This is a genomic window from Mycobacterium pinniadriaticum, assembly GCF_026242045.1.
GTDB lineage: Bacteria > Actinomycetota > Actinomycetes > Mycobacteriales > Mycobacteriaceae > Mycobacterium > Mycobacterium pinniadriaticum.
Genome location: NZ_JAPJDO010000043.1, coordinates 1 through 45,742, shown reverse-complemented (window position 1 = coordinate 45,742; position 45,742 = coordinate 1). Strand labels below are relative to the sequence as shown.

Below are 45,742 nucleotides of genomic sequence, written 5' to 3'. Positions count from 1 at the left end.
CGTCGAGGTCTTTCGGATGGCTGGCGTAGGAACCTCCATCCTCGGAAGACCTCGACCCCTATCCCGGCAACGACGCGCCGACCACCGCTACACCCTCATCTGCGAAGAGCCGCATTTGCTCGGGTCCGAGGCGAAATAAACCGGTCAATCTCAACAATGTCCTGAAGTAAATAATTGCTCTAACAAAATAACCTCCCTTCCGCGGAGTAAAACCGTCTGACAAACCCCCGGATCGCTTGTTGGTCAACAACGACAAACAACGGAAATATGTTGATATACAACAACTTCGGGAATCAGAGTCTGAGCGAACCAGAATTCGCATGCCGTTCGGCAACGAATCTCTGGACGCCGCCTGGGAAGTGGGGCACGATTGATCAGCAGATTGACGTGACTGACCGGCGTTTATCCCGAGAAAGCAGGATTGACATGCCAACTATTAACGACGCGAAGCCATATCCGTTCGAATTCGGTATCGACCACGTGGCACTGGTGTGCATCGACATGCAGCGCGATTTCTGCCTGCCCGGCGGATTCGCCGACTCACTGGGCAACAACCTCGACAACATCGCCCCGTGCATCCCGGTCATCGCCAAACTGCAGGCGGCCTTCCGCAAGGCCGGTCTGCCGATAATCCACACGAAGGAATGTCACAAGCCGGACCTGTCGGACGTTCCCACCGCCAAGCGCAATCGCGGCAACCCAGCCATCAAGATCGGCGACCCGGGCCCGATGGGCCGGATCCTGATCGACGGCGAGGAGGGATCGGACTTCATCCCGCAGAACGCGCCCGCCGAACACGAACTGGTCATCTCGAAGCCCGGCAAGGACGCCTTCTATCGGACCATCTTCTACGAATACCTGACGACCCGGCTGATCACCCATCTCTTCATCACCGGGGTCACCACCGAGGTCTGCGTGCAGACCACCATGCGTTGCGCCAATGACCGCGGCTTCGACTGTGTTCTCGTCGAGGACGGCACCGACAGCTACTTCCCCGAATTCAAGGACATGACGCTGAAGGCGGTGGTCGCCCAGGGCGGCATCGTCGGGTGGACATGTACGTCGGACCAGATCGTGGACGCCCTGGCCACCCTGTGAGAAGCCCGCCGGCAGTGAACGTGGAGCTGCCGATGAGACAACCCGTCGACTACCTTTTCCCGCCCGTCGAACCGGGCGTGAACGTCCCGTACTACCGCTTGGTGCTCCGCGGTTGCTCGCAACTCTGTTTTCAGAGCAACGAACTGACCGGACTTTTCGTGGTGGCCGCCGCCCTGGTGGGATCGCCGATCGCCGCGGCCTACCTGTTGGTGGCCGCCGTCGTGGCACCAGCCGGGCGCATGCTGCTCGGCCAGCGTGGGGCGGTCCTGGCCACCGGGCTGCCCGGTCTGAACCCCTGCCTGATCGCGCTGTCCCTGCCCAGCTTCTTCCACACCGGGTGGACCGATATCGGAATGTGGGTGACGCTCGTCGTGTGCGTCGCGGTCACCGTCGTCCTGGTCCGAGTACTGGTGGCGGTCTTGCCCTTCCCGATCCTGACGCTGCCGTTCCTGATCGTCTTCTGGACCGTATACGCACTGGCGCCGCATCTCAGCGTTCTTCGGCGCATTCCGCTCGAAACATTCCATGGCACAACGTTTCACCCCGTTGGTGCGGTGCTGCACAGCCTGGGCCAGGCCCTCTTCTCGACGAGCGCCTGGTCGGGTCTCCTCTTGTTGTGCGGGCTGCTGCTGAGCAACTGGCGACACGGGGTGGTCGCCCTGCTCGGGGCGGTCATCGGCACCCTGGTGTCCTACTACTACCGCGACGTCGATCCGACCAGCGTCAACCTCGGTCTGTACGGCTTCAACGGTGTCCTGACGGCCGTCGCCGTCTACGCGATGTGTGGTGCCAAGTTGCGGCTGGCCATCCTCGGCGCCCTGGTCGCCACCATCATGATGCCCGCGATCTCCGATATCGGACTGCAAACCGTCTGCGCACCACTGGTATTCACCACATGGCTCATCTTGGCTCTCGGCTGGGTCGAGCGCCGGTGGTTCGACGAATCCCCGAAAGGAAATGCCAGCATGCCCACCACTCCCGGCGAGCCCATCATGTTTTCGAACCTGCTCGCGCAGGCGAAAGCGCTTCGGAACTCAGGTGATTGGCAGCCCTTCCGGCCCGGCGTGACCGCGCATTGGCTCTACAACGAAGGCAACGGCGGGCCGTCGGCGGTGTTGTTGCGCTACGAGGCCGGCGCGCGTGTTCCCGAGCACGAACACGTCGGCTACGAGCATGTGTTCGTGCTCGAGGGCGATGAATTCGACGAGAATGGCTCCTACCCGGCCGGCAGCTTCACGGTGAACCCGCCCGGCACCCGCCATTCGCCGGGCAGCACGGGAGGGTGCATAGCGCTGCTGATCTACGAAAAGCAGGTACGGTTCGTCAGCGAGCAGTAAGCCTACAGCCCGAGCAACTCGGGCAGATCGGCGACGGAATCGATGACGTGGTTGGGTTGCATCGCGAATTCGTCTGCGGCCCAACGGTCCAGCGTATCCTGACGGAACTTACCGGTACGCACCAGCACACCCGTCATCCCGACCACCTGCGCGGCCAGCACATCGTTGTTGAGATCGTCGCCGACCATGTACATCTCGTCGGGGTCGACACCGAGCCGCGCGGCCGACGCCACGAATCCCGCCGGCGCCGGCTTGCCCACGGCGGTGGCCCTGCGCCCGGAGGTCTGCTCCATGCCGATGAGGTACATGCCGGTGTCGATCCGCAACCCCTCGGTGGTGGTCCACGCCGTGCTGCGGTGCATGGCCACCACCGGCACACCCTGGGCCATCCATTCGTACACCCGGCTCAGCGTGCGATGGCTGTATTCGGGGCCGGCGCCGCCGAGAAGGATGACGTCGGGGGTGCCCGGATCGATTCCATCGTCGTAGACCAGGGAATCGACGATGTCGATGCCAGGCATATCGTCGGCGATCTGGCCATTGTTGACCAGAAAGCATCGCGCATCAGGGTAGTTGGCCCGCACATAATCAGCGGTCAGCGCGGCGGCGGTGATCACTTCGTCGGGCCGCACCTCGATACCGGCCTGCGACAGCGCCGCGGCGATCTGCTGGCGGGTGCGGGTGGTGGTGTTGGTCAGATAGGAGCGGGCGACCTGGTGGTCGGCTAGGACCGTGAGCGCCTCGGCCGCGCCGGGGATTGGCTTCCATGACGTCACCAAGACGCCATCGATGTCGAACAGCACCCCACCGATAGCCATACCGCGACAGTAAACGGCCACCGGTTGGATGCAAGTTGGGCCGACGTATCGTCGTGCCATGAGCAGGAACATGTGGACCGAGGCAGACGTCCCGGATCAGCGTGGACGGATCGCGATCGTCACCGGCTCCAACACCGGGCTGGGCTTCGACACCGCGCGCGTGCTGGCCGGACGCGGGGCGAAAGTGGCGATGGCGGTCCGCGACATCGCCAAAGGTGATGCCGCGGCCGCGCAGATCAGGGCAAAAGTACCGGGCGCCGACATCGCCGTGCACAAACTGGACCTGGGGTCGTTGGCATCGGTGCGGGAGGCCGCCGCCGAGTTGGGCAGCACCTATCCGCGGATCGACCTGCTGATCAACAACGCGGGAGTGATGTACCCGCCGAAGCAGACCACCGCCGACGGCTTCGAGCTGCAGTTCGGCACGAACCATCTGGGCCACTTCGCGCTCACCGGGCTGCTGCTGGACAACCTCCTGCCCGTCGACGGATCGCGAGTCGTCGTGGTCGCCAGCATCGCTCACAACATCCGGGCCAAGATCGACTTTGACGACCTGCAGTGGGAACGCCGCCGATACGAACGTGTCGGCTCCTATGGACAGTCCAAGCTGGCCAACCTGATGTTCGCCTACGAGTTGCAGCGCCGATTGGCCGCCGCCGATGCGAAGACCATGGCCGTCGCGGCGCACCCAGGCATCTCGGACACCGAGCTGATCCGCCACGTCCCGGGCTCCTCTCTGCCCGGCGTCAAGCTGCTCAGCAGTCTGGTGTTCAACAGCCCCGAGCTGGGTGCGCTGCCAACGCTGCGCGCCGCCACCGATGCCGCGGTGGTCGGTGGCCAGTACTACGGGCCGGACGGGTTCCGCGAGCTGCGCGGCCACCCGAAGCTGGTGAACTCCAGCAATCAGTCCCACGATCGGAACATCCAGCAGCGGCTGTGGTCGGTGTCCGAGGAGTTGACCGGCGTGAGCTTCCCGGTCTGATGCGCACAGTCTCCGAACACCAGCGGGTCGTCGCCGACCTGATCGCCGCGCGCACGGCCGCGACGGTGGGACTGACCGAAGCCGAGGGGCTGGTGTTGGCTGACGACGTCGCGGCGCCGCTCTCGCTGCCGGTGTTCGACAACTCCGCGATGGACGGCTACGCCCTGCGCGCCGAGGACGTCACCGGGGCTGACAAAAATCCGGTGAAGCTGCCTGTCGCCGAGGATATTCCGGCCGGACGCACCGACGCGTTGACGCTGGCTCCGGGCACCGCGCACCGGATCATGACCGGGGCGCCGCTGCCCGCGGGCGCGACAGCGGTGGTCCCGGTGGAAGCCACCGACGCGCGCACCGACACCGTGGAGATCCGCTCGGCTCCCAAGGCCGGTCAACACATCCGCCGCGCCGGCGAGGACGTGACCGCGGGGACGACGGTGCTGCGAGCCGGCCAGGTGGTCACCCCGGCGGCGCTGGGTCTGGCTGCCGCACTGGGTTTGGGGTCGCTGACGGTGCGGCCGCGCCAGCGTGTGCTGGTGATGTCGACGGGTACCGAGCTGGTGTCGGCCGGCACCGATCTCAAGCCCGGCCAGATCTACGAATCCAATGCCATCATGCTGGCGGCCGCGGTCCGCGAGGCCGGCGGCGAGGTGGTGGCCACGCCGACGTCCAGCGATGACGTCGCCCAGTTCAGCGCGGTACTCGAGGGCTACGCCGGCCAGGCCGACCTGATCATCACCTCCGGTGGAGTCAGCGCCGGCGCCTACGAGGTGGTCAAAGACGCGTTCGACGGAGGCGACGGTCGCCGACCCAGCGGCTCCAGTGGTGGTGTGGAGTTCGTGAAGGTCGCCATGCAGCCGGGTATGCCGCAGGGGGCGGGACTCATCAACGGCTGTCCGATCATCACGCTGCCCGGCAACCCGGTGAGCGCGCTGGTCTCCTTCGAGGTGTTCGTCCGGCCCGCGCTGCGCGCGGCGATGGGACTTCCACACCCTCACCGGCCGCGGCGGACCGCGGTGCTGGCCGACGACCTGACCTCACCACCGGGAAAACGTCAATTCCGCCGCGGCGTCTACGACGCGGCGGCGGGCACCGTGACCACCTACGGGCCGCCGGCATCCCATCACCTCCGGTGGCTGGCCTCGGCGAACTGCCTGCTGGAGATCGCCGAGGACGTCACCGAGATGGCCGCTGGCGAGCAGGTCCAACTGTGGGACCTGTCGTAGGCCCGGCCGTTCTCCTGCGAGGCTAGACTCGTCGCCGATGGCCAGACGCCCCCACACCGCGGAAGACAACATGAAGTCCGGCCCACAGCGGCTGGTCGCGCTGGTGCGTTCCTCCGTCCCGCCCGTTCACCCCGCCGGCCTGCCGTTCATCTCGGCCGGCTTGGCCGTGGCGGCCGTCGGCCGCAAGAACCGCTGGGTTCGCCGGGCAGGCCTGGCCGCCGCAGTTGCCAATGCGGGCTTCTTCCGGCACCCGGCCCGCACACCACCGAGCCGCCCCGGTGTGGCAGTGGCCCCCGCCGATGGACTGATCTGCCTGGTCGAAGAGGCCGAGCCACCCGCCGAGTTGGGATTGCCCGCCGGCCCGCGCCCGCGGATCAGCATCTTCCTGTCCCTGCTGGATGCGCACGTACAACGACTCCCGGTCGGCGGTGAGGTGCTGGCCGTGCAGCACCGGCCGGGCCGATTCCATTCCGCCGACCTGGCGGCGGCCAGCGAGGACAATGAACGCAACAGCGTGCTGATCCGCACGCCGGAAGGACGGGAAGTGGTGGTCGTACAGATCGCCGGCCTGATCGCACGACGAATCGTCTGCGATCTGCACGCCGGCGACAAGGTCGCCATCGGGGACACCTACGGGCTCATCCGATTCGGCTCGCGGTTGGACACCTACCTGCCCGTCGGCTCGCATATCCTGGTCGAGCCCGGCCAGCGGGCGCTCGCCGGTGAGACCGTCTTGGCGCAACTGCCGTGATCAAACCCCGCCCCCGCCCGCTCATCAGCACGCGCCTGCTGCCCAGCGCCGTGACGGTGCTGGCGATCTGTCTGGGACTGACGTCGGTGAAGTACGCCTTGGACAATCGGCCCACCGAGTCCATGGCCTTCCTGGCCGCCGCGGCGATCCTGGACGCCCTCGACGGGCGGATCGCCCGGGTGCTCAAGGCCACCTCCCGGATGGGCGAGGAGATCGACTCGCTGGCCGACGCGGTCAACTTCGGTGTGGCCCCGGCATTCATCGTCTATGCCCTGCTGCTGGCCGACACCCGCATCGGCTGGGTCGTCGTGCTGCTCTATGCGGTGTGCATCGTACTGCGGCTCGCGCGCTACAACGCCCTGCTCGACGCCGATCTGCCCGCCTACACCAAGGAATACTTCGTCGGCATGCCCGCCCCGGCGGGAGCGATCGGCGCGATCGGCCCGCTGGCCGCCAAGATGCAGTGGGGCGACGGCTGGTGGACCTCATGGTGGGCGGTGTCGATCTGGATGGTCGGTGTCTCACTGTTGGTGGTCAGCCGACTGCCGATGCGTAAGGTGCACACCTTCACGGTGCGGCCCAACATGGTCGCCCCGCTGCTGGCGTTGCTGGCGATCGGCGTGGCCGCCGCGTTCGTCTTCCCGTATCTGGTGATCCTCGTGATCATCGCCGCCTACGTCGTGCACATCCCGTTCGCGTTCCGCAGCCAGCGTTGGGTCGCCGCGCATCCCGAGGCGTGGAACGACCGGCCCCGCCAGCAGCGCGCCGCGCGTCGGGCGATCCGTCGCGCCAAGCAACCCAATCGCCGGTCGGTGGCCAGGCTGGGCCTGCGCCGGCCGGGCGGGTAGAACATGTCGTCGAACCTGGCGCTGACGGCACGGCTGAACACCTCGGCGCTGGACTCCCGGCGCGGTGTGGTCCGACTGCACCCCGAGGCGATCGCCGCCCTCGGCATCCGTGAATGGGACGCGGTGTCGCTCATTGGGTCTCGCACGACTGCCGCCGTCGCGGGAGTGGCCCCGCCCGACACCCCGGCCGGCACGGCGCTGCTGGACGACGTCACACTGTCCAACGCCGGCCTGCGCGAAGACACCACGGTGCTGGTCGCGCCCGTCACCGTGTACGGCGCGCGCGCGGTCACCGTCCGCGGCTCCACCCTGGCCACCCGGTCGGTATCGTCGGCGACGCTGCGGCAGGCCCTGCTGGGCAAGGTGATGACGGTCGGCGACACGGTGTCGCTGCTGCCCCGCGACCTGGGCCCCGGCACGTCGACGACACAGGCCAGCTCCGCGCTGGCGTCGTCGGTCGGGATCACGTGGACCTCGGAGTTACTCACCGTCACCGGCACCGATCCGGCCGGACCGGTGAGTGTGCAACCGAATTCGTCGATCACCTGGGGTGACGGCGTGACGCCGATCTCCGGTACACCCGGAGGCACCGCTGCCGTCAGCCCACCCATGGTGTGGCCGGAAGCTCCGCCGGTGTCCATCGACGACCTCAAGGGCCAGCACGTGCAGGCCGGTCGGCTCACCGAGTGGCTCAAGCTGGCTCTCGACGAGCCGCAACTGCTGGAAAAGCTTGGTGCCAAACCGAATCTGGGTGTGCTGGTGACCGGCCCAGCCGGGGTGGGAAAGGCCACGCTGGTGCGCGCGGTGTGCGCCGGGCGGCGACTGGTCGAGCTTGACGGACCCGACACCGGCGCGCTGGCGGCTCAGGATCGGCACCGCGCCGTCGCCGATGCGGTCGCCACCGTCACCGGTGGCGGTGGGGTGCTGCTGATCACCGACATCGACGCGCTGCTGCCCACTCCGGCCGAACCGGTGTCGGCGTCCATCCTGGCCGAGCTTCGCACGGCCGTGGCGGCACCCGGGGTGGCGCTGGTGGCCACCTCCCAACAGCCCGGTGCGCTGGACCCTCGGCTGCGCGCCCCCGATCTGTGCGACCGTGAGCTGGGCCTGAGCCTGCCCGACGGGGCCACCCGCAAGGCGCTCTTGGAGGTGCTGCTGCGCGACGTCCCCGCCGACAGTCTCGCACTCGACGAGATCGCCGAGCGCACACCAGGATTCGTCCGAGCCGATCTGGCAGCACTGGTCCGGGAGGCGGCGTTGCGGGCGGCGGCCCGGGCCAGCGAGGACGGTAGGGCGCCGGCCCTGACCCAGGAGGACTTCACCGGCGCCCTGACGGTGATCCGTCCGCTGTCACGCTCGGCTACCGAGGAGGTGTCGGTCGGCTCGGTCACCCTCGACGATGTCGGCGACATGGTCGACGTCAAGCAGGCGCTCACCGAGGCGGTGCTGTGGCCGCTGCAGCATCCGGACACCTTCGCCCGGCTCGGCGTCGAGCCCCCCAGAGGCGTACTGCTCTACGGCCCACCGGGATGTGGGAAGACATTCGTGGTGCGCGCGCTGGCCAGTTCGGGTCGCCTGTCCGTGCACGCAGTGAAGGGCGCCGAACTGATGGACAAGTGGGTCGGCTCCTCGGAGAAGGCCGTTCGCGAATTATTCCGCCGGGCAAGGGATTCGGCTCCGTCGCTGGTATTCCTCGATGAGATCGACGCACTGGCGCCCCGACGGGGGCAGAGTTTCGACTCCGGCGTCACCGACCGTGTGGTGGCGACCCTGCTGACCGAGCTCGACGGCATCGAACCGCTGCGCGATGTCGTAGTGCTCGGCGCCACCAATCGTCCGGACCTGATCGACCCCGCGTTACTGCGCCCGGGCCGGTTGGAGAAGCTGGTGTTCGTCGAGCCGCCCGACGCCGACGCGCGCCGCGAAATCCTGCGCACGGCAGGCAAATCGGTACCGCTGTCCCCGGAGGTCGATCTCGATGCGCTGGCCGGCGAACTGGACGGCTACAGCGCGGCCGACTGTGTGGCGTTGTTGCGCGAGGCCGCGTTGACGGCGATGCGCCGCTCGATCGATGCGGCCGACGTCACCGCCGACGACGTGGCCAAGGCCCGCGAGACGGTGCGCCCGTCGCTCGACACGGTCCAGGTGGAGTCGCTACGGGCGTTTGCGGCCGGACGCTAGCGATCGGCTTCGGCGAGGGCGGCGAGCCGATCGATCGACCCCTGCAGTTTGTCCGCGGTGGTGGCTTGCGCTCTCGCCAGCCGGTTCGGATCGGACAGGTCCGTCCAGTCGTAGGTGTGGGTGACGACGGTGGCGGTCTCGTCGACGGGCTCGAGCCGCCAGCGCCACAGGTGCCCCGGCGGGGCCGCGCCCGGCTCGGATGGCCGCCACGCGATCAGCCGGCCCTCGTCGAACTCCACGACGTGATTCTCCCGGTCGGCGCCGAGGGTCAGCGTCGTCGTGAACACCTCACCCACACCGCGGACCCGCTGACCCGGCGCGGCCGTGGCGAGGTTGTCGTTGCCGTCCCAGTCGGGCTGGCGGGAGGGATCGGCGATCAGCTCGAAGATGGCTGCCGCCGGGGCGGCGATGCGCCTGCTGGCGCTGACAATCCGGTCCTGCTCGGCCATCCGACAATTCAACAGCATCCGTTGACAGTCCACTAGTGACATGTCAGAGTTGGACGGTATGAGTACCGCCACCGTCCGAGTCGGCGACCGCGACCGCCAGGCCACCGCCGACATGCTGTCCCAGGCCCTCGCACAGGGTTATCTGGACCTCGCCGAGTACGAGACCCGCGTCCAAGCCGCCTTCACCGCAGAGACCGCCGATGCACTGCGCCGTGTGGTCGCCGACCTTCCGGTGGAACACCTGCGACGCACCGACCCCCAACGGATCGCCGCCCGCAAGCGCGCCGCCCGCGCTTCGGTGCGATTTCACCTGCTCGGCTACGCGGCGATGGTCGTCATCGTGCTCACGGTGTGGCTGGCTATTGCCCTCACCAGCGGAGCCGGGTACTTCTGGCCGATCTGGCCGATCCTCGGCGGCGCCATCGGGTTGCTGGGGCATATGATTCCGGTGTTTTTCCCCGGCATCCCGACCGCCGGGTTCAGCTGCCGAAACTTCCTGCCACCCAGCCATATTCGCAGGTAGAACCGACGACGGCCACGCCAGCTCGGCGCGGGTCGCAACACCCGCTCTCCTGTCAACCCCGTAGACTGCGACGAGAACACAGCAGAAAACCTTTGGCTGACACCCCGACCGACCGGTAGATCCCCGACGCGCTGGCGCGTCCCCAAGATCGACGACGTTAAGATTCGGAGTGCCATGCTCGTGATCCTGATCGCGCATGCGATCGCCGCCGCCGTGGCGCCGGCGCTCGTGTACCGATGGGGACGGCTGGCGTTCTACCCACTGGCACTCGTACCGGCCGCGTCGCTGATCTGGGTGGCGCTCAACTGGCCCAGCGACGACCGGCCGGCAAGAGTCGACATCCCGTGGGTGCCGGAACTGTCGATGAACATCGCGCTGCGCTTCGACACCCTGGCCGCCATCATGAGCGTGCTGGTGCTGGGTATCGGTGCGCTGGTGCTGTTCTATTGCGCGGAGTACTTCCACCACCGCGACGGGCACACCGAGAACCGGCTGCCGAGTTTCGCCGCGGAACTGGTCGCGTTCTCCGGAGCCATGTTCGGCTTGGTGGTCAGCGACAACATGCTGCTGCTGTACACCTTCTGGGAACTGACCACCGTGTTGTCGTTCCTGCTGGTCGGGCACTATGCCGAGCGGGCCACCAGCCGGCGGGCCGCCGTACAGGCCCTGCTGGTCACCACCGCCGGCGGATTGGCGATGCTGGTCGGCATCGTCATCCTCGGCCACACCGCGGGCACCTTCCTGCTCTCCGAACTGGTGGCCGCACCGCCCGGCGGAACCGCCGTCGCCGTCGGGGTTGTCCTGGTGCTCGTCGGCGCCCTGTCCAAGTCGGCCATCGTGCCGTTCCATTTCTGGCTGCCCGGCGCCATGGCCGCCCCGACTCCGGTCAGCGCCTACCTGCACGCCGCCGCGATGGTCAAGGCCGGCGTCTACCTCATCGCTCGGCTCACCCCGGGCTTCGCCGACTCCCCGGGCTGGCGCCCCACCGTCATCACCCTCGGCGTGGCGACCATGCTGCTGGCCGGCTGGCGCGCGGTCCGGGAGTACGACCTGAAGCTGATCCTCGCGTTCGGCACGGTCAGCCAGCTGGGGTTCATCACCGTCATGGTCGGTGGCGGCGGCCGCGATCTGATGCTGGCCGGGCTGGCCATGCTGTGCGCGCACGCACTGTTCAAGGCGACGCTGTTCATGGTCGTCGGCGTCATCGACCATTCGACGGGCACTCGGGACATCCGTCGGCTGGCCTGGCTGGGCCACCGCATGCCCGCATTGTTCGTGATCGCCGCGGGGGCCACGGCGAGCATGGCCGCCCTACCGCCGTTCCTGGGGTTCGTGGCCAAGGAGGCCGATTTCGAGGCCATCGCACACAGCGAATCACTGGGCGCGTGGGCTCCCGTCGTGCTGACCGGAGTGGTGGCCGGTTCGGTGTTCACCACCATCTACAGTCTGCGATTTCTCTGGGGTGCGTTCGCGCGCAAGGGTTCCCGCGGTCCCACCAGCCTAGTGGCCAACCTGCACCGGCCACCGCCCACGTTCCTTGCGGCACCGGCGATCCTGGCCGCGGCCGGACTCTTCTTCGGTGTTGCGCCGCGGTACCTGGACACCGCGTTGGACGGCTACGCCGCAACCATGCCCACCGCAGGGGCCGACGACGGACACTACAAGCTGGCACTGTGGCACGGCGTCGGCCTGCCGCTGGTGCTGTCGGCCCTGGTGCTGGTGATCGGCATCGCCGCGTTCTTCGGCCGCGAACGCCTGGCCCGCCACCGGCTCGGCAACTGGCGTCCGCTGGGCAACGCCGACCGGATCTACGACGCGGTCATCCACGGCGCCGACGTCGCTTCCGTGCGGCTGACCGCGATCACCCAGCGCGGATCCATTCCGGTCACTCAATCGGTCATCCTGTCGACACTGGTGCTGTTCCCGGTCGCGGTGCTGGCCTTCGGCGCCCGCGATCACCCGCAGTTCCGGCTCTGGGATTCGTTGGTGCAGCCGGTGGTAGGTGTGCTCATCCTGGCGTCCGCGGCAGCGGCCACGGTGATGCGCAACCGGCTGTCGGCGGTGCTGCTGGTCGGTATCACCGGCTACGGCTGCGGGGCGATCTTCGCCTTCCACGGCGCTCCCGATCTCGCACTCACCCAGTTCCTGGTGGAGACCCTGACACTGGTCATCTTCGTGCTGGTGCTGCGCACCCTGCCCGCCGAAGCCGACGAAGCCGGCATCAAGCGATACCGGCTGCCCCGCGCGGCATTGGCGCTCGCCGTCGGCGCCTCGGTCACCGCGCTGGCGGTATTCGCCATGGCCGCGCGCACCGGCACCCCGATCGCCGACCTGCTGCCGGATGCCGCCTACTATCGCGGCCACGGCGCCAACACCGTCAACGTTCTGCTGGTCGACATCCGCGCCTGGGACACACTCGGGGAGATCTCGGTGCTGGTGGCCGCTGCCACCGGAGTCGCCTCACTGGTGTTCCGCCACCGGCGGTTCGGGGCGGCGCCGCGGGTGGCCGATGCCGGACAACCCGACATCGGAGCACTGTCGGCAACGGCCTACAGCCCCGCCGTGGGGGACACCACCTGGCTGCGCGGCAGCGAACTGCGCGACCCGCGCAATCGCTCCCTGGTGCTCGAAGTCGCCACCCGGATGATCTTCCCGCTGATCATGGTGCTGTCGGCGTATTTCTTCTTTACCGGTCACAACACCCCCGGCGGCGGCTTCGCCGGCGGGCTGACGGCCGGCCTGGCCCTGGTGCTGCGCTACCTGGCGGGCGGACGCTATGAGCTCGGCGAGACGCTACCCCTCGACGCGGGCAAGGTCCTCGGCGCCGGCCTGGCGCTCTCGGGCGGCACCGCAGTGGCCTCGATGCTGCTGGGTGCCCCGGCGCTGTCCTCGGCGGTGATCGAATTGCACGTCCCGCTGCTGGGCGACGTGAAGTTCGTGACCGCCCTGTTCTTCGACTTCGGGGTGTACCTGATCGTGCTGGGCCTGGTGCTCGACGTGCTGCGCAGCCTCGGCGCTCGCATCGACGAGGAGCTCGCCACCGGCCGCGCCCCGGCGAAGGCAGGGGCGTCATGATCGTCTACCTGGTTCCACTCATTATCATCGGCGGGCTCACCAGTTGCGGTGTCTACCTGTTACTTTCGCGCAACCTCACCCGGATGCTGCTGGGTCTGCTGCTGGTCGGCAATGCCGTCAACCTGTTGATCCTGACCGTTGGTGGCGAAACCGGGAACCCACCCATCCGCGGGCGCACCAGCGGTTCGGAGACGACGACGGCCGACCCGCTGGCCCAGGGCATGATCCTGACCGCGATCGTGATCGCGATGGGGATCGCGGCGTTCGTGCTGGCCCTGACCTACCGGTCGTTCCGGTTGACCACCGAGGAGGAAGTCAGCAACGACCCCGAGGACGCCCGCGTGTCGAAGCTGTCCGACTCCGAGGCGTCCGCGCTCGACGAGGACGCGCCCGCACACGTGGCCGCGCGCGACACCGACGAGCCCGACGAACTCGACGCCTTGCCCGGCCACGAGGGGTCGCGATGAGCCTCTCTGGTGTGCTGATGCCGCTGCCGGTGCTGATCCCGTTGGTGGCGGCGGCGCTGACGTTGATCGCCGGCCGCAGGCCGCGCCTCCAGCGGCTGATCACCCTGATGGCACTGACCGGGGTACTGGTGGTGTGCGCGGTGCTGGTCTACCTGACCGACCGTGACGGCACCGAAGCGCTGCACGTCGGTGGCTGGGGTCCGACCGAGGCAGGACTGGGGCCGCTGGGCATCACGCTGGTGGCCGACCGGCTTTCGGCGCTGATGCTGGTGGTGTCTTCGATTGTGCTGCTGGCGGTGGTGTTCTACGCGATCGGGCAGGGTATCCGCGACGGGGACGAGCATCAGCCGGTGTCCATCTTCCTGCCGACCTATCTGGTGCTGTCCGCGGGGGTGTGCCTGGCCTTCCTGGCCGGTGACCTGTTCAACCTGTACGTCGGTTTCGAAGTGCTGCTGACGGCGAGCTTCGTGCTGCTGACCATCGGGGCGAGCAAGGAGCGGGTCCGGGCGGGCATCTCCTACGTGATGGTCTCGATGGTGTCGTCGCTGATCTTTCTGATCGGCATCGCCCTGGTCTATGCGGCCACCGGGACACTGAACATGGCCGAGCTGTCACTGCGGCTGCAGGACATCAGCGTCGGCACCCGCGGCGCGATCTTCGCGGTACTGCTGGTGGCCTTCGGTATCAAGGCCGCCGTCTTCCCGCTGTCGGCGTGGCTGCCGGACTCCTACCCGACGGCACCGGCCCCGGTGACCGCCGTGTTCGCCGGCCTGCTGACCAAGGTCGGTGTCTACGCGATCATCCGGGCGCACACGCTGCTGTTCCCGGCCGGCCGGCTGGACAATGTGCTGCTCATCGCGGCGCTGTTGACCATGCTGGTCGGCATCCTGGGTGCGATCGCGCAGAACGACATCAAACGACTGTTGTCGTTCACCCTCATCAGCCACATCGGCTACATGGTGTTCGGCATCGCGCTGTCGAGCCGGCTCGGCATGTCGGGGGCGATCTACTACGTCGCCCATCACATCATCGTGCAGACCACCCTCTTCCTCGTCGTCGGCCTGATCGAACGACAGGCCGGCGCGTCGACACTGCGCCGCCTTGGGGGGCTTGCCGCCGCCAGCCCGCTGCTGGCCTTCGTGTTCGTGGTTCCGGCGTTGAATCTCGGTGGCATTCCGCCGTTCTCGGGCTTCATCGGGAAGGTGGCACTGCTGGAGGCGGGCACCGCCAGCGGTTCGGTGCTGGCCTGGCTGCTGGTCGCCGGATCGGTGATGACCAGCCTGCTGACGCTGTACGTGGTGACCCGGGTGTGGACCAAGGCGTTCTGGCGGGCCAGGGTCGACGCGCCCGAGGGTGACCTAGCCGACTCCGCACCGTCGGTGCTGCTCGACGACTACTCACAGGACATCGCCTTCGACGACCGCGACGATGTCGGCCGGATGCCGGTTGGGATGCTGGCTCCGACAATGGGTTTGATCGCCGTCGGGGTCACACTCACCGTGGCGGCCGGGCCGATCATCGGCTATACCGACCGCGCCGCCGCCGAGGTGCTCGACCGCGGCCAGTACATCACCGCGGTGCTGAGGGGTCAGCCATGAGGACATCGGCGCTGCGGATCTGGACGCTGGTATGGCTGATCCTGGTGTGGCTGCTGCTGTGGGGCAGCGTGTCGGTGGCCAATGTGATCTCCGGTTTGGTGGTGGCGCTCGGGATCACCCTGCTGCTACCGCTGCCCTCGGTTCCGGTGCAGGGCCGGTTGCATCCGCTGTCGCTGGCCTGGCTGGCACTACACGTGGCGTGGTGGCTGACCCAGTCCTCGCTACAGCTGGCGTGGCTGGCCATCCGGCCGGGCCGGTCACCGCTGTCGGCGGTGCTGCGGGGGCACCTCGCGCTCAAGTCCGATCTGGTGCTGGCGCTGGCCGTCAACATCATGAACCTCACCCCCGGCACGATCGTCCTGGAGATCGACCAGGCCCGGCGGCTGGTCTACGTCCACGTGCTGGACGTCGGTTCACAGCGCTCGGTGGAGAGGTTCTACCGGCAGATGGCCCAGTTGGAGCGGCTACTAATCGCCGCGTTCGAACGTGATTCCGAATGGCGTCCCGCGGCAAGCGAATCCGAGGAGGTCCAGTCATGACGGGAACGCATCGCGCTATGTCGAGTTGTTGCCAGGACCTGCACCTGCACACCGCAACAACCCGACATTCGCCCGCCGGGGAGCGCTCATGACGATCATGTGGGTGTTGTCGGGCGTGATGCTGGTCGCGGCGGCCACCGTGACGATGGTCCGATTGCTGAGGGGGCCCAGCACCCTGGACCGGCTGGTCGCCGTCGACACGCTGGTGGCGGTGACGATGTGCGGTGTCGGCACCTGGGCGGCGGTCAGCCTGGACACCACCGTGACCTACAGCCTGGCGGCCCTGGCGTTGATCAGCTTCGTCGGCTCGGTCAGTGTGGCCCGGTTCCGGGTGCCCGACGTCAAGTCGTCCGCACGAAAGACCGATGCATGAGCGTCCGCGATCAGGTGGCCGGTGTGCTGGTGCTGAGCGGCTCGGCGCTGGCATTGACCGCGGCGATCGGCGTGCTGCGCTTCCCCGACACCCTGACCCGGATGCACGCCGCAACCAAACCGCAGGTGTTGGGCCTGTTGTTGGTCCTCGGCGGTGCGACGGTCCGGCTCAGCGGCAACATCGACGTCGGCATGCTGGTGCTGACCGCGATGTTCACCCTCATCACGGCGCCGGTGGTGGCGCACCGGGTAGCACAGCTGGCATACCGAGAGCAGGCAGGCGGCGAGGAGCTGACCGCCGACGAGATGCGCGACGACAAACAGGGCGCAGGTCCCGCCGGTGGATGACTTTCGACCCTGACCGTTCCGAGCGCACCTCCGACACTGTGGAGACAGCCTCCCCGAACGAAGTTAGGAGATCGTGTCTTTGACACTGTCAGGGCCCACCGCACACCACGGCCTTGCCGAACACGAGGTGGTCCTGCTGCTGCAGACCGATCCGCACCGCGGTTTGTCCGACGCGGAGGCGGCCGAACGACTGATCACGTTCGGGCCCAACACATTGCCGCCGCCGGCCGGAGCAGGGTTGTTCGTCCGGGTGCTCCGGCAATTCCACCATCCGCTCATCTACGTGTTGCTGGTCGCCGGGGCCATCACCGCTGGGATCGGCGAATTCATCGATTCTTCAGTCATTTTCGGTGTCGTGGCGATCAACGCCATGGTGGGGTTCATCCAGGAATCGAAGGCAGAGTCCGCGCTGGCGAGCCTGCGATCCATGGTTCAGACCGATGCAAAAGTCATCCGCGGCGGCCACGAGCACACCGTGGCATCCGACTGCCTTGTGCCGGGCGACCTGGTCCTCCTGGACGCCGGTGACAAGGTACCCGCTGACCTTCGGGTACTGCGGGCGACCGAGTTGCGGGTCAACGAATCAGCGTTGACCGGCGAGTCGGCACCGGTCCACAAGGACGAGTTCGTCGTACCAGACGCCGCACCGGTCGCCGACCGGCACAACATGGCTTATTCCGGCACCCTGGTGGCGGCCGGGGGCGGCGCCGGGGTGGTCGTCACGACCGGAGCCGAGACCGAGGTCGGTCAAATTCATCGGCTCGTCGGTGCGGCCGACGATCTCACCACGCCGTTGACCGCCGACCTCGCCCGGTTCAGCAGGATCCTGACCGTCGGCATCTTGGCTCTGGCCGCGCTGACCTTCGGTGTCGGCCTGCTACGACATCAGGGCGCGGTCGAGACGTTCACCGCGGCGATCGCACTCGCGGTCGGAGCGATACCCGAGGGACTGCCCGCGGCCGTGACAATCACTCTGGCCATCGGTGTCGCGCGAATGGCCAAGCGCCGCGCCGTCATCCGACGCCTGCCGGCGGTGGAGACCCTGGGCAGCACGACGGTCATCTGCACCGACAAGACCGGCACCCTCACCGAGAACCAGATGACCGTACAAGCGATCTGGACACCCACCGGTCACGTCGAGGTGACCGGAACCGGCTACGCCCCGCAGGGTTCCTTTCTCGACGCTGGCGAGACCCCGATCGAGGTGGACTCCGACCGGGCATTCCGCTGGTCGTTGTTGGCCGGAGCTTGCTGCAACGATGCCGCCCTGATCGAGGATGGCGGGCGGTGGGACGTCGTCGGTGATCCCACCGAAGGTGCGATGTTGGCGGTCGCGGCCAAGGCCGGTCTGGACCGCGACGAGCTCACCACCGCGCTGCCCCGGCTCGATGTCATCCCGTTCAACTCCGAACGCCAGTACATGGCCACCCTCCACCGCGATGCCGGCGACGACCACGTCATACTCGCCAAGGGCGCCGTTGAGCGTGTCCTGCAACTCTGCGACAACCAGATGAGCGCGGACGGCACCGCTGGGCCACTGGACCGCTCCGAAGTATCGCGAGCCGCCGAAACGCTCAGCTCGCGTGGTCTGCGGGTGCTGGCCACCGCGGTGCGCGCCGCCAGCGGCCCCGACGACTTCGGGGAACAAGCGCTGCCGGGCTCGCTGACGCTCACCGGGTTGCAGGCCATGCTCGATCCGCCGCGTGCGGTCGCGGCCTCCGCGGTCAGCGCGTGCCACACCGCGGGTATCACCGTCAAGATGATCACCGGCGATCACGCCGCCACGGCGTCTTCGGTCGCCACCAAGGTCGGACTGCTCGATGACGAAGATCGCCGCCCCGGCGCTGTGCTCACTGGGGCGGACCTGGCAGAACTGGACTCCGAGGACTTCGGTGAGTCGGTGGACGGAGCCACCGTGTTCGCCAGGGTCTCACCCGAGCAGAAGCTGCGGCTGGTGGAGGCGCTCCAGGCCAGAGGGCATGTGGTGGCGATGACCGGCGACGGCGTCAACGACGCGCCGGCGTTGCGGCAGGCCAACATCGGGGTCGCGATGGGCCTCGGCGGCACCGAAGTCGCTAAGGACGCCGCTGACATGGTGCTGACCGACGACGATTTCGCCACGATCGAGGCCGCCGTCGAGGAAGGCCGAGGGGTATTCGACAACCTCACCAAGTTCATCACCTGGACCCTGCCCACCAACATCGGTGAAGGTCTGGTGATCCTGGCCGCCATCGCGTTCGGCACCGCGCTGCCGATCTTGCCCACCCAGATTCTGTGGATCAACATGACCACGGCGGTGGCGCTCGGCCTCATGCTCGCTTTCGAAGCCAAAGAAGCCGGCATCATGGCCCGCCCGCCGCGCGATCCCCGGCAGCCATTGTTGACCCGTGGTCTGGTGATGCGGATCCTGCTGGTATCGACGGTGATGGTCGCCAGTACCTGGTGGTTGTTCGAATGGGAACTCAGTCGCGGAGCCAGCCTCGCCGAAGCCCGGACCGTAGCCCTCAACCTTTTCGTCGTGATCGAGGTGTTCTACCTGTTCAGCTGCCGGTCGATGTCCTGTTCGGCCTGGCGGATCGGAATCTTCAGCAACCGCTGGATCATTCTGGGCGTAGCGACACAGGCCGTCGGTCAGCTCGCCATCACCTATCTGCCCGCCATGAACACCATGTTCGGCACCGCACCCATCGACGCGCCGGCCTGGCTACGGATCCTCGCCGTCGCCGTCGCCACGAGCGTCATCGTCGCCGTCGACAAGCGCCTGCGCCGGCCTCGGACCACTGCGCGCTGACGACATCGATTCTGTGCCCAGAGCCACGACACGCCGAAGATGCAGGCGCTGTGCGCAGACTCGATAGGACATGCCGGCTATTCGTCGGAGGCGATCTGGAATTCGACCATCGCGGTGACGGTTTCGATCGCATCGATCAGCACGTCGACCCGCTCGGCCAGCGTCGGAGCGGCCAGCACCGCGTACCGGTCGGCCTGGCCCATCGGGACCCGCGCGGCCAGTTCGTAGATGTGCCGCGACGGATCCTCGGCCACCTCGGGCTCAACCGCGAGGGCATCGGGTCGCAGTTGCGCGCCGCGCGAGGACACGATCCGCTCGAACAGCGCCAGGATCTTGTCGATCAGGTCACCGATTCGTTCGGGTGTCACCGGCGGTCCCGACTCGTCGGGCCAGGGCTCGATGAGTGCGCGCGGGTACGGGTCGTCACTCAGCCATTCCCGGATCCGGATGCGTTCACCGACAACTGTTTTCAGTTGGTAACGGCCCATCCCATGGTCGGCGTGCTCGGTGATGCGCGCCAGCGCGCCGACATCGCTGCGGGCGTCCCCGCCGCCGACTTCCCGGCCACGGGTGATCAGCACGACGCCGAACGCCGGGTCTGTCATCGCCAGGCAATCCTGAACCAGCTGCGAGTAGCGCGGCTCAAAGATTCGCAACGGCAACAACTCCCCCGGCAACAGCGCCGACTGCAGTGGGAACATCGGTTGGGCGGCCATGGCTAGCGGATGCCCTGCCCCAACACGACGTCCTTCACCGGCGCACTGGGGTCGACGAATCCGCACAGCGCACCGGCGACTCCGGCCCACAGTTCCGGGTTCATCGCGACCAGCTGGTTGCCGCTCTCGCCGATGGCCTTGATCACCTCGCGCCGCGTGACGACGTCCATGGTCAGATACTCACGGCAGGTCGTGGTGGTCAGATCCGCCGGCACCATGCCCTTGCCCGCTTCACCCGGTGTCGCCACCGGTGTGCCGGTGATCGCCTTGGCACACCCGCCACCGGCGGTGACGACCACGGCGGCCAACACCGCCAGTCCCAGTCGACGAACCCTCATGGGGTGCCTCCTTCCATTGCGCCGCTCCCCCGGCGCGGCTCAGATATCCAGCTCCCCGACCAGCGAATCGACCACCGCACGCAGGTCGCCGCCGCTCTCCTCGGCCACCCGGTGCTGGCGTTGGTACGACGCGCCGCGCCGCGGAATATCGGCGACAGCGGCCAATTCATCTGCACAATGCAGAGATTCGGCTACCGGCTGCAATCTGGTCAGCAGGTCGTCGAGATCTTCGGTCACCAGCCGTTCGTTGCTGTCGGCATCGAGGATGATGATCGCGTCCAGACCGTAGCGAGCCGCACGCCACTTGTTCTCCTGTACATGCCAGGGCGGCATCACCGGCAACTGCTCGCCGGCATCCAGCCGTCGGTCGAGATCGACCACCAGGCAATGCGTCAACGCCACCAGCGCCGACAGCTCACGCAGATTGGATACCCCGTCGAACACCCGCACCTCGACAGTGCCCAGATGCGGTGAGGGTCGGATATCCCAACGTATCTCGTTGATGTGATCGATGATGCCCGTCTTCTTCTGGTCGTGCACGAACCGCTCGAACTGCCGCCAGGTCTGGAACTGAAACGGTAGGCCCGCGGTCGGCAGCTGCTGGAACATCATCGCCCGGTTGCTGGCGTAGCCGGTGTCCTCGCCGGCCCAGAACGGCGAGGACGCCGAGAGCGCCAGCAGGTGCGGATACTGGTTGAGCAGGGAGGAGATGATCGGCATCACCTTGTGGGCCGAGGACACCCCGACGTGCACATGCACACCCCAGATCAGCATCTGCCGTCCCCACCACTGGGTGCGCTTGATCAGCTCGGCGTAGCGCGGTGCGTCGGTCAGCTTCTGCGCCGACCAGGACGCGAAGGGATGGGTGCCGGCGCAGAACAACTCCATCCCGCGCTCGCGGACGATCTCGCGTGCGCCGCGCAGGGTCGAGCGCAAGTCGACCATCGCTTCGTCGACGGTGTCACAGATCCCGGTGACGACTTCGACGGTGTTGCGCAGCAATTCCTTGTGCACATGCGGGCTTTCGCCAACGTCGGCGATCACCGCGGCCGCCTCGTTGCTCAAGTCCCGGGTGCCCGCGTCGATCAGGGCGAACTCCCATTCGACACCGAGCGTCGGCCTCGGTGATCCGGCGAAGTCGATGCGGCCGGCTTTGCCCGCTGTCGGCTTAGCCGGTACCGATGACACCGCACGCCACCCGCTTGCCGGCGTCGCCGGTGGCCGCAGTGGTCTGGTCGGCTGCGAAGGTGTCGGACTTGTCGTAGATGACGATGGCCGCCTTGTCGCCATCGACCAGCTGCTCTTCGTTCAACGCGTCGGTGGTGGTTACCAACATTCCGGTGCCGTCACCGCGCACCTGCAGCGGCACCAGCGCGCCGCTCTGGATCGGAGCGCCGGCGGACAGGAAGTCACCGGGGCTTCCGCCGGCCGGACCCACCGAGTTGGGTTCGCACTTGCCGACCGAGGTCACCCCCAGGTTGTGCAGGCCAGGCGAGAGCTGGCCACTGCCAGTGGTCTGCACCGTCACGGTGGCGAACTTCTCGGCGAAGTCGATGGTGGCGGCCGCGAGCTGGGCGCCGTCGGGGCCGGTGATGACCGCGTTCAGGGTCTTCGTCACCTCGGTGACCTGATCGTCCTGCGTGCCATGCCTGGCGGCTTCGGCCTCGGGCGACGGGTCCGGCGAGCCGGTCCAGATCGGCGGCGTGGTGCCAGGCTGTGTTGCGATCGGTTCGTTGGGGCTACACGCGCTCAGCAGCGCGACGGGAGCAACGAACAGGACGGCGGCGGCAGTTCTCAACGGGCTCACGGACTTGACCATGTGCCGAAGCCTATCCGGTCACCAGAACGATGACGCCCGGTGGCTGCTCGGCAATTTCCGGAATTCTCGGTGCCACCGGTGCGCTGAGCACCTTGGCCACCTCTTCGGCGGAGGCCTGCTCCCCGTCGGTGGTGCCGTAGTACACCGTCGTCTCTGGCAGCGGCGGCACCTCGAGGTTGCTGGTCTCGGTGACATTCCAGCCCGCCTCGCGCAGCCGGTCACCGACGCGGCCGGCGGCGCCTTCGTCTCCGCCGACGTTGTAAACCCGCACGTCGGCCTTGGGCGTCGGCACGACCGACGTCTTTGTCGTGGTGGTGGTGACGGTGCGTACCGAGGTGTCGTCGCTGCTGCTGTCGTTGCCCGATCCCATGGCTTGGAAGCCGACCAGCAGGAAAATCACGCCCAGGAACAGCAGCACCATCACCATGGCCCGCAGCGGCAGCCCGGCGGAGTCAGGAACGCGGTCGTTCATCGCGCCCACTGTAGCCAGGGATGGTGGTCAACCCGAAAAATCAGGGGATCTCGAAGCCGAGCCGGCGGGCCGCACGGGCCTTCTGCCGGCTCGCCCGCAGCCGTCGCAGCCGCTTGACCAGCATCGGATCGGCGGCAAGCGCCTCCGGGCGGTCGACGAGGGCGTTCAGTACCTGGTAGTAGCGGGTGGCCGACATGGAAAACAGCTCTTTGATGGCCTCTTCCTTCGCACCGGCGTATTTCCACCACTGCCGCTCGAAGGCCAGGATGTCGTATTCGCGGCGGGTCAACCCATCGGGCAGGTCAGCGTCGTCATTGGACCGCTCGGCCCGTGCCATGGCGCCGTCCATTTCGATCTGTAGACCCTTCCGATGATCCGAAGATGAGATCCCTGTACTCGGCGCTCATTCAATCACGGTTGAGCCGGTTGGGACGGCAGCCGAGCCCGCGCGTCGGCTGACTTAAGCTTGCCGATCATGGCAGTCAGACCAATTGTGATCCTGGGTGATCCCGTTCTGCATACTCCGACGCAACCCGTGCCGGTCGCAGCGGACGGCTCGCTGCCCGAAGATCTGGCCGATCTGATCAAGGACATGTACGACACCATGGACGCGGCCAACGGAGTCGGGCTGGCGGCCAACCAAATCGGCGTCGGACTGCGGCTGTTCGTCTACGACTGCGCCGACGAGCGCGGTAAGACCACGCGGCGGCGGGGTGTTGTCGTCAATCCCGTCCTGGAAACCTCCGAGATCCCCGAAACGATGCCGGACCCCGATAACGACGACGAGGGCTGCCTGTCGGTGCCCGGGGAGTCGTTTCCCTGCGGGCGGGCGAAGTGGGCACGGGTGACCGGCCTGGACGCCGACGGCGCCGCGGTCACCCTGGAGGGACACGATCTGTTCGCCCGCATGCTGCAGCACGAGACCGGTCATCTCGACGGGTTTCTCTATGTCGACAAGCTCATCGGACGGCACGCCCGGGCAGCCAAGCGCACCGTGAAGTCGAACGGCTGGGGGGTACCCGGCCTGTCGTGGACACCCGGCGAGGTGCCCGACCCGTTCGGCCACTGACCCGATGACCAGCCTGCCGCTCGTCGGTAGCCGGGTGCGCATCCGCTACCGCCTGCCCGCCGGCACGACGCCCCCGATGGCCGACGTGATCGGCGAACTGCGTGCCGCCCACCCCGTGATCGTGGTGCGTACCAAGTCCGACGGACTGGTCGAGGTCCGGCCCGACGACGTGGTGGCCGTGCGGGAACTCAGCGTGGTTCCGGTGCGGGCCTCCGAGATCCGGGCCGTCGAGCACGCGGCAGCACTGGCCTGGCCGGGAACCGAGCAGAGCTGGCAGGATGGTTGGCTGTTGCGCGCCGGCGGCGGCTACACCAGCAGGGCTAATTCGGCTGTGCCACTGAGCTTCTGGGCAACCACCGCCACCATTCCGGCGATCATCGACTGGTACCGGGAGCGTGAGCTGACACCGTGGCTGGCGCTGCCGGAGCGGCTGCTGCCGATCCGCGCCGACGGCGTCAAGCACACCCGGGTGATGGTCACCGATCTCGCCGAGACCGAGCCGGAACCCGCGGTGACTCTGCTGGGCAGCCCCGATGCGGCGTGGCTGGCCTGCTATGAACGCGACGTGCCCGCCGACGTGCTGACCGCGGTTGTCGACGGTGAGGCGGTCTTCGCCGCGGCCCGCGAGCCCGGGGGACGCGACGCCGCCGCGGCGCGCGGCGCGATAACCGATGCGCCCGACGGCACCCGTTGGCTGGGCATCTCCGCGGTGCACGTCGGCGCCGAGCAACGCAGGCGCGGCCATGCCCGAAGGCTGTGCCTGGCGCTGCAGGCGTGGGGTGTTCAGCACGGCGCGACCCGGGTCTACGTGCAGGTGCTGAGCGAGAACACCGGTGCGATCACGCTGTATCACTCGCTGGGTTTCCGGCTGCATCACCACCATCGCTACGTCGATGCCCGGTCCTTGACCACCCGTACGCTGTAGGCCATGCCCGCCGACGTCCTGCGCCTGGCCACCTGGAATGTGAACTCGATTCGCGCCAGGGTGGACCGAGTAGTCGACTGGCTGCAACGCGGCGATATCGACGTGCTGGCCATGCAGGAAACTAAGTGCGCCGATGATCAGTTCCCCACCATGCCGTTCCTGGAAGCCGGCTACGAGGTGGCGCACTGCGGGTTCAATCAGTGGAACGGGGTGGCGATCGCCTCCCGGGTCGGCCTCGACGACATCGAGGTCGGTTTCGACGGTCAGCCCGCTTGGAGCAAGGACGGAGTCGACGCCAAGGCCGAGGCGCGCGCGCTGGCCGCCACCTGCGCTGGGGTTCGGGTGTGGAGTCTCTACGTGCCCAATGGTCGGACCTTGGCCGATCCGCACTATCAGTACAAATTGGAATGGCTTGCCGCCCTGCGCAACACGGCCGAGACCTGGCTGCATCGCGACCCCCAGTCGCCAATCGCCCTGGTCGGCGACTGGAACATCGCGCCAATGGATTCCGACGTGTGGGACATGGCCGCATTCGACGGAGCCACCCACGTGTCGGAGCCAGAACGAAAAGCGTTCAACGCGATCGTCGAGACCCAGTTCGTCGACGTGGTGCGCCCGTACACCCCCGGCCCCGGGGTGTACACCTATTGGGACTACACCCAGCTGGCCTTCCAGAAGCGCCGTGGCATGCGCATCGACTTCATCCTCGGCTCACCGAGTCTGGCCGCCCGGGTCACCAACGCCGAGATCGTCAAGGACGAACGCCGTCCGGGCAAGAAGGGCGACCCCGCGCCCAGCGATCATGCACCGGTTCTGGTGGATCTGCGCCGCTGATCAGGCGCTCGTCGGTTCGCTGACCTTGACCAGCATCTTGCCGATGTTGGCTCCGGTGAACAGCCCGTTGAGCGCGTCGACACACGACTCGAGCCCGTCGAAGACGGTCTCCCGGTGCACCAGTTTGCCTTCGGCCTCCCAGCGACGCAGGTCGGCGAACGCCTCATCGAAGCGGCCCCACATGTCCAGGGCGTTGAACCCTTGCATCGAGGCGGTCTTGGCCAGCAGGTTGACGTAGTTGGCCGGCCCGGGATGTTCGCCGGTGAGGTAACTGGAGATGACACCGCACAACACCACCCGGGCCTTGGCCGCCAACCGGCCCAGTACCGCGTTCAGGATCGGGCCGCCGACATTGTCGAAGTAGACGTCAACCCCCTTGGGGCAGTGTCGCCTGAGGGCGGCGGGGATGTCGTCGTGCTTGTAATCGATGCAGGCATCGAACCCGAAATCGTCGACCACAGCCCGGCACTTGTCCGGCCCGCCGGCGATACCGACGACCCGGGCGCCGGCGATCTTGGCGATCTGCCCGGCCACCGAGCCGGTGGCCCCGGCCGCCGCCGACACCACCACCGTCTCCCCTTCCTTCGGTCGGCCGATGTCGGTCATCCCGAAATAGGCGGTGGCACCGGTCGGGCCGTACACGCTCATGATGGCCAGCTGGTCAGATTCGCCGGGGATGGGCGTGCTGAAGACGTCATCGCGGATGATGGCGTAGTCCTGGAAGCCGGTGAGGGTGGTGACGACGTCGCCGGCGGCGAACGCGGGACAACGCGATTCGACGACCTCGCCGATTCCCGCCGCGCGGATGACCTCGCCGAGTTGCACCGGCGGCAGGTAGCTCGGCTGATCGTCGAGCCAGGTTCGGGCGGCGGCATCGAGGCCCACATACGTGGTACGCAGCAACGCCTCCCCCTCGGCGAGTTCCGGCGCGCGCGTAGTCACCAGTTCGGTGTCGGCGGGCTGCACCAGGCCCGACGGGCGGCGGCGGAGCAGGATCTGGCGGTTCTTCAGCGCGGGCACGGTCAGTGAAACTACCGAAGGCCAGCCGGGTTTGGAGGCCGGATGAGACAGTCCGCACCGTGGCGATCGCGGTCGTCGTTCCTCCGCACGCGAGCACCCGCCACAAACAGCAGATGAACATTGGGTTATTCGAGTGGCGGTGGGCGGTGGCCGAAACCACCATCTTCTGATGGCGTCGTTTGTGTCGGTGTATGTCGATTGGGCGGCCACCGTCGAGCAGGTGCGGATGGCCGCCAAAAGGCTGCCGATGCCCGCCGGAGTGCTCCGCGTTGACGTCGTCGAGGCCGGTGACACTTTCGGCTGCCGTATCGCCGTCGACCTGACCGGTGATTTCGACGAACAGCGGGACGGCCCTCGGATCGCCCGGGCCTACGCGGCGCAACTCTCCGAAGTGCTCGCCGTGCCGGCGTTCGCGCTACCCGACCTCATTCTGACCGGCCGTTCGGATTAGTGAACCCGGGCCGTCCTCGGCTCGTCACGGTCTGTTCGCGCGGGTGTGCTGGGCTGAGCCGGTGAGTTCGGACGTCGACATCCTGATTCCCAAGAGCACCGCCCATCAAGCGTTGACCTGTATCGACGCCCTCATCGCGCTCTACCGGCGCGAACGACCCGCCGGGGGTTCCCGGGCGGTCAGCGATCTCATCGAACTGCGCGAGGTGATGTCGCAAAGCATGCGGGCCTCTCGCGACCGCACCGCGCGTGTGGCGGCCGTCACCCTGGTCAGGGTTTCCGATCGCCTCAAGGCGTGCGCCCAAGACGAATTGGGACCCGACGAGATGCAGGCTGCGATGTGGCGCACCGCCGGACGGCTGCACCGCTGGGTCACCGAGGGCGCCGCCCCGCCGGTGGCTACCCGGCCGTCGCCTGCGCGGGCCCCTGGGCCTCGATAGCCGGATCGTCACCGTAGCGGCCCGCGCTGAACAGCGACGCGATCGCGCCGATCACCATCATCACCGCGGCGGCGCCGAACACCACCACCAGCCCGGTGTGGAACGGCTCGGTGATCAGGTTCGGGAAGAACGTCTGCCCGGTCAACACATCGGCGTTGACCCCCGGCTGATGTAGCGCGTCGTAGGGTGCCAGCAGTTCGGCGATCGGGTTGTAGCCGAGGAACGCCGCGAACAGGCTGCCGACCGGCGGCAGGTTGGCGACGTCGTGGGCGACCGCGGCCGAGACACCTTGCGCCTGCAGGCCCTGGCTCATCGCGCCGGGCAGGGTGTGGGCCAGGCCAACGATCATCAGCGAGAAGAAAATTCCGATCGACAGCGAGTTGCCGGCGTTGAAGAACGTCGCGCGCACCCCCGAGGCCGCGCCGCGCTGGGCGGCCGGGACGCTGGACATGATGGCCGCGGTGTTGGGGGCGGTGAAGATGCCGCCGCCGAGGCCGTTGAGGAACACCAGTACCGCGAAGACCCAGTAGTTGAAGTTGACCGGGATCATCAGCAAAGCCACGAATGTCAGGGCCATCAACAGCATTCCGGCCACGGTGAACGGCCGCGCGCCGAACCGGTCGGCGAAGACCCCCGCGATGGGCGCGGCGGCCAGGAAGCCGAACGTCGCCGGCAGCAGATAGATCCCCGCCCACAGCGGCGTGGACTCGAAGCTGTAGCCGTGCAACGGAAGCCAGATGCCCTGCAACCAGATGATCAACATGAACTGCAGGCCGCCGCGACCCACGGAGGACATCAGCCCGGCCAGGTTACCCATGCCGAACGCCGCCGACCGGAACAGTCGGATATCGACCATCGGCTGCGGCACCCGCAGTTCGACGAAACAGAACGCCACCAAGAGCAGCAGGCCGCCGATGATCGAGCCCAGCACCATCGGATTGGTCCAGCCGGTCGTCGAGTCACCGTAGGGCTGGATACCGTAGGTGATCCCGACGAGCAGGACGGTCAGCCCGACACCGAAGGTGACGGTGCCCGCCCAGTCGACCCGACCGGGGTTGCGTACGCCCAATTCCTTCAGGGAGCGCACGCTCCAGATGGTGCCGATGACGCCGATCGGCACACCCACCCAGAAGATGGCTTGCCAATGGATCTCGGAGAGCACCCCGCCGATGAGCAGGCCCAGGAACGAGCCGGCCACGGCGGCCACCATGTTGACCCCGAGCGCCATGCCGCGCTGATTGGCGGGGAAGGCGTCGGTGAGAATGGCCGACGACGACGACATCAGCATCGCGCCGCCGACACCCTGGATCACCCGCCAGGCGATCAACCAGATCGCCCCACCGTCGAGATGGAACGGATCGAACGACAACGCGACGGCCGCCAAGGTGAACACCACGAAGCCGATGTTGTAGATCTTCACCCGGCCGTACATGTCACCGAGCCGACCGAACGGCACCACCAGAACGGCCGTCACCACCAGGTAGCCCATCAGCATCCACAGCAGGTAGCTGACATTGCCGGGCGCCAGCGGGTTCAACCCGATGCCCCGGAAGATGGCCGGCAGCGAGATCAGGACGATCGAGGCGTTGATCGAGGCGAGCAGGATGCCCAGCGTGGTGTTGGACAGCACCACCCACTTGTAGTGCGGGTGGTCCTGGTCCATCCGACGGCGGCGCCGGTCGGTCTCAGCCAGGGCAGGGTCTAGCTCGGTCGTCACGGGCGAATCTCGTTTCGTATGCAATCGTCAAGCTAAAAGCAATGGGCGCCTGCCGGCGCAATAACGCATATGTTAGCTATACAAATCAACTAGAGCCAATCGTCAATCCCGCTCTCCTGCCGGCGCCGGCCCATCGCCGAAACTCGCGTTTCGCAGAGAAAGTTCGACGAGTAGACCGCTGCAAAACGTCGAAGTCGATTCCCCGATCGAGCGCTTCGGCTGCCTGCGGCGGCGATGGGCTAGTGTGGGTCTCGCAACATCCACACGGGAGCGCACACGTCAGTGCGCTGAGAGGACGGCTGAAGCGCCGTCGACCGTAGAACCTGTCCGGGTAATGCCGGCGTAGGGAGTGAACATGACTGAACTATTCGTCGATCCGACCGTCACCACCGGCCCCATCGCCGGCAGCGCAAAGATCTATCGGGACGGCGTCCCGTTCCGTCGCGTGCACCTGAGCAACGACGAATACCTGGACCTCTACGACACCTCGGGCCCCTACACCGACCCCGGCGCGGTGATCGACCTGCACGCCGGGCTGCCCGCCCGGTCGGGGGTCGTCGCCCGCCGCGGCACCCAGCTGCAGCGAGCCCGAGCCGGCGAGATCACCGCCGAGATGGCCTTCATCGCCGCCCGCGAAGGCGTGCCGGCCGAACTCGTCCGTACCGAGGTGGCCCGCGGGCGCGCGGTCATCCCTGCCAACCACCGTCACCCGGAGAGCGAGCCGATGATCATCGGCAAGGCCTTCGCCGTGAAAGTCAATGCCAACATCGGTAATTCGGCCGTCACCTCCTCGATCGGCGAAGAGGTCGACAAGATGGTGTGGGCCACCCGATGGGGCGCCGACACCATCATGGACTTGTCCACCGGCGCCGACATCCACACCACCCGGGAATGGATCCTGCGCAACTCCCCCGTACCGGTCGGAACCGTGCCGATGTATCAGGCGCTGGAGAAGGTCAAGGGCGACCCGACCGCGTTGAGTTGGGAGATCTACCGCGACACCGTGATCGAGCAGTGCGAACAGGGCGTGGACTATATGACCGTGCACGCCGGCGTCCTGCTGCGGCACATCCCGCTAACCGTCAAACGGGTGACCGGGATCGTCAGCCGCGGCGGATCGATCATGGCGGCATGGTGCCTGGCCCATCACCGAGAGTCGTTCCTGTACACCAATTTCGAGGAGCTGTGCGCCATCCTCGCCCGCTACGACGTCACCTTCTCGCTGGGCGACGGGCTGCGACCCGGGTCCATCGCCGACGCCAACGACGAGGCGCAGTTCGCCGAACTGGCCACCCTCGGCGAACTGACCAAGGTCGCGAAAGCCGCCGGCGTGCAGGTGATGATCGAAGGCCCCGGCCACGTGCCGATGCACAAGATCGTCGAGAACGTTCGCCTCGAGGAAGAGTTGTGCGACGAGGCCCCGTTCTACACGCTGGGGCCGCTGGCCACCGACATCGCTCCGGGCTACGACCACATCACGTCGGCGATCGGCGCGGCGATCATCGCCCAGGCCGGCACCGCGATGCTGTGCTACGTCACCCCCAAGGAGCACCTGGGCCTGCCCAACCGCAAGGACGTCAAGGACGGGGTGATCGCCTACAAGATCGCCGCCCACGCCGCCGATCTGGCCAAGGGTCATCCCCGCGCGCAGGAACGCGACGACGCGCTGTCACGGGCCCGGTTCGAGTTCCGCTGGCACGACCAGTTCGCGCTGTCGCTGGATCCCGACACCGCACGCGAGTTCCACGACGAGACGCTGCCGGCCGAGCCGGCCAAGACCGCACACTTCTGCTCGATGTGCGGCCCGAAATTCTGCTCTATGCGCATCACGCAGGACATTCGCGACGCCATGGCCACCAAATCCGAGGAGTTCGCCGCACACGGCAACCGGGTGTACATCCCTCTGGAAAACTCTGTGCCGTGAATTTCCTCCCGCTGACGCCGCCGGGCCAGACCCCACTGCGGGTGATGACCATCGCCGGCTCCGACTCCGGCGGCGGTGCGGGCATCCAGGCCGACATGCGCACCTTCGCCCTGCTCGGCGTGCACTCGCTGGTCGCCGTTACCGCGGTGACCGTGCAGAACTCATTGGGCGTCAAGGGCTTTCATGAGATTCCGACGGACGTGATCGCCGGCCAGATCGAGGCGGTCGCCAACGATATCGGCGTACAAGCCGCCAAGACCGGCATGCTGGCCTCCTCGCAGATCATCGAGACCGTGGCAGCCAGCTGGCGCGACCTCGGCCTGGCCGGTACCACCCCGTTCGTCGTCGACCCGGTCTGCGCCTCGATGCACGGCGATCCACTGCTGCACCCCTCCGCGCTGGACACCCTGCGCACCGAGCTGTTCCCGCTGGCCAGCCTGGTCACCCCCAATCTCGACGAAGTGCGGCTGCTGGTCGGCATCGAGGTCGTCGACGAGCAGACGCAGCGTGATGCGGCCAAGGCGCTGCACGCGCTCGGCCCGCAGTGCGCCCTGGTGAAGGGCGGCCACCTGCGAGGCTCCACCCACAGCCCCGACCTGCTCTACGACGGCACCGATTTCCACGAGTTCGATGCACCGCGGGTGGACACCGGCCACGACCACGGCGCCGGCGACACGTTGGGCGCGGCCATCGCCTGCGCCCTGGCCCATGGCTATTCGATGCCCGACGCGGTGGCTTTCGGCAAGTCCTGGGTGACCGAATGCCTGCGTGCGGCCTATCCGCTGGGCGGCGGGCACGGTCCGGTGTCGGCGTTGTTCCGGCTGCAGGCATGACTGCGCGAGAAGCCGAAGGCGGATCGCGCGTCAGCACCGTCGACGAGATCGCCGGCGTCGCGCATGAGCCCGCAGGCACCCCGGCCGGGGTGGTGATGCTCACCCACGGGGCCGGCGGCAGTCGGGAGTCCCCGCTGCTGATCCGGATCTGCGACGAGTGGGCAGCCCGCGGCTGGCGCGCGGTGCGCTACAACCTGCCCTACCGTCGGCGGCGGCCGAAGGGGCCGCCGTCGGGGTCGGCGGCCGGCGACCGGGACGGCATCGTCGAGGCCCTCACACTGGCCCGCACGTTGGCCGACGGTCCGGTGATCGCGGGCGGGCACTCCTACGGCGGCCGGATGACCTCGATGGTCGTCGCCGAGGATCCCGGACTCGTCGACATACTCACGCTGTTCTCGTATCCGCTGCATCCCCCCGGCAAGCCCGACCGGTTGCGCACCGAACACTTCGGCGGCATCACGGTTCCGACGGTGTTCACCCACGGCACGGCCGACCCGTTCGGCAGCATCGGGGAACTGCGCGACGCGGCCCGCGTGATCCCGGGCCCCGTCGAGATCGTCGAGGTCACCGGGGCACGCCACGACCTCGGCTCCAAGACGCTCGACGTGCCCACCCTCGCGGTCGATGCGGCACTGCGGCTGCGCTGATGGCGACATTGGTCCCGACGACTCGGGCCCAACGGACGTACCTTACTCGTGAGTAAGCTACGGTATTCTGACCACATGCCATCGACGCAGTTCGACGCCATCATCGTCGGTGCCGGTTTCGCAGGAATCGGCGCGGCAATACAACTCAAGCGGCTGGGGTTCGACAATTTCGTCCTGCTGGATCGCGAGGACGATCTGGGTGGCACCTGGTACGTCAACCACTATCCGGGGCTGACCGTCGACGTCCCGACCACCACGTACTCCTACTACTTCGAACCCAATCCGAACTGGAACCGGCTGTTCTCCACCGGAGCCGAGATCAAGCAGTACGCCGACGACGTCGCGGACAAGTACGACATCCGCCGCCACATCCGGTTCAACACGACCGTCGAGAGCGCCCGGTGGGACGAGGAAGCCCAGCTGTGGCGCGTCACCCTGTCCGACGGTGACACCCTGGTGGCCCGCTACCTGATCACCGCGACCGGATTCTTGTCGCAGCCATTTACCCCGGAGATCCCGGGAATCCACAGCTTCGAGGGCAAGGTCATCCACACCGCCGACTGGGACGACAGCTACGACCCGGCGAACCGACGGGTCGGCATCATCGGCACCGGCGCCACCGCCGTGCAGCTCATTCCCGAACTGGCCCGCGACGCTGCCGACCTGACCGTGTATCAGCGCACCGCGATCTATGTGGTCCCCAAGGTCGACATCAGGTTCTCGGCCGGGGCCAAACGCCTGTTCGCCCGGGTTCCACTGACGCAGCGCGCCATCCGCGCGGTCACCGACGGCCTGTACGAACTCTTGATCTACGTCGGGGTGTTGCGCCAGCGCTACTTCCGGCGCGCCACCATCGCCGCCGCGGACCTGGCCAAGATGTGGCGGTTCGCCACGATCCGCGACAAAGAGCTGCGCCGCAAGCTCACCCCGAATTACGACTTCGGCTGCAAGCGGCCGACCTTCTCCAACAAGTACTACCGCGCCTTCACCAAACCGAACGTGCACCTGCAGACCAGCGGTATCGACCACATCGAAACCGATGGCATCGTGGCCAACGACGGCACCAAGGCGATGATCGACACTCTGGTCCTGGCAACCGGTTACGACATCTGGGAGGCCAATTTTCCGGCGTTCGAGGTAATCGGTCGCAACGGTCGCAACCTCGGAAAGTGGTGGCGGGAAACCCGATTCCAGGCCTATCAGGGAGTGTCGGTGCCGTACTTCCCGAACTTCCTGAGCCTGGCCAGTCCGTATGCGTTCCTCGGGTTGAACTTCTTCAACTCGATGGAATACCAGATGCGGCACATGGATCGGATTTTTGGTGAGCTGAAACGCCGTGGGGCAACAACATTCGAGATCACCGAGGAAGCGAACACCCGGTACCTGGACCGGATGACCGAGTTACTCGGGGATTCATTGTTCACCCAAGGAAACTGCGCATCAGCGCGGTCGTACTATTTCAATCCCAGTGGTGAGGCGACCTTGCTGCGGCCGATGTCCACGCGTACCGCGATACGTGAGGCCTCGTCGTATCCGGTCTCCGACTATCACATCAGTTGAAACTGAAAGGATGTCGATGTCTGCAGAGCCGTTGATCAAGTTGACGGGGCTGGCCGTGGCGGCCACCGGGTTGTCGCACTTCGTACGCCCCGAGCTCTTCGAATCAGCCACCAAGTCGGCGTTTCCGGATAACACCCTGCAGCACACCTACATTGATGGCGGGATCGAAACCGCGATCGGGCTCGCCCTGGTGGTCCCGAAGACGCGCAAGCTCGCGCTGGCCGGATTGCTGGCCTACGGCGCCTATCTCGGTGCAAATATCGCCGGCAATCGCTGACGGCCGAAGGTCACAAATCCGACAAGTTTGACGACCGCGTCAGATTTTTCGCTTACATTGGTCGAGCACGGCGACGCGTAGTCGTTGGTTGTGAGGATGCCACGCGAGATATGGGTCGGGGGACCGTGCCGGACCGGCCTGAGTGCGGGCAACCTCACCCAGGCCGGTTCGCATTCACTTTCACGGCCTAACATCCCGCCGATGAGCAACCTGCACCGGCGGCTCGGCACCACCGACGCCGTGATCATCGGGCTCGGTTCGATGGTCGGGGCCGGGATCTTCGTCGCGTTGACGCCCGCGGCCGGGGCCGCCGGGTCGTGGCTACTGATCAGCCTGGCGCTTGCCGGCGCGGTGGCCTATTGCAACGCCATGTCCTCGGCGTGGTTGGCGGCTCGCTATCCGCAGTCGGGCGGTACGTACGTCTACGGCCGGGAACGCCTCGGAGACTTCTGGGGATATCTCGCGGGCTGGAGCTTCGTGGTCGGCAAGACGGCATCGTGTGCCGCGATGGCCCTCACGGTCGGCTTCTATGTGTGGCCGGAACACGCGCACGCGGCGGCGGTCGCCGCTGTGGTGGCGCTGACCACGGTCAACTACCGGGGCATCCAGAAGTCCGCGTTGCTGACCCGAATCATCGTGGGGATCGTGCTCGCGGTACTGGCCGCGGTGGTGGTGGTCGTCGCTTCCTCCGGACACACCGACATCAACCATCTGCGACTCGGCGGCAGCAGTGTCCTGGGCGTGCTGCAAGCGGCCGGGTTGCTGTTCTTCGCCTTCGCCGGCTACGCACGCATCGCCACGCTGGGCGAAGAGGTCCGCGACCCGGCCCGGACGATTCCCCGGGCCATCCCGATCGCGCTGGGGCTTGCCCTCATCGTCTACGCGGCCGTGGCCGTGGCCGTGCTCGCGGCACTGGGGCCCGACCGATTGGCAACGGCCGCAGCACCCTTGGCCGAGGCCGTACGGGCAGCCGGGGCCGGTGGCCTGGAGCCCGTGGTGCGCGTCGGAGCGGCCGTTGCGGCGCTGGGCTCGCTGCTGTCACTGATTCTGGGGGTGTCGCGGACCACGCTGGCGATGGCGCGAGATCACCATCTGCCGGCGACGCTGGCCGTCGTGCATCCACGCTTTGGTGTGCCGCACCATGCCGAGGTGGCGGTCGGCGTGGTGGTGGCCGTGCTGGCGGCGGTGGCCGATGTCCGTGGCGTGATCGGCTTTTCGTCGTTCGCGGTGCTGGTGTACTACGCGATCGCCAACGCCTCGGCTTGGACGTTGCGCCGCCGGATGGTTCCCGCCATTGGACTGGCCGGCTGCCTGGTGTTGGCCGTCGCCCTACCCGTCGGTGCTGTGGTGTCCGGTGTCGCGGTGTTGATGCTCGGCGCCGCGGTCTACCTGGTTCGCCGGTTGCGGTAGGCCTCGACCGCCGTGGGCAGTGTCATGAAGATGCGGTCTTCACCGATCTTGTCGAGCAGGCCGGCGGCCCGGAGCGCTTCACGCAGATGCCATGTCACTCGGGCCATTCCGAACTCGATGCCCCGGCGGTTGAGGTCGCTGCGCAGTTGGTCGAGGGCATCGAGTGCGGTGAGGTCCACCTCGACGTTGGCTTCGGCGTTGACGACGAACCATTCGACGGGATCCGGGTTGTTCTCGACGGCCTCCATCGCCCTGGTGCGGAAGTTCTCGGCGTTGGCGAAGAACAGCGGGGCATCGTAGCGGTAGAGCAGGAGCCCGGGTTCCAGCCGTGCCTGCGGGTAATCGTCGATGTCGTGCATCCCGGCGACTCCCGGTACGAAGCCCAGCACGCTGTCGTGCGGGCGCGCGACCCGCCGCAGCAGGTCCAGAATCGACACCGCGACGGCGGCGACCACCCCGTAGAGCACACCGAGGCCGAGAACGCCCGCGGCGGTGATCAATGCCAGCACGAGCTCACTGCGGCGAAACTTCGCCAGCCGGCGGTATTCGGCGACGTCGATGAGCCGCAGCGCGGCGAAAATGACCAGCGCTCCGAGCGCGGCGGTCGGGAATTTCGCCAATACGCCGTGTGCGGTGAGCAATACGACCAGCAGAATTCCCAGGGTCACAACGGAGTACAGCTGTGTCCGGCTGCCGACCAGATCACCGACCGCCGTGCGGCTACCGCTACAGCTCACCGGCAGCCCGTGCGACAACCCGGCACCCAGGTTGCACGCGCCCAACGCCCGCAGTTCGGCGTTGGCGTCGACGTAGTCCCCCCGGCGCGCGGCGAATGTGCGTGCGGTCAGCACGTTGTCGGAGAAGCCCACGATCGCGATACCGCCGGCAGCGGCCACCAGCGTCCCCGCCTCCTGCCAGGGGATGCCACTGATACCGAAGGGCGGCAACCCGGATGGGACATCGCCGATCACCCGAATGCCGAGGCGATCCAATGAGAAAAGGGCCACTGCCGCCGTCGCGAGGAGCATGGCGATCAGCGGCCCCGGATAGCGGGGGAACAGCCATGCGATGACGATGAGCACGGCCAGCACAAACGCCGAGAACAGCGCCGTCGGCCAGTGTGTGTCACCGATGACCTGGGCAAGCGAACGGATCTGCGGTACGAACTCGTCGCCGGTGACCGGGGCGCCGATGACCTTGCCGGCCTGGCTGGTGATCATGATGACCGCGACCCCGGTCATATACCCGACCAGCACCGGCCGCGACAACAGATCCGCAAGGAAGCCCAGCCGGATCAACCCGCCCGCCAGGCAGATCACCCCGACCAGTAACGCCAGCAGGGCGGCCAATGTCGCGTAGCGGCTGGGGTCCCCGGCGGCCAGTGGAGCCAACGCGGTCGCGGTCATCAACGCGGTCGTGGATTCCGGGCCCGCCGAGAGCTGCCGCGACGAGCCGAGCAGCGCATAGATCGCCAACGGAGCCAGCGCGGCCCACAATCCGACCACCGCCGGCAGTCCGGCAACGGTGGCGTAGGCCATCACCTGGGGAATGAGGTAGGCGGCGACGGTCAGACCGGCCACCACATCGCCGCGCAGCCATGCTCGGCGATAGTCACGGAACTGTGCGAGCCCGGGCGCGACGGCGGTCCAGTTCATGGATACAGCATGCGGGTCGTGCCGCCATGGGGTTGAGTTTCTGACCGTGATTCCGATGAGCTGGATGCCCGTTGAGAGCCGCGCCGACGACAGCTTCGTCGTCGCCCCACACGAACGACTCAGCTGGCCGCGGACGCTCGGTATCGGGGCCCAGCATGTGGTGGCCATGTTCGGCGCCACCTTCCTGGTTCCGGTGCTCACCGGGTTCCCGCCCGCGACGACGCTGCTGTTCTCGAGCATCGGCACGCTGCTGTTCCTGGTCGTCACCGGAAACCGGCTGCCGAGCTACCTCGGCTCCAGCTTTTCGGTGATCGCGCCGGTGACTGCCGCGGTGGCCTCACATGGTGCCGGCAGCGCCCTGGGCGGACTGATCGCGGTCGGCGCACTGCTGATCGTGATCGGCCTGGCCGTGCACCTTGCCGGCACGCACTGGATCGAGGTCGCCCTCCCACCCGTCGTCACCGGGGCGATCGTCGCGCTGATCGGATTCAACCTCGCACCGGCGGCCAAGACGAACTTCGAGAAGGGCCCGGTCGTCGGCGTCGTCACGCTGGTGCTGCTGGTGGCGGTGCTGGCGTTCTTCCGCGGCATCGTCGGGCGGTTGGCGATCTTCCTGGCGGTCGCCGCCGGGTATCTGCTCGCGCTGGCCCTCGGTGGGGTGGATACCTCCGGGATCGCCGCGGCCGGCTGGATCGGACTGCCGGAGTTCCAGACCCCGACGCTGAGCCTGTCGGTCCTGCCGATGTTCCTACCCGCCGTGATCGCACTGGTCGCCGAGAACATCGGGCATGTCAAATCGGTGGGACAGATGACCGGAGTGGACACCGATCCGCTGACCGGGCGTGCGCTGGCCGCCGACGGTGTGGCCACGGTGCTGGCCGGTCTCGGCGGCGGTTCGGCCACCACCACCTACGCCGAGAACATCGGGGTGATGGCCGCGACCCGCGTCTATTCCACCGCGGCATACTGGGTTGCCGGTGCGACGGCGATCGTTCTGGCCTTGTGCCCCAAAGTCGGAGCGGCGATCTCCGCGATCCCACCCGGTGTGCTGGGCGGCGCCACCGTCGTGCTCTACGGACTCGTCGGCGTGCTGGGTGTGCGGATCTGGCTGACCAACCACGTGGACTTCAGCCTGCCGATCAATCAGATGACCGCCGCGATCGCCCTGATCATCGGTATTGCCGACTTCACCTGGAGCATCGGCAATCTCGCGTTCACCGGGATCGCCCTCGGCTCGATCGCGGCCCTGGTCGTCTATCACGGCATGCGGGCGCTGGGACTGCTACGGGGCGCGCGGCCGACTCGGTAATCAGAGCGTCGACTCTGCGCACAGATCGCGATCCCACCCGAAAGCGCGATCTGTCCGCAGACTCGATGCGAATATCACTGCCCGTTGACGACGTGGCGAGTGCGATCTTCCCGGACCGGCATACCGTTGCGGCCGCCCATGTCCTGGGCGTAGACACCGACCGAGTAGGCGACTCCCCTGCCGAGGATGCCCAGCGCGGTGCGGTCGATGTGCGCGAGGGTGTCGGTGCTCTTGTGATAATTCGGATCGAACGGTGCGTCGGCGGTGCCACCCCACAGCTTCTGCTGGTCGACCGTCTTGTTCTCCTCAGCCCCGGAGAACAACCCACCCGCGGGCACTCCGGCCTTGGTGAAGGCGTCGTAATCCGACCTGCCGTCGAATGACGTGTCCCCAGGGGTCTTTCCGGCCGACTTCAGGTAGGCGACCAAGGTCCGCTCGATGCCGGCCGATCCCTCTGGTACTCGCGGTATCCGGCCGTTGCGACCCGGTGCGGTGGACTGATCACCGTCGTAGGTGAAGTATCCCGGGTTGGGTGAGCCGATCATGTCGTAGTTGAGGTACAGCGCGATGTCTTTGAGCTGATCGACATTCAGCGACTCGATGTATTTCTCTGAGCCCACCGTGCCGAGTTCTTCGGCACCCCAGAACGCGAACCGCACAGCATTTTTCACGTCGGCATCAGGACCGAGTCGAACGGCGGTCTCCAACACCGCGGCCACCCCCGAGCCGTTGTCGTTGATACCGGGTCCCTCCGGGACGCTGTCCAGGTGGGCACCGACCATCACGACGTCAGTGGCCGACCCGGTTTTCGTCTGGGCGATCACATTGCGGGCGTTGATGGTCTCGGTGCTGGCCTCGAGCTTGAGCGTGGTCGGACCCGGGTTGGCCCGCAACCGAGCCCCGTCGGCCTTCGTCACCCCGACCACCGGGATCTCGACGTCGGTGTCCTCGCCGAGAGTGGCCCCCATGTGTTCTTCGTCGACATTGTCGGCGACCACCATCGCGACGGCACCCAGCTTGGCGGCGATGGCCTGCTTGTCGGCGAACGGGCAGCTACCCCGGTCCACCAGGACCACCGCCCCCTGGACGGGCAGGCCGTCGTAGTCGGCAGGGGCGCACCCGGGTGTGTCGTCAGCCGGTGCGGCGACCAGGGGGCCGCTGACCCCCTGCGGCGGAGTGGGGAGGCTGAACTCCATGGCCTTGGCCGTCACACCGCTGCCGCCAACTCGCAGCTCGGTGGTTCCCGACTGGAAAACCTTGGTCTGGAACCCGGGGGTTTGCACGTCGAACCCCTTGTCGCGCAGCATGCCCGCCACATAGTCGACACTGGCCTCGAAGCCCGGTGTGCCTACCGCCCGGGTGCCATTGTTGGCGTCGGCGATGTCCTGCAACTTCTGCAGGTGGCCGACCATGGCGTCGGTGGTGACCTGCTTGCTCAGGCCATCGGCGAACTCCGCGGCGGCGGTGTGCGCGGTGCCCGGCCGCACGGAAGTGGCCGAAAGGCCACAGCCCACCACCCCGAGCGTGACGGCAAGCGCCACCACCACTGCCAGATGTCTGTGTCTCACCGCGCCCAGGTTAGACGTATCCGCCTGCATGCAGCTTCGGGTGGCACGATGGGCTCGATGACCGTCACCTCCCCGCGCCGTCGCCTGGTGACTTCGACCGAGGTCCTGGTGGCGTTGTTGGTGGTATGTGCCCTGGCAGGCACCTGGATGCGCGACGGCGTCGCCGGCACTCCCCGACTGGCCACCGCGGGCACGGTATTCGCCGGAGTCTTTCTGCAAGCGGTCCCGTTTCTGGTGCTCGGTGTGGTGATCAGCGGTCTCATCGCCGCCTTCGTCTCCCCGGAGCGACTGGCCCGGATGCTGCCCAAGCGCGCACCGGCCGCCGTGCTGACCGCCGGAGTGGCCGGTGCCGCGCTGCCGGGCTGCGAGTGCGGGTCGGTCCCGGTGGCCCGGCGTCTGTTCGGCGACGGAACCGACGGGCGCGGCGGCCCTGACGTTCATGCTCAGCGCTCCCGCGATCAATCCGGTGGTGCTGGTGGCCACCGCGGTGGCCTTCCCCGGCCAACCACAGATGGTGGCCGCCCGCTGGGTGGCCTCCCTGGCCACGGCGGTCGTGATGGGGGTGCTCTGGTCGCGATGGGGCCGACCCGGCTGGGTGACCCACCGATTGCCCGGACACGCCGACGGCGACCAACCGCGCTGGACGGTGTTCACCGAGGCCGCCCGGCACGACTTCCTGCAGGCCGGCTCGTATCTGGTGATCGGCGCGGCGGCCGCCGCCACACTCAAGGTCGTGGTACCGCCCTGGATGTTCGAGCATGTCGCCGGTCATCTCCTGCTCGGTGTGGTCACCATGGCGGCGTTGGCCTTCGTACTGGCACTGTGCTCGGAGGCCGATGCCTTCGTCGCGGCCAGCCTGACCATGGTGCCGCTGGTGCCGCGGTTGGTGTTCCTGGTGGTCGGCCCCGCTGTCGACGTGAAACTCGTTGCCATGCAGGCGGGTCTGTTCGGACGTGGCTTCGCGCTGCGCTTCGCGCCGCTCACGCTGGTCGTCGCGACGGTATCCGCGACGGTGGTGGGACTGGTGTTGCTGTGAGGCGCGAGACCGAGAACACCCTGCTGCTGGTCGTCGGAATTGCGTTGGTGATGGTCACGGTCACCGGCGCGTACACCCGCTACGTCAAACCTTCGATGCTGCCGTGGCTGGCGATATCGGCAGCGGTGGTCATCGGGCTGGCCGGGGTGGCGATGGCACGCGACATCCGCAGCGGCGGAGCCGAGCATGATCACGCCGGGCACGCTCACCGCGGCGGCGTCGTCTGGCTGCTGACGCTGCCGGTGGTGGTGCTGATCTTCGTGGTGCCACCGGCGTTGAGCGCCACGGCGGCCGCACCGGCGACGGTGTCGGTGACCAACGCGCGGTCGTTTCCGCCGCTGCCGGGTGGGGCGGCGCCCACGGTGTCGCTGCCCGAGGTGCTGATGCGGGTCGCGGTCGGCAAGGTCGGGGGACTGGACGGCAGGCAGATCACCACGACCGGGTTCACCATGCGCGACGGTGACCGCGTCGACCTGGCCAAGATCGTCATCGTGTGCTGCGCCGCCGACGCGCAATTGGCTCGGCTTCATCTGTCCGGCCCGGCGGCGGCCGGCGCCGCTGCGCTACCGGAGAACACCTGGCTGCGGGTCCAGGGCACGGTGCCGGCGGGCCAGGCCTATTCGGGCACCTCATCCATCCCGACGCTGCAGGTATCGAGTGCGGTGCGCATCGATCCGCCGGCCAACACCTACGGCTGACGAAACTTCGCCGCGATCAGGTCGGCGACAGCCTGCATGCCGGCGGCGTTGGGGTGGAACGGTTTCGGCCGCCAGGGCAGCAGCGAGCCGGCGCCAATGGTCCACGGGTCGGCCGACCAGGCGTGATGATCGCGGCTGACCTCGGCGGCGTGGACCATTTCGCAGCCAGTGGACTGGGCGGCCTCGGCGGTACACCGGGCCAACTGCTGCGCGACGTGACGGCCCAGGTCGGCGACGGCTCCGGGCAGCGGTGGGGCCGGGGTTCCCGGCGGCGGCAGCAGGGTCAGGTAGTCCACGAACATGATCCGTGCGTGTGGTGACCGGTCGCGCAGAGTCCGGCCGACTTCGCGCAGGGCCGCGCCCACCTGGCGCAGCGCGGCGTCACGGGCGCCGGGGTCCAGCAGTTCGCGTAGCCGGCCACCGAGCCCCGGTATCGCCCGCAACACCGGCGAGAGCGTCGCGGCGAACAACAGCGGGACGTATCCGACGTCATTGCCGCCGATGGTGACGGTGACCAGGTCCTCGGAGCCGTTGAGAGCATGGATCTGGGGTGGTGCGCCGCGCTGGGGCTCACGCAGCACGTTGGCGGTGGTGGCCCCGGAGTAGGTGACATCGACCAGGTCGAGCCCCAGCTGCGTGGCAGCCAGGTGTGGATAGTTGCGGGCCGACCGCCCGGCGGACAGCGGTGAACCCGGCGCCCTGGGCTTGATTCCGGGGCCGGCCGCCATCGAACTGCCCAGCGCGACGTAACGGCTCACGCATCCTGCCCCGCGAGGCTCGGGCTCGACGCCTGCGCCCAGAACCGCTTGGGGATCCGCCCGGCGTGCCGGGCCAGCAGACCGGCGGTGACGGCCGCAGACATCGCGGCAGCCATCGCCGGCGGGTCGGCGGCCCGCGTCACCGCGCTTGCCAAAAGCACGGCATCACAACCTAATTCCATCGCGAGCGCGGCATCACTGGCGGTGCCGATCCCGGCGTCCAGGATCACCGGCACACCGGCGGCCGCGACGATCATCTCGATGTTGTGCGGGTTGGAGATCCCCAGCCCGGTGCCGATCGGCGAGCCCAGCGGCATCACCGCCGCGCAGCCGGTGTCCTCAAGCCGGCGGGCCAGCACCGGGTCGTCATTGGTGTACGGCAGGACCACGAAGCCATCGTCGACCAATTGCTCTGCCGCGCGAACCAATTCGACCGCGTCGGGCAGCAGGGTGCGCTCGTCGGCGATCACCTCGAGCTTGACCCAATCGGTGCCCAGAGCCTCGCGGGCGAGTTGCGCGGTCAGCACAGCCTCGGCCGCGCCGCGGCAACCGGCGGTGTTGGGCAGCGGGGTGATCCCCAGCCGGGCAAGTAGGTCCAGCACTCCGGTGCCGCCCTCGGCGTCGACGCGGCGCATGGCGACCGTCGTCAACTCGGTGCCCGAAGCGACCAGCGCTTCCTCCAGAACGGTCAGATTCGGTGCACCGCCGGTGCCCAGGATCAGCCGCGAGCCGAACGTGCGGCCCGCGATCACCAGCTGCTCAACCACCTTGGACCGCCGTCACAACTTCGACCCGGGCGCCGGTGGGAACCGCCGAGTCCCATTGCGAGCGAGGCACTACCGACCAGTTCACGGCGACCGCGATACCGCGATCGGGAAAACCGAGGGCCTCCAGCAACGAGGAGACCGTGGCGTCGTCGTCGACCTCCAGCTCCTCGTCGTTGACCATCACCTTCACGCCCGTACTCCCATCAACTCGGCGGCGACGCGCTCCGCGGTCCACGGCGCCAACAGGAATCCCGACCGGCCGTGGCCGGTGGCCACCAGTGTGCGCTCGTCGAGCCGGCCGACGATCGGCATGTTGTCGGGCGTCATCGGGCGCAGTCCCGCCGCACATTCGGCCAGTTCATACTCGCCCAACGCGGGCATCACCTCGCAGGCGTCATCGAGCAGTTCACGCACGCCGCTGACCGCCGGTGCGGTGTCACGGCCGTGCTCATATTGTGTCGCCCCGACCACCACCCCGTCGGCCCGAGGCACCAGATAAACCGAACGGCCGTGCACCCTGGCCCGAACCACGCGCTGCGGCATCGGCATACAGCCGCGGCGCCAGCGCAGCCGCAGCACCTCCCCCTTGACCGGGCGGACCTGCAGTCCGGGCCACAACGAGGGCGCGTCGATGCCGTTGGCGATGACGACGGTGTCCGCGCCGTCGCGCGCGTCATCGAGCTGTTCCACCGGCGCCGCCCACTGCACTCCGAGCTGCTCGCAGTGCGACTGAAGCGCACCCACCAGCTTGCGATTGTCCACCGCCAGTTCACCTTCAGCGATGAAACCGTGCCGAATGCCTTGGGCCAGCAGTGGTTCGATGTCACGGGCAGTCGTCGTCGGGTTGACCGGATGCCCCTGGGCCGAAAGCCAGTCCGCGACGGTCCGCAGGTCGGCGGCGTCGGCGCGATCCACACCGACTACCAGCGACTCGCGCGCGGTGACGACATCGTCGGGCAGGCCGTCAAGGAAGCCGCCGCGCCATAGCCGTAGCGACTCCAGGCCCAGCTGCAGTAGCTTTTCCTCGCCCGGCCAGCCTTCGCTGTGCGGAGCCAACATCCCGCCCGCCACCCAGGACGCCCCCGCAGACGAGGTGCGATGCACCCGCACCGCCAGCCCGTCCTGCGCCGCGCGGCGGGCCACCGCCAAACCGATGACACCGCCCCCTACGACGGCCAGAGATTGCATCGACATATCCCTTTCGCTTCCTTCGCCGGCATGACCCGGATCAGGTGGTGACGGTCTGGAGGGGTTGTCTGCTCCACTCTCAGCCCCGCCCCCGGGGCTCCCGTGCCAACCCTCCACGCTAGCCGCTACCGTCGCGGTGTGCACGAACCTCACACCAGGCTCGCGACCGCACGGCTCTACCTCTGCACCGATGCCCGCCGCGAGCGCGGTGACCTGGCCGAGTTCGCCGGTGCGGCACTGGCCGGCGGCGTCGACATCATCCAGCTGCGCGACAAGGGCTCGCCCGGTGAGCAACGGTTCGGACCGCTGGAGGCTCACGGCGAGCTGGCCGCACTGGAAATCCTCGCCGACGCCGCCCGCCGGCACGGCGCGCTGCTGGCGGTCAACGACCGCGCCGACATCGCCCGCGCAGCCGGGGCCGACGTGCTGCATCTCGGCCAGGACGATCTGCCCCTGGAAGTCGCCCGCGACATCGTCGGCCCGCAGACCGTGATCGGACGGTCCACACACGAGATCGGTGAGGCGGCCCGGGCGCTCATGGAGGACGTCGACTATTTCTGTGTCGGACCGTGCTGGCCGACGCCGACGAAACCGGGCCGACCCGCGCCTGGCCTGGAGCTGGTGCGGGCGGTGGCGACGATGCGGCCGGACAAGCCATGGTTTGCCATCGGCGGGATCGACGAGCGGCATCTGGCCGACGTGCTCGACGCCGGGGCGCGCCGAATCGTGGTGGTCCGCGCGATCACCGAGGCCGCCGACCCGCAGGCGGCTGCGACGCGCCTGCGCACCGCGCTGACCGCCTGCTAGGAGGCCGCTGAACAAGGCGGTTCTGGGGCTGAGCTGTGGCACGGGTCGGGGCGTGGATTGGTGGGCGGTCGGCCGGCGAGCGCGGATCGTGGCGGTGGGGGCCTG

The 45,742-nt window shown here is 67.6% G+C and carries 45 protein-coding genes, 1 pseudogene and 2 riboswitches; of the genes and pseudogenes, 30 read left to right on the top strand and 16 right to left on the bottom strand.

Features of this window, described 5'->3' with window-relative positions; genetic code table 11:
- Positions 1–426: 426 nt before the first annotated feature.
- Both ORI27_RS28415 and ORI27_RS28410 read left to right on the top strand, forming a co-directional pair.
- Positions 427–1,098 (top strand): cysteine hydrolase family protein, encoded by a 672-nt coding sequence (locus ORI27_RS28415; RefSeq protein WP_266000482.1) that lies wholly within the window; start codon positions 427–429, stop codon positions 1,096–1,098.
- 32 nt (positions 1,099–1,130) lie between these two features.
- On the top strand, positions 1,131–2,435 hold the full coding sequence (locus tag ORI27_RS28410) for an urea transporter (RefSeq protein ID WP_266000480.1): 1,305 nt from the start codon (positions 1,131–1,133) through the stop codon (positions 2,433–2,435).
- A gap of 2 nt (positions 2,436–2,437) precedes the next feature.
- Here ORI27_RS28410 and ORI27_RS28405 read toward each other — a convergent pair whose 3' ends face one another.
- Positions 2,438–3,253, bottom strand: coding sequence for an HAD-IIA family hydrolase (locus ORI27_RS28405; protein ID WP_266000479.1), 816 nt, complete (start codon positions 3,251–3,253; stop codon positions 2,438–2,440).
- A gap of 58 nt (positions 3,254–3,311) precedes the next feature.
- On the opposite strand from ORI27_RS28405, the gene ORI27_RS28400 reads away from it, so the two are divergent.
- From ORI27_RS28400 to ORI27_RS28380, 5 genes are read left to right on the top strand one after another with little or no spacing between them, the layout of a single operon-like run.
- Complete coding sequence (locus ORI27_RS28400) at positions 3,312–4,235, top strand: SDR family NAD(P)-dependent oxidoreductase (protein WP_266000478.1); 924 nt, start codon at positions 3,312–3,314, stop codon at positions 4,233–4,235.
- Positions 4,235–5,458 carry a molybdopterin molybdotransferase MoeA gene (gene moeA / locus ORI27_RS28395; protein ID WP_266000477.1) on the top strand — a complete coding sequence of 408 codons (1,224 nt, stop codon included), beginning with the start codon at positions 4,235–4,237 and terminating at the stop codon, positions 5,456–5,458. The genes ORI27_RS28400 and moeA overlap by 1 nt, the downstream gene beginning before the upstream one ends.
- A 37-nt stretch (positions 5,459–5,495) precedes the next feature.
- Entirely contained in the window at positions 5,496–6,209 is a 714-nt protein-coding gene (locus ORI27_RS28390) for a phosphatidylserine decarboxylase (RefSeq protein WP_266000475.1), read from the top strand.
- Positions 6,206–7,057, top strand: coding sequence for a CDP-diacylglycerol--serine O-phosphatidyltransferase (gene pssA, locus ORI27_RS28385; RefSeq protein ID WP_266000474.1), 852 nt, complete (start codon positions 6,206–6,208; stop codon positions 7,055–7,057). The genes ORI27_RS28390 and pssA overlap by 4 nt, the downstream gene beginning before the upstream one ends.
- 3 nt (positions 7,058–7,060) lie before the next feature.
- Positions 7,061–9,238 carry an AAA family ATPase gene (locus tag ORI27_RS28380; RefSeq protein WP_266000472.1) on the top strand — a complete coding sequence of 726 codons (2,178 nt, stop codon included), beginning with the start codon at positions 7,061–7,063 and terminating at the stop codon, positions 9,236–9,238.
- Here the strand turns inward: ORI27_RS28380 and ORI27_RS28375 are convergent.
- Positions 9,235–9,687 carry an SRPBCC family protein gene (locus ORI27_RS28375; protein ID WP_266000471.1) on the bottom strand — a complete coding sequence of 151 codons (453 nt, stop codon included), beginning with the start codon at positions 9,685–9,687 and terminating at the stop codon, positions 9,235–9,237. The two genes, ORI27_RS28380 and ORI27_RS28375, sit on opposite strands and share 4 nt — an antisense overlap.
- A gap of 58 nt (positions 9,688–9,745) precedes the next feature.
- On the opposite strand from ORI27_RS28375, the gene ORI27_RS28370 reads away from it, so the two are divergent.
- From ORI27_RS28370 to ORI27_RS28335, 8 genes are all read left to right on the top strand, one after another.
- Positions 9,746–10,210: a DUF1707 domain-containing protein gene (locus ORI27_RS28370; RefSeq protein ID WP_266000470.1), complete on the top strand. Its 465-nt coding sequence runs from the start codon at positions 9,746–9,748 to the stop codon at positions 10,208–10,210.
- A gap of 174 nt (positions 10,211–10,384) precedes the next feature.
- Positions 10,385–13,285, top strand: a complete 2,901-nt coding sequence (locus tag ORI27_RS28365) for a Na+/H+ antiporter subunit A (RefSeq protein ID WP_266000468.1) — start codon at positions 10,385–10,387, stop codon at positions 13,283–13,285.
- The gene (locus tag ORI27_RS28360) at positions 13,282–13,752 is read left to right on the top strand and encodes a Na(+)/H(+) antiporter subunit C (protein ID WP_266000467.1); all 471 of its coding nucleotides are present in this window, start codon (positions 13,282–13,284) and stop codon (positions 13,750–13,752) included. Before ORI27_RS28365 ends, ORI27_RS28360 begins: the two co-directional genes overlap by 4 nt.
- Positions 13,749–15,350: a Na+/H+ antiporter subunit D gene (locus ORI27_RS28355; RefSeq protein ID WP_266000466.1), complete on the top strand. Its 1,602-nt coding sequence runs from the start codon at positions 13,749–13,751 to the stop codon at positions 15,348–15,350. Before ORI27_RS28360 ends, ORI27_RS28355 begins: the two co-directional genes overlap by 4 nt.
- Positions 15,347–15,889, top strand: a complete 543-nt coding sequence (locus tag ORI27_RS28350; RefSeq protein ID WP_266000465.1) for a Na+/H+ antiporter subunit E — start codon at positions 15,347–15,349, stop codon at positions 15,887–15,889. The genes ORI27_RS28355 and ORI27_RS28350 overlap by 4 nt, the downstream gene beginning before the upstream one ends.
- Before the next feature lie 88 nt (positions 15,890–15,977).
- Positions 15,978–16,262 carry a monovalent cation/H+ antiporter complex subunit F gene (locus tag ORI27_RS28345; protein ID WP_266000464.1) on the top strand — a complete coding sequence of 95 codons (285 nt, stop codon included), beginning with the start codon at positions 15,978–15,980 and terminating at the stop codon, positions 16,260–16,262.
- Entirely contained in the window at positions 16,259–16,609 is a 351-nt protein-coding gene (gene mnhG, locus ORI27_RS28340) for a monovalent cation/H(+) antiporter subunit G (protein WP_266000463.1), read from the top strand. Before ORI27_RS28345 ends, mnhG begins: the two co-directional genes overlap by 4 nt.
- An 85-nt stretch (positions 16,610–16,694) precedes the next feature.
- On the top strand, positions 16,695–19,400 hold the full coding sequence (locus ORI27_RS28335) for a cation-transporting P-type ATPase (RefSeq protein WP_407666455.1): 2,706 nt from the start codon (positions 16,695–16,697) through the stop codon (positions 19,398–19,400).
- 77 nt (positions 19,401–19,477) lie between these two features.
- Here ORI27_RS28335 and ORI27_RS28330 read toward each other — a convergent pair whose 3' ends face one another.
- From ORI27_RS28330 to ORI27_RS28305, 6 genes are read right to left on the bottom strand one after another with little or no spacing between them, the layout of a single operon-like run.
- Positions 19,478–20,116: an LON peptidase substrate-binding domain-containing protein gene (locus ORI27_RS28330; protein ID WP_266000461.1), complete on the bottom strand. Its 639-nt coding sequence runs from the start codon at positions 20,114–20,116 to the stop codon at positions 19,478–19,480.
- A 2-nt stretch (positions 20,117–20,118) separates the two neighbouring features.
- Positions 20,119–20,454, bottom strand: a complete 336-nt coding sequence (locus ORI27_RS28325) for a hypothetical protein (protein WP_266000459.1) — start codon at positions 20,452–20,454, stop codon at positions 20,119–20,121.
- Positions 20,455–20,493: 39 nt separating this feature from the next.
- Positions 20,494–21,642, bottom strand: coding sequence for a glutamate--cysteine ligase (locus ORI27_RS28320; RefSeq protein ID WP_266000457.1), 1,149 nt, complete (start codon positions 21,640–21,642; stop codon positions 20,494–20,496).
- Positions 21,623–22,273, bottom strand: coding sequence for a superoxide dismutase family protein (locus tag ORI27_RS28315; RefSeq protein ID WP_266000456.1), 651 nt, complete (start codon positions 22,271–22,273; stop codon positions 21,623–21,625). The genes ORI27_RS28320 and ORI27_RS28315 overlap by 20 nt, the downstream gene beginning before the upstream one ends.
- Positions 22,274–22,283: 10 nt before the next feature.
- On the bottom strand, positions 22,284–22,745 hold the full coding sequence (locus ORI27_RS28310) for a LytR C-terminal domain-containing protein (RefSeq protein ID WP_266000455.1): 462 nt from the start codon (positions 22,743–22,745) through the stop codon (positions 22,284–22,286).
- A 40-nt stretch (positions 22,746–22,785) separates the two neighbouring features.
- Entirely contained in the window at positions 22,786–23,094 is a 309-nt protein-coding gene (locus ORI27_RS28305) for a DUF3263 domain-containing protein (RefSeq protein ID WP_266000454.1), read from the bottom strand.
- Positions 23,095–23,220: 126 nt separating this feature from the next.
- Between ORI27_RS28305 and ORI27_RS28300 the strand changes: the two genes are divergently transcribed.
- The 3 genes from ORI27_RS28300 to ORI27_RS28290 are packed head-to-tail and all read left to right on the top strand — an operon-like array spanning position 23,221 to position 25,573.
- The gene (locus ORI27_RS28300) at positions 23,221–23,814 is read left to right on the top strand and encodes a peptide deformylase (protein ID WP_266000453.1); all 594 of its coding nucleotides are present in this window, start codon (positions 23,221–23,223) and stop codon (positions 23,812–23,814) included.
- 4 nt (positions 23,815–23,818) lie between these two features.
- Entirely contained in the window at positions 23,819–24,739 is a 921-nt protein-coding gene (locus ORI27_RS28295; protein WP_266000452.1) for an N-acetylglutamate synthase, CG3035 family, read from the top strand.
- 18 nt (positions 24,740–24,757) lie between these two features.
- Entirely contained in the window at positions 24,758–25,573 is an 816-nt protein-coding gene (locus ORI27_RS28290) for an exodeoxyribonuclease III (protein ID WP_266000484.1), read from the top strand.
- Here the strand turns inward: ORI27_RS28290 and ORI27_RS28285 are convergent, their stop codons facing one another.
- The gene (locus tag ORI27_RS28285) at positions 25,574–26,593 is read right to left on the bottom strand and encodes an NADP-dependent oxidoreductase (protein ID WP_266000451.1); all 1,020 of its coding nucleotides are present in this window, start codon (positions 26,591–26,593) and stop codon (positions 25,574–25,576) included.
- Between the two features lie 169 nt (positions 26,594–26,762).
- On the opposite strand from ORI27_RS28285, the gene ORI27_RS28280 reads away from it, so the two are divergent.
- Both ORI27_RS28280 and ORI27_RS28275 read left to right on the top strand, forming a co-directional pair.
- Positions 26,763–27,044, top strand: a complete 282-nt coding sequence (locus ORI27_RS28280; RefSeq protein WP_266000450.1) for a hypothetical protein — start codon at positions 26,763–26,765, stop codon at positions 27,042–27,044.
- Between the two features lie 61 nt (positions 27,045–27,105).
- Positions 27,106–27,483, top strand: a complete 378-nt coding sequence (locus ORI27_RS28275; protein WP_266000449.1) for a hypothetical protein — start codon at positions 27,106–27,108, stop codon at positions 27,481–27,483.
- Here ORI27_RS28275 and ORI27_RS28270 read toward each other — a convergent pair.
- Positions 27,443–29,146, bottom strand: a complete 1,704-nt coding sequence (locus ORI27_RS28270) for an MFS transporter (RefSeq protein ID WP_266000483.1) — start codon at positions 29,144–29,146, stop codon at positions 27,443–27,445. The two genes, ORI27_RS28275 and ORI27_RS28270, sit on opposite strands and share 41 nt — an antisense overlap.
- Positions 29,147–29,454: 308 nt before the next feature.
- Positions 29,455–29,566, top strand: a riboswitch (TPP riboswitch).
- Here ORI27_RS28270 and thiC point away from each other — a divergent pair.
- The 6 genes from thiC (at position 29,556) to ORI27_RS28240 (ending at position 35,851) form a co-directional block, all read left to right on the top strand.
- Complete coding sequence (thiC, locus tag ORI27_RS28265) at positions 29,556–31,124, top strand: phosphomethylpyrimidine synthase ThiC (protein WP_266000448.1); 1,569 nt, start codon at positions 29,556–29,558, stop codon at positions 31,122–31,124. It overlaps the preceding riboswitch by 11 nt.
- Positions 31,121–31,957 carry a bifunctional hydroxymethylpyrimidine kinase/phosphomethylpyrimidine kinase gene (gene thiD / locus ORI27_RS28260; protein ID WP_266000447.1) on the top strand — a complete coding sequence of 279 codons (837 nt, stop codon included), beginning with the start codon at positions 31,121–31,123 and terminating at the stop codon, positions 31,955–31,957. The genes thiC and thiD overlap by 4 nt, the downstream gene beginning before the upstream one ends.
- On the top strand, positions 31,954–32,604 hold the full coding sequence (locus tag ORI27_RS28255; RefSeq protein ID WP_266000446.1) for an alpha/beta hydrolase family protein: 651 nt from the start codon (positions 31,954–31,956) through the stop codon (positions 32,602–32,604). The genes thiD and ORI27_RS28255 overlap by 4 nt, the downstream gene beginning before the upstream one ends.
- 75 nt (positions 32,605–32,679) lie before the next feature.
- Positions 32,680–34,164, top strand: coding sequence for a flavin-containing monooxygenase (locus tag ORI27_RS28250; protein WP_266000444.1), 1,485 nt, complete (start codon positions 32,680–32,682; stop codon positions 34,162–34,164).
- A 16-nt stretch (positions 34,165–34,180) separates the two neighbouring features.
- Positions 34,181–34,441, top strand: a complete 261-nt coding sequence (locus ORI27_RS28245; protein ID WP_266000443.1) for a hypothetical protein — start codon at positions 34,181–34,183, stop codon at positions 34,439–34,441.
- A gap of 201 nt (positions 34,442–34,642) precedes the next feature.
- Entirely contained in the window at positions 34,643–35,851 is a 1,209-nt protein-coding gene (locus tag ORI27_RS28240) for an APC family permease (protein WP_266000442.1), read from the top strand.
- On the opposite strand, the gene ORI27_RS28235 is transcribed toward ORI27_RS28240, so the two are convergent.
- Positions 35,827–37,506, bottom strand: coding sequence for a SulP family inorganic anion transporter (locus ORI27_RS28235; protein WP_266000440.1), 1,680 nt, complete (start codon positions 37,504–37,506; stop codon positions 35,827–35,829). The two genes, ORI27_RS28240 and ORI27_RS28235, sit on opposite strands and share 25 nt — an antisense overlap.
- A 55-nt stretch (positions 37,507–37,561) precedes the next feature.
- Here ORI27_RS28235 and ORI27_RS28230 point away from each other — a divergent pair, with 55 nt between their 5' ends.
- Positions 37,562–38,815 (top strand): uracil-xanthine permease family protein, encoded by a 1,254-nt coding sequence (locus tag ORI27_RS28230; RefSeq protein WP_266000438.1) that lies wholly within the window; start codon positions 37,562–37,564, stop codon positions 38,813–38,815.
- Positions 38,816–38,889: 74 nt separating this feature from the next.
- On the opposite strand, the gene ORI27_RS28225 is transcribed toward ORI27_RS28230, so the two are convergent.
- Positions 38,890–40,413, bottom strand: coding sequence for a M28 family metallopeptidase (locus tag ORI27_RS28225; RefSeq protein ID WP_266000436.1), 1,524 nt, complete (start codon positions 40,411–40,413; stop codon positions 38,890–38,892).
- 27 nt (positions 40,414–40,440) lie between these two features.
- On the opposite strand from ORI27_RS28225, the pseudogene ORI27_RS28220 reads away from it, so the two are divergent.
- Positions 40,441–41,419 (top strand): annotated as a pseudogene (locus ORI27_RS28220) (permease).
- Positions 41,416–42,117, top strand: coding sequence for a TIGR03943 family putative permease subunit (locus tag ORI27_RS28215; protein WP_266000435.1), 702 nt, complete (start codon positions 41,416–41,418; stop codon positions 42,115–42,117). The pseudogene ORI27_RS28220 and the gene ORI27_RS28215 overlap by 4 nt, the downstream one beginning before the upstream one ends.
- Here the strand turns inward: ORI27_RS28215 and ORI27_RS28210 are convergent.
- The 4 genes from ORI27_RS28210 to thiO form a co-directional block, all read right to left on the bottom strand.
- Positions 42,108–42,875 carry an SGNH/GDSL hydrolase family protein gene (locus tag ORI27_RS28210; protein ID WP_266000434.1) on the bottom strand — a complete coding sequence of 256 codons (768 nt, stop codon included), beginning with the start codon at positions 42,873–42,875 and terminating at the stop codon, positions 42,108–42,110. The two genes, ORI27_RS28215 and ORI27_RS28210, sit on opposite strands and share 10 nt — an antisense overlap.
- Positions 42,872–43,642, bottom strand: coding sequence for a thiazole synthase (gene thiG / locus ORI27_RS28205; RefSeq protein ID WP_266000433.1), 771 nt, complete (start codon positions 43,640–43,642; stop codon positions 42,872–42,874). The genes ORI27_RS28210 and thiG overlap by 4 nt, the downstream gene beginning before the upstream one ends.
- Complete coding sequence (gene thiS / locus ORI27_RS28200) at positions 43,635–43,832, bottom strand: sulfur carrier protein ThiS (protein ID WP_266000431.1); 198 nt, start codon at positions 43,830–43,832, stop codon at positions 43,635–43,637. The genes thiG and thiS overlap by 8 nt, the downstream gene beginning before the upstream one ends.
- On the bottom strand, positions 43,829–44,836 hold the full coding sequence (thiO, locus tag ORI27_RS28195; RefSeq protein WP_266000430.1) for a glycine oxidase ThiO: 1,008 nt from the start codon (positions 44,834–44,836) through the stop codon (positions 43,829–43,831). Before thiO ends, thiS begins: the two co-directional genes overlap by 4 nt.
- Positions 44,831–44,944, bottom strand: a riboswitch (TPP riboswitch). Its footprint overlaps the gene before it by 6 nt.
- 24 nt (positions 44,945–44,968) lie before the next feature.
- On the opposite strand from thiO, the gene thiE reads away from it, so the two are divergent.
- Positions 44,969–45,637, top strand: a complete 669-nt coding sequence (thiE, locus tag ORI27_RS28190) for a thiamine phosphate synthase (RefSeq protein ID WP_266000429.1) — start codon at positions 44,969–44,971, stop codon at positions 45,635–45,637.
- Positions 45,638–45,742: the final 105 nt, after the last annotated feature.

Excerpts from the sequence above, each read along its gene's own strand:
- ORI27_RS28345 (WP_266000464.1), top strand. The coding sequence starts at position 15,978 with ATGACGATCATGTGGGTGTTGTCGGGCGTGATGCTGGTCGCGGCGGCC.
- ORI27_RS28415 (WP_266000482.1), top strand. The coding sequence starts at position 427 with ATGCCAACTATTAACGACGCGAAGCCATATCCGTTCGAATTCGGTATC.
- ORI27_RS28245 (WP_266000443.1), top strand. The coding sequence starts at position 34,181 with ATGTCTGCAGAGCCGTTGATCAAGTTGACGGGGCTGGCCGTGGCGGCC.
- ORI27_RS28355 (WP_266000466.1), top strand. The coding sequence starts at position 13,749 with ATGAGCCTCTCTGGTGTGCTGATGCCGCTGCCGGTGCTGATCCCGTTG.
- ORI27_RS28365 (WP_266000468.1), top strand. The coding sequence starts at position 10,385 with ATGCTCGTGATCCTGATCGCGCATGCGATCGCCGCCGCCGTGGCGCCG.
- ORI27_RS28225 (WP_266000436.1), bottom strand. The coding sequence starts at position 40,413 with ATGCAGGCGGATACGTCTAACCTGGGCGCGGTGAGACACAGACATCTG.
- ORI27_RS28370 (WP_266000470.1), top strand. The coding sequence starts at position 9,746 with ATGAGTACCGCCACCGTCCGAGTCGGCGACCGCGACCGCCAGGCCACC.
- thiC (WP_266000448.1), top strand. The coding sequence starts at position 29,556 with ATGACTGAACTATTCGTCGATCCGACCGTCACCACCGGCCCCATCGCC.
- thiO (WP_266000430.1), bottom strand. The coding sequence starts at position 44,836 with ATGTCGATGCAATCTCTGGCCGTCGTAGGGGGCGGTGTCATCGGTTTG.
- ORI27_RS28255 (WP_266000446.1), top strand. The coding sequence starts at position 31,954 with ATGACTGCGCGAGAAGCCGAAGGCGGATCGCGCGTCAGCACCGTCGAC.
- moeA (WP_266000477.1), top strand. The coding sequence starts at position 4,235 with ATGCGCACAGTCTCCGAACACCAGCGGGTCGTCGCCGACCTGATCGCC.
- mnhG (WP_266000463.1), top strand. The coding sequence starts at position 16,259 with ATGAGCGTCCGCGATCAGGTGGCCGGTGTGCTGGTGCTGAGCGGCTCG.
- ORI27_RS28310 (WP_266000455.1), bottom strand. The coding sequence starts at position 22,745 with ATGAACGACCGCGTTCCTGACTCCGCCGGGCTGCCGCTGCGGGCCATG.
- ORI27_RS28240 (WP_266000442.1), top strand. The coding sequence starts at position 34,643 with ATGAGCAACCTGCACCGGCGGCTCGGCACCACCGACGCCGTGATCATC.
- ORI27_RS28405 (WP_266000479.1), bottom strand. The coding sequence starts at position 3,253 with ATGGCTATCGGTGGGGTGCTGTTCGACATCGATGGCGTCTTGGTGACG.
- ORI27_RS28250 (WP_266000444.1), top strand. The coding sequence starts at position 32,680 with ATGCCATCGACGCAGTTCGACGCCATCATCGTCGGTGCCGGTTTCGCA.
- ORI27_RS28360 (WP_266000467.1), top strand. The coding sequence starts at position 13,282 with ATGATCGTCTACCTGGTTCCACTCATTATCATCGGCGGGCTCACCAGT.
- ORI27_RS28270 (WP_266000483.1), bottom strand. The coding sequence starts at position 29,146 with ATGGACCAGGACCACCCGCACTACAAGTGGGTGGTGCTGTCCAACACC.
- ORI27_RS28400 (WP_266000478.1), top strand. The coding sequence starts at position 3,312 with ATGAGCAGGAACATGTGGACCGAGGCAGACGTCCCGGATCAGCGTGGA.
- ORI27_RS28230 (WP_266000438.1), top strand. The coding sequence starts at position 37,562 with ATGAGCTGGATGCCCGTTGAGAGCCGCGCCGACGACAGCTTCGTCGTC.
- ORI27_RS28325 (WP_266000459.1), bottom strand. The coding sequence starts at position 20,454 with ATGAGGGTTCGTCGACTGGGACTGGCGGTGTTGGCCGCCGTGGTCGTC.
- ORI27_RS28295 (WP_266000452.1), top strand. The coding sequence starts at position 23,819 with ATGACCAGCCTGCCGCTCGTCGGTAGCCGGGTGCGCATCCGCTACCGC.
- ORI27_RS28235 (WP_266000440.1), bottom strand. The coding sequence starts at position 37,506 with ATGAACTGGACCGCCGTCGCGCCCGGGCTCGCACAGTTCCGTGACTAT.
- ORI27_RS28375 (WP_266000471.1), bottom strand. The coding sequence starts at position 9,687 with ATGGCCGAGCAGGACCGGATTGTCAGCGCCAGCAGGCGCATCGCCGCC.
- ORI27_RS28305 (WP_266000454.1), bottom strand. The coding sequence starts at position 23,094 with ATGGACGGCGCCATGGCACGGGCCGAGCGGTCCAATGACGACGCTGAC.
- ORI27_RS28280 (WP_266000450.1), top strand. The coding sequence starts at position 26,763 with ATGGCGTCGTTTGTGTCGGTGTATGTCGATTGGGCGGCCACCGTCGAG.
- ORI27_RS28350 (WP_266000465.1), top strand. The coding sequence starts at position 15,347 with ATGAGGACATCGGCGCTGCGGATCTGGACGCTGGTATGGCTGATCCTG.
- ORI27_RS28330 (WP_266000461.1), bottom strand. The coding sequence starts at position 20,116 with ATGGCCGCCCAACCGATGTTCCCACTGCAGTCGGCGCTGTTGCCGGGG.
- ORI27_RS28380 (WP_266000472.1), top strand. The coding sequence starts at position 7,061 with ATGTCGTCGAACCTGGCGCTGACGGCACGGCTGAACACCTCGGCGCTG.
- ORI27_RS28315 (WP_266000456.1), bottom strand. The coding sequence starts at position 22,273 with ATGGTCAAGTCCGTGAGCCCGTTGAGAACTGCCGCCGCCGTCCTGTTC.
- ORI27_RS28410 (WP_266000480.1), top strand. The coding sequence starts at position 1,131 with ATGAGACAACCCGTCGACTACCTTTTCCCGCCCGTCGAACCGGGCGTG.
- ORI27_RS28300 (WP_266000453.1), top strand. The coding sequence starts at position 23,221 with ATGGCAGTCAGACCAATTGTGATCCTGGGTGATCCCGTTCTGCATACT.
- ORI27_RS28390 (WP_266000475.1), top strand. The coding sequence starts at position 5,496 with ATGGCCAGACGCCCCCACACCGCGGAAGACAACATGAAGTCCGGCCCA.